We start from the raw sequence: 54,960 nt of genomic DNA, 5'->3' as shown, positions 1-54,960 counted from the left end.
GCGCTACATCTACACGGAGGAGCTGTTCCAGGCGGCGGTACCCCTGCCGCAGCAGTTCAACTGCTACATGTTCGGCCCGGTGCTGGCGACCTTCGGCCGGCAGGACCAGAAGGAGCGCTTCCTCCCGCGCGCCGCCAATCTCGACGATTGGTGGTGCCAGGGCTTCTCCGAGCCCGGGGCCGGCTCCGACCTCGCCTCGCTGAAGACCAAGGCCGTGCGCGACGGCGACCACTACGTCGTGGACGGCCAGAAGACCTGGACGACGCTCGGCCAGCACGCCGACTGGATCTTCTGTCTCGTCCGCACCGATTTCGAGGCCAAGAAGCAGCGCGGCATCTCATTCCTGCTCATCGACATGAAGAGCCCAGGCATCACCGTGCGGCCGATCCTCACCCTGGAGGGCCGGCACGAGGTCAACGAGGTCTTCTTCGATTCCGTGCGCGTGCCGGTGGAGAACCTCGTCGGCGAGGAGAACAAGGGCTGGGACTACGCGAAATTCCTGCTCGCCAACGAGCGCACCGGCATCGCCCGGATCGGGCTCACCAAGGAGCGGATCGCCCGGATCAAGCGCCTCGCCCGGGAAATGCCGGCCGGACCCGGCACGATGTGGGACGATCCCGCCTTCCGGTCCCGCGTCGCGGAGGTCGAGGTCGAGCTGAAGGCCCTGGAGATCACCCAGATGCGGGTGGCGGCCAAGCAGGGCCGGGCGGATTCGGTGGAGCCGGACCCCGCCTCCTCGCTCCTCAAGATCCGCGGCTCGCAGCTCCAGCAGGCGGCGACGGAGCTGCTGGTGGAGCTCGCCGGGCCGTTCGCGCTCGCCGCCCCGGCACGCGGGGCAGGGGCCAACAACCTGCCCGGGGGCTTCGACTGGGTCGATGCGGCGGCGCCGAGCTACTTCAACAACCGCAAGGTCTCGATCTACGGCGGTTCGAACGAGATCCAGCACAACGTCATCGCCAAGGGCATTCTGGGGTTGTGAGACGATCCCGGATCCGCTCGCAGGCTTGAGAAACGCGGCGGTCGCGGCCTCGGCTCTCCCTCCCCCCCTCTGCGGGGGAGGGTGGCCCCCGAAGGGGGTCGGGAGAGGGGAGCGACGTTTCAGGACGCGGCACGCCCTTCATGCCGGTCGCGCCCTGTCCTGCAGCCGGGTTCCCCTCTCCCGGCCCCTGCTGACGCAGGGGCCGCCCTCCCCCGCAGAGGGGGGAGGGAACGTCCGAGGACACCACCATGGATTTCGATCTGAACGAGGACCAGTCGCTCCTGCGCGACAGCGTCGAGCGGCTGGCCGCCGATCTCTACCCGTCCCTGGAAAGCCGGCAGGCCCGGCTCAAGGCGCCGCTCGGCTTCCCCGCGGAGGGCTGGGCGGCTTTTTCCGAACTCGGCGTCACGGGACTGCCCTTCTCGGACGAGGACGGCGGCCTCGGCGGCGGCCCGGTCGAGACCATGCTGGTCATGGAGGCGGTCGGCCGCAACCTCGTGGTCGAGCCGCTGCTGGCGAGCCTCGTTCTCGGCTCGACGGCCCTGCGGCTCGGCGGCAGCGCCGCGCAGAAGGCGCGCCTCGTTCCCGACTTGGTCTCCGGTGACCTGCGCCTGACCCTCGCCCACACCGAGCGCCAGTCCCGCTATGACCTCGCCGACGTGGCGACCACGGCCCGACGCTCCGGCGACGGTTTCGTGCTGAGCGGGGCCAAGAGCGTCGTACCCAACGCCGACGCGGCCGGCCTGATGGTGGTCTCCGCCCGCGTGTCGGGGGAGCGGCGCGACGCGCAGGGGATCGGCCTGTTCCTGGTCCCGGCCGACGCCGCCGGCGTCGCGATCGAGGCCTACCCGACGCAGGATGGCGGCCGGGCCGCGGAGGTGTCCTTCTCGGAGGTACAGCTGCCCGGCGACGCGGCGCTGGGCGATCCCGAAGCCGGCCTGCCGCTGCTGGAGCGGGTGGTGGAGCACGGGATCGCGGGGCTCGCCGCCGAGGCGGTGGGCTCCATGGACGCGCTCCACACGCTCACGGTCGAGTACCTCAAGACCCGCAAGCAGTTCGGCGTCAGCGTCGGCTCGTTCCAGGCGCTGCAGCACCGGGCGGTGGACATGCTGATTCAGCTGGAGCAGGCCCGCTCGATGGCCCTCTACGCCGCCATGATGGTCGACACGCCGGATGCGGCGGCGCGTGCGGCGGCCCTATCGGCCGTGAAGGTCCAGATCAACAAGGCCTGCCGGTATGTCGGCCAGGAGGCCGTGCAGCTCCACGGCGGCATCGGCATGACCCTCGAGTATATCGGCGCCCACCACTTCAAGCGGCTCGCCATGATCGAGTACCAGCTCGGCGACACCGCCCATCACCTGCGCCGCATCACGCAGGACGCGAACGGACTGCTGGCGGCGTAACCCACGCGGACAAGGGGCTTCCAAAGGGCGTGCCCTTTGGTGGGGTGTCGGGGTGAAACCCCAACGAACAGGTCTCCGCCCCAGGCAGGGGAGGCGGAGACCTTTTGAAACCGCCTTCAGACCGTCGAGCGGTCAGTTGAACAGCGAGCCGACCCCGCCCTGCACCCGGCCGAGGCCGGCGCGGGCGACGGAATTGTTCGGATCGATCGTCGCTGCGCGCTGGTAGTTCTCCATCGCCTCCTTGCGCTGGCCCGACTTCTCGTAGGCCAGGCCGCGATAGGCCCAGGAGGTGGCGTCCTTGTTGTTGACGTTGAGGGCCGCGTTGTAGTCCTCGATCGCCTTCGGGTACTGGTTCGTGGCGATCAGGCTCTGGCCGCGTGCGGCGTAGGGCGCGGACTTGAAGGGGTCGCGGTCGATGGCGGCGTCGAAATCGGCGATCGCCTGCGTGTCCTGACCCTGCTTCTGCCGCACGAGGCCGCGGGCATGATAGGCCTCGGCCGATTCCGGCATCAGCCGGATCGCGACGTTGAGGTCGTTGAGCGCCTGGTCGAGGTTGCCCTGGGCGCGCTCGACATTGGCGCGGCCGATATAGGCCGGGCCGTAATTCGGATCGATCCCGATCGCCTTGGTGAAGTCCTGCAGGGCAGGGCCGTCGCGGCCGATCTGGCGGCTCGCCAGGGCGCGGTTGTTGTAGGCGGAGGCGGAGTTCGGATCGAGCTGGATCGCCTTGGTGAAGTCGGCGATGGCATCGTTGAACTGGCCGGCGCGGGCATAGGCGGCGCCGCGGGTGTTGTAGGCGGCCGCGTCGTTCGGGTTGCGCTGCACGACCTCGGTCAGGGAGGCGATGTTGACGTTCGTGGCCCCCGTGGTGTCCTTCTCGAGGACCGCGTATTGCCGCGGGCCGGCCGCGCTCCCGACGGTCTCGCAGCCCGCGAGGCCGGCGGCCGAGACCATGGCTGCGCCGATCAGTGCCGTCTTTCGTCCCAGCCCGTTGCGTACGTTCATTGCCCCACTCTCCCCGAGGCGTCGCCCGCCTTGCGCGTGCCCGCCTCGCCCCTCACAGTCCAAGAGCCCGCGCCGTGCGCCGGGCACGCCCGAATCCGGGGCACCGTCGCGCATCACGGTGAAGGCCGGCTTAAGAAGCGCCGCGTCGTGATCCGGCCCCCGCCCGTCCCGGGGACGAAGGCGGTACAGGCGGAATCGATCGACAGCATTCGGAACCGACCACGCTGTGGTGGAAGCGGTGGGATGTGGCGAAGGTATGGCTCGACGGTTCCGGGACGCCGCAGGCGGGCTTCCGACCGCCATGCGACGATGCAGGTGTGCCTTCGAAGCCTCAGGAACCGGCCGGGACGGGCCCGAGGCGGGTCACGTGACCCATCTTCCGGCCGGGACGCGCCTCGCCCTTGCCGTAGAGGTGCAGATGGGCGCCGGGCTCGGCCAGCAGGGCGTGCCAGTCGTCGGCCTGGGCACCGATCAGGTTGCGCATCTCCACCGGCAGGCCGCCGACCCGGCCCGGATCGCCCAGCGGCCAGCCGCAGACGGCCCGCACGTGCTGGGCGAATTGCGAGGTCAGCGCCCCCTCGCTGGTCCAGTGACCGGAATTGTGGACCCGGGGCGCGATCTCGTTGACCACGAGCCGCTCCGCCCCGTCCTCGCGGACGAGGAACATCTCGACGGCGAGGACGCCGACATAGTCGAGGGCGTCGGCGATCCGACGGGCGATCTCGAGGGCGATGCGTCCCGTCTCCGGGGCCACGCCCGGGGCCGGCACCCGCGTCAGAGCGAGGATGTGATCGCGGTGCTCGTTCTCGCACAGGTCGTAGGCCGCGAAGCTGCCGTCGCGCCCGCGGGCGCCCACCACGGAGACCTCACGCTCGAACGGCACGAAGCCCTCCAGGATCAGCGGCGCGCCGCCGAACTCGGCGAACAGGGCGTTGCGGTCGCCCTCGGCCCGCTCGCGGAGCATGCGCTGCCCCTTGCCGTCGTAGCCGAAGCGGCGGGTTTTGAGCACCGCCGGCAGGCCGATCACCTCGATCGCCCGGTCGAGATCGTCGGGCGTGTCCACCGCCCGGAACGGCGCCGTCGGGATGCCCAGCCCGTTGATGAATTCCTTCTCGGAGAGGCGGTCCTGCGTGGTCGAGAGCGCCCGCGCGTTCGGGTGCAGGGCGGCGTGCCGGGCCAGGATGTCGGCCGTGGCGTGCGGGATATTCTCGAACTCGTAGGTCACGACATCGACGCTGCGCGCGAAGGCGGCCAGCGCCTCGGCATCGTCGTAGGCCGCGCAGGTGGTCCGGGCGGCCACGTCGAAGGCGGGGCTGTCCGCGTCGGGGGCGTAGACGTGCGCCTTGAGGCCGTAATCGGCCGCCGCCAGCGCGATCATGCGCCCGAGTTGGCCTCCACCGACGATGCCGAGGGTGGAGCCGGGGCCGAGGATCTTGTCCGTCACGCGTTCTCTTCCGTCACCGGCCGTTCGGCCACCGAGGCGGTCTGGGCCGCGCGCCACGCCTCCAGGCGCTCCGCCAGATCCGGATCGGAGAGCGCCAGGACGGCGGCGGCGAGCAGGGCCGCGTTGATGGCCCCGGCCCGGCCGATCGCCAGGGTCCCCACCGGGATGCCCGCCGGCATCTGGACGATCGAGAGGAGGCTGTCCTGGCCAGACAGGGCCTTGGATTCCACCGGGACGCCGAAAACCGGCAGGCGGGTCATCGCGGCCGCCATGCCGGGCAGGTGCGCGGCGCCGCCCGCCCCCGCGATCACGACCTTGAGGCCGGCCGCGACCGCGCCTTTGGCGAAGGCCACGAGCCGGTCCGGCGTGCGGTGGGCCGACACGATGCGCGCGTCGTAGGGTACGCCGAGGGCATCGAGCGTCTCGGCGGCATGCCGCATGGTCGCCCAGTCGGACTGGCTGCCCATGATGATCGCGACCGGAGGCGACGCCATCGTTGATCCCGGAAAAAGAGGGCGCTTACAGGCGGTGCGGGCCCGCGGCAAGGCGCGGCCCGAAGACGTCCACCGGCATCAGGCGATGATGTCCGGCGTGAGCGCGTCCTCGATGTGGAAGATGCGGTCACGCAGGGTGAGCTTGCGCTTCTTCAGACGCTGGATCTGGAGCTGGTCGCCAGCCACGCTGCGCTCCAGCGCCTCGATGGCACCGTCGAGATCCCGGTGCTCCTCGCGCAGCCGCGCCAGTTCGCCCAGGAGGTCCGACTGCGCACTCTCACCCGCCTCGTCCGCCATCGTCACCTGAGGACCCGAAGACCGTTCATGGCCCGAGAGCATGCGTCACGCTCCGGCGCCGGACAAGACGGCGCGGTAAGCAATCATCAGACTTAGCAGCAGAAAACGCTTCGACAGGTCCGGCATCTTGTGCCAATCTCGGTGTGTCGAAACGATGACAGGAGATTCGGCTCATGTCGCTGCAGACGCATCTGAACCAACTCGCCCGGAAGCACGAAGCCCTCGAGCGTGAGATTCAGGAAGCGATCCACAGGCCTTCGGCGAACGACCTTCACATCGCCGAGATGAAGCGACGGAAACTCCTTCTCAAAGACGAGATCAACAGGCTGCAGGCGAACGGCAATACGCTGCACTGAGCCCCTGATCCGTCCGCACGGATAGCAGAAACGGCACGACAGCTGCCGCCGCATCGGGAGACCGGTGCGGCGGTTTTGCGTTCTGCGACCGCCCGTTTGGAGAAACGGCCGCCTGGGGATCGCCGATCCGGGCGGGCGTCGTGCTCTCGCGGATGTGACCCCGGAGCCTTGGCGACGGGGCGCCTGCCGCGCCCGCACGCCCGGGGATCGAAACAGACGACCCGCGACCTCCCGGCAGATGCATTTCCCGCCGGGCACGCCGAGGCGCCCGGCTTCGAAGCCGCCGATCCGGGATGCATCCGGCGAACGCGTCACGGAGCACCCCGATCGCGCGAGCGAAGGCGCGTGGGGGTTCCGGCGACCCACAACCGGCCTCGCACCCGCGGAAGAATGCGCTACTCTGGGCCCCGCCGCCGGAGAGCGGCCCGCGAGGAAACGCCGAACCGATGACGAGAGCCAGCCTGCCGGGCCGCTACCCGGACATCTACGACTCGGCCCGCCGCGACCCGGAGGCGTTCTGGCTCGGCGCGGCGCAGGCGCTCGACTGGGCGGACGTCCCGCAGCGGGCCTTCGCGCCGGATTCCGGCCCCTACGGCCGCTGGTTTCCGGACGGCACCCTGAACGCCTGCCACAATGCCGTGGACCGTCACGCCGACGGAGCGCGGGCGGATCAGGTGGCGATCCGCTACGATTCGCCCGTCACCGGGACCAAGCGCAGCATCACCTACCGCGCGTTGCGCGACGAGGTGGCGGTACTGGCCGCCGTCCTCGCCGGCCTCGGCGTCGGCAAGGGCGACCGGGTGATCCTCTACATGCCGATGGTGCCCGAGGCCCTGTTCGGCATGCTGGCCTGCGCACGGCTCGGCGCGGTGCATTCGGTCGTGTTCGGCGGCTTCGCGGCCAACGAGCTGGCGGTGCGGATCGAGGACGCGGCGCCGAAGGTGGTGCTCGCCGCCTCCTGCGGGATCGAGCCGAACCGCGTGGTCGCCTACAAGCCGCTCCTCGACGCGGCGATCGCGGCCTCGCGCCACAAGCCGGAAGCCTGCCTGATCCTGCAGCGCCCGCAGGCCGCCGCGACGCTCATGCCGGAGCGGGACCGCGACTGGGCCGAGACCGTGGCGGCCGCCCGTGCGGCGGGGCAGCGGGCGGCCTGCGTGCCGGTCGCCGCCACCGACCCGCTCTACATCCTCTACACCTCCGGGACGACCGGGAAGCCCAAGGGCGTGGTCCGCGATACCGGCGGCTACCTCGTCGCCCTCGCGTGGTCGATGCCGAACCTCTACGGCGTCCAGCCCGGCGAGACCTATTTCTGCGCCTCCGACATCGGCTGGGTCGTCGGGCACTCCTACATCGTCTACGCGCCGCTCCTGCACGGCTGCACCACGGTCCTGTACGAGGGCAAGCCGGTGGGCACGCCGGATGCCGGCGCATTCTGGCGGGTCGTCGCCGAGTACGGGGTCGTGTGCCTGTTCACCGCGCCGACGGCGCTGCGGGCCATCAAGAAGGAGGATTCCGCCGGCGCCCGGATCGCCGATTACGACCTCTCCGCCTTCCGCAGCCTGTTCCTCGCGGGCGAGCGCGCCGATCCCGATTCGGTCGCCTGGGCCGAGCGGGTGCTGAACCGGCCGGTGATCGACCATTGGTGGCAGACCGAGACCGGCTGGCCGATCGCCGGCAACCCGATGGGTCTCGGCCTCCTGCCGGTGAAGCACGGTAGCACCTGCGTGCCGATGCCGGGCTACCAAGTCGAGGTGCTGGACGAGGGCGGCAAACCGGTCCCGGCCGGGACCATGGGCACCATCGCGATCCGCCTGCCCCTGCCCCCCGGCTGCCTGCCGACGCTCTGGGGCTCGGACGCGCGCATGCGGTCGAGCTACCTTTCCACGTTCCCGGGCTACTACGACACCTCGGATGCCGGGGTGATCGACGCGGACGGCTACATCACGGTGCTGGGACGCACCGACGACATCATCAACGTCGCCGGGCACCGCCTGTCCACTGGCGGCATGGAGGCAGTGCTGGCGGGCCATCCGGACGTGGCCGAGTGCGCGGTCATCGGCATCCGGGACGCCTTGAAGGGCGAAGTCCCCTGTGGCTTCGTGGTGCTCAAGGCCGGCGTCGACCGGCCGACCGAGACGATCGAGCGGGAACTCGTGGCCAAGGTGCGCGACGAGATCGGCCCCGTGGCGGCATTCAAGCTGGCCCTCACCGTGCCGCGGCTGCCCAAGACCCGGTCGGGCAAGATCCTGCGGGCCACCATGAAGCGCATCGCCGACCACGAGCCCTGGACGATGCCGGCGACGATCGACGACGCAGCGGCCCTCGACGAGATCGACGAGAGCCTGAAGGGACGGGGAATCGGCGCCGATTGAAGGGCCGGACGGTCCCGCGATCGGGACAGGCGCCGAGTCCAGGCGGCTCTCCCCGCGCGGCGCCGGGTCACGGCGCGGCCCAACCGCATCCTGCGGGTAGAGCCGCAGCGGCGGTGAGGGGGGCGATGCAGGATGCGGCCGCCCTGACCCGCCGTCGCCCCTCTGCGGCCGCCGCGCTCAGCGCGCCTGCCTGATCCGCAGATTTCCGCCCGGCGCCACTGCCCCGGGAACGCGAGTGCGGCCTCCCCCACGCTCAGGGGAGAGGCGACGGGTGGGGGCGGGGCAGATGGCACCGCACCGCTCGAGCCTGCGCCATTCCGCACGGGATCTGCGACCTCGTTCGCCGCCCCCCGGGGAGGCGACGATCGCCGCATCGCCACCCTGGCACGCTCTGGGACGCCGCCACTCCCCGGTGAGAGCGCGCGCGGGCTGCCGGGCAGGTTCCCGGGCCGCATGACAGGCGTGCGCGGCGCCGCCGCCGGTCTCGATACGCCAACGCCCATTGCGCTTCGGATGCCCATAACCATCTCTAGACCATCCGACGGGATGGCCTGGAGATGTTTCGACGATGACCGACACCGCGCGCGACCTCCGTCCGAAGGTGCCGGACAGCGAGAAGATCACGGTCAATCTCGGCTTCGTCGATCTCGGGCGCGTCGACCTGATGGTCCGCGACGGCTTCTACGCCAACCGGGCCGACTTCATCCGCACGGCCGTGCGCAATCAGCTGGACCGGCAGGAGGAGGCGGTCCGGCAATCGGTGGCGCGGCGCCAGCTCCGGCTGGGGCTCTCGCACTTCTCCCGCGCGGACCTGGAAGCGGCTCGGGATGCCGGCTCGCCCCTGCACATCCAGGTCCTGGGCCTCGCCACGATCGCCGCCGACGTCACCCCCGAACTGGCGCGGGCCGCGATCGCGTCCGTGGAGGTCCTGGGTGCCTTCCAGGCCAGCGCCGCCGTCAAGGCGGCACTGGCCGACCGGACCACCTGACCGTCCGCGCCCCGGTCGCGCGGAATCTCCACCCGAACCACGCCGTATGAGGATCCTCCCCATGTTCCGTTTCCCCAAGATTGACCCGTCGAAGCTCGACCTCTCGGCGTTCGGAATGCCGCAATTCGACCCGCACGCCTTCGGATCCGCGACGGCGAAGGGCAGGGGAACGGGGCCAGGAACCGGGCGAGGAACCGGGGCAGCGGACCGGACCGCCCGGATGCAGGACGCGATGGCGCGGTTCCGCCGCGGCCAGGAGGCCGCCGTCGCGCAATGGACCGAGGCACGACGCGGCATGGCAGACCGGCCCGGCACCGCCGGTCATGCCGAGCAGACCCTCGACATGGAGGCGCCGACGGCGGCCGGCGGTGCCTGGACGGCGCCGGATCAAGGCGGCGGTTCGCGACCAGGGACGGCCCCGGACCTGTCGGCGATGTTGCGCGCCCTGCGCGAGCGGCTGCCGAATGCCGGCCCGTCAGGCCGCCGCCCTGCCGCCGAAGTCCCGCCCGGGGCGCGGTTCGAGGATCGCGTTTTCACGGAGGCCGCCGGCAGCCGGGGCTACAAGGTCTACGTCCCGAGCGGCTACCGGGGTCAGGCTCTGCCCGTCATCGTGATGCTGCACGGCTGCACCCAGAACCCCGACGATTTCGCGGCCGGCACGCGGATGAACGCCCTGGCCGAGGAGCAGACGTTCCTGGTCGCCTATCCGGAACAGCCCCCGTCAGCCAACCTGCAGCGCTGCTGGAACTGGTACGCGGCGGGCGACCAAGTCCGCGAGGGCGGCGAGCCGGCGCTGATCGCCGGCATCGCCCGGTCGGTCGTGGCGGAGTTCTCGGCCGATCCCGGCCGGATCTACGCGGCCGGGCTCTCGGCCGGCGGCGCCGCGGCGGCGATCCTGGCGGCGACCTATCCGGACCTGTTCGCGGCCGTGGGCATCCATTCCGGGCTGGCCTGCGGGGCGGCCCGGGACATGCCCACCGCCTTCGCGGCCATGCAGGGGCAAGGGTCGGCACCGGGGCCGAATCGGCAGGCGGTCCCGACCATCGTGTTCCACGGCGACGGTGATCGAACCGTGCATCCCGTCAATGGCGATCGGGTCGCGGCGCAGGCCGTGCCGGCCCCGGGCCTGGACGAGACGGTCAGCCGGGGCACGAGCCCCGGGGGCATGGCTTATACCCGGACGGTCCGCAGCGACGTGACCGGCCGGCCGGTGCTGGAGCAGTGGGTTCTGCACGGGGCCGGGCACGCCTGGTCGGGCGGAAGCCCCGACGGATCCTACACCGATCCGCGCGGGCCCGATGCCAGCGGCGAGATGGTCCGGTTCTTCCTGGCGCAGGAAGGAGCATCCGCGGACCGTGCCTGATCGTGCCCCTGACCGTGGCGAGCGACGGCGCGGCCGGTCCGCCGCGCCGTCACCGTCGGGCGCTCAGGAGGGTGTCAATCGGCGTCCGAATCGTCGGCGTCATCCTCCAGGCCGGCGGGGGCCGATCGGTCCAGCGCCGGCGCGTAGGCGTCCTGCGTCGCATTCGTCGACACCGACGCCGGCACGCTCCGCGCGTTCGGGTCGGTCGGGATCAGGGTCGCACTGGCCGCGACGAGGCCGGCCATCGAGCGGACGTCCTGGGGCTGGCGCGGATCGCGGGAGATCAGCGTGGCCTCCCGCTGCAGACGGAGATTGCAGGCCTGCGAGGGCAGCCCGCCATTCGGCGTGCAGGCATCGTGGCGGGCGCAGGCGGCGTCGAGGGCATCGATCGGCGGCAGCGGGGCGTTGTTGCCCGGACCGCAATAATTGCCGTGAACGAGCATCTTGGGTCCGCCGAAGGCGGCCGGCTGGGCATATGACGGCGCCGCGAGGGCGGCGCAGCCGGCGGCCAGAAGGAGCGAGGCGGCAAGTTTCGTGATCATCATTCAGGACCTCGGGCGATCTCGCCCCCTCAGGCGGTTCGCGTCGTGGCGACAGCGTCAGAAACGGTCAGCCGCATCGGCGAGTTCCCGAACCCCCAGCCGCAGGGCTGACCTGCCGCAGCGCGCTGGCCGGCGCGGCCGTCCTGCGCCAGATTGACCGGACGCATCCGGAGCCACCCATGACTGCACGCCTGTTCGAACCGCTGGTTCTCGACGCGCTCACGCTCGAGAACCGCATCCTGATCGCCCCGATGTGCCAGTATTCGGCCCGGGACGGCGAGGCCACCGACTGGCACATGATGCATCTGGGCCAGCTCGCCATGTCGGGGGCGGGCCTGCTCACCCTGGAGGCGACCGCGGTCTCGCCGGAGGCCCGGATCACCGCCTGGGACCTCGGCCTGTACAACGACGGCTGCGAGCGGGCGCTCGGCCGCGTGCTCGACGCGGTGCGCGAATACGCGCCGATCCCGATCTGCATCCAGATCGCCCATGCCGGCCGCAAGGCATCGAGCGCGGCGCCCTGGGCCGGCGGCCAGCAGATCCCGCCGGAGCATCCCTATGGCTGGCGCACCGAGGCGCCCTCGGCGGTGGCGCACGGGGAGGACGAGGTCCCACCCCATGCCCTCGACGCCGCCGACCTGAAGCGCGTCCGCGACGAGTTCGTTGCGACCGCCAAGCGGGCGGTCCGGCTCGGCATCGAGGCCGTGGAGTTGCACGGCGCCCACGGCTACCTGCTGCACCAGTTCCTGTCGCCGATCGCCAACAAGCGCACGGACGCCTACGGCGGCAGCCTCGAGAACCGCATGCGCTTCCCCCTCGAGGTCTACGACGCGGTGCGCGACGTCGTCCCAGCGGGCAGCCCGGTCTGGCTGCGCGTCTCGGCCACCGACTGGGTCGAGGACGGCTGGGACCTCGACGAGACCGTGGCGCTGGCCCAGGCGCTGAAGCGCGCGGGCTCGCCGGCGCTCCACGTCTCGACGGGCGGCGTCTCGCCGAAACAGGCGATCAAGCTCGGGCCGGGCTACCAAGTGCCCTATGCCGAGCGGATCAAGGCCGAGACCGGGCTCACCACCATCGCGGTGGGGCTGATCACGGAAGCCCGGCAGGCGGAGACGATCCTGCAGGAGGACAGGGCGGACGCGATCTCGCTGGCCCGCGCCATGCTGTACGATCCGCGCTGGCCCTGGCACGCGGCCGCCGAACTCGGAGCCCGCGTGCGGGCGCCCAAGCAGTACTGGCGCTCGCAGCCGCGGGAGTACAAGGACCTGTTCAAGGACACGGCCTTCGGGCAGCGCTGAGGCCACCCTTAGCGCGGCAACGCCCCGACGAGCGGCCCCAGAGGCCGGCTGATGTCGGCGCGGCCGAGATTCGGCGCGTAGAGGCTCGAGACCGAGCCGTCGAGGAACAGGGCGTTGCGGCAGCCGAGATCGTCCCGGAACAGCCGCGCGAAGGCCCCGAAGGTCACCGGGCGCTCGGAAATGGCGAAGATCGCGACGTGCCCGTCGCCGGGCACGCCGACGCCGTTGCGGATCTTCTGGCTCGGCCCGTCGGCGGCGATCTTCGGGTGGATCTGGCCGTCGATCACCAGCATCGGTCCGGACTGCGTGGCGAAATCCGGGCGCATCTTCGCGCGGAGATAGCGGGCGGTGTCGGCCACTCCGGCGCGCTCGCCCTTCACCCAGAAGATCCCGTTGGGCTTGAGGTGGAAATTGCCCGGCCCGTCCGCCGTGGAGGCGCGCTTCAGCTCGTGGCCGTCCTCAATGTAGAGGCCCACCGGCGCCTGGTCCTTGTCGTACATGCCGGCATTCATCGCGAAGGCGAGACGGCCGCCCTGCTTCTCGGCGAGGGTGCCGAGGGCGCCGTAGGGCTTTCCGTCGTTCGAGAGCCAGAACAGCCGCAGCCGCTGCCGCCGCAGGTCGATGGTGCAGACCGTGAAGGTCTCGCCCTGCGCCTCCAGCGGCCGGCACGGTTCCGCCGCCGCCGGGGTCGCCGCCCGGGCCGGGGCCGCCAAGGCGAGCAGCGCGATCAACAGGGCGTGAGCCGGTCGCAACATCATCATTCGTTCCATGCAGCTCGGGGACGGCGAGTCGGGGACGGCGAAGCTAGATCGGCGCGCGTCTCGCTCTGGAAAGCGGCGATTTTCGTGTCTCGGCCCGACCGGGACGCGTCAGGGGATCTCGCGTGGATCTCGCGGCTCCGCGCCGCGGGGCGGGGCTGGACCGTTTTGCCGATTCGCACGTTCTTAGCCGCAGAGGGCATTTTTTCCACGGAGATGACGTGATGAAGGGTGCAGTGCTCGGATCGGCCCTGCTGGCGGCGGGTGCCCTGGTTCTGGCGCCGGCCAGCGCGGACGCGCGCGGCTTCGGCGGCGGCGGCTTCCATGGCGGCGGCTTCGGAGGCGGCTTCCACGGGGGCGGATTCCACGGCGGCGGCTTCGGCGGCGGCGGCTTCCGTGGCGGCGGGTTCGGGGGATTCCGCAACGGCGGCTTCGGCGGCGGCTTCCGCGGCGCCGGCTTCCGTCCGGGCGGCTTCGGCTACGGCCGCGGCTTCTACGGTCGGGGATACGGCTGGCGGGGCGGCTACGGCTATCGCGGCGGCTACGGCTACGGCCTCGGCGGCCTGGGTCTCGGCGTCGGGCTCGGCCTCGCGGCCGGCAGCCTCTACGGCGGCTATGGCTACGGCTATCCGGGCTACGGCTACGGCGGCTACTACGCGCCGGCCGCCTACGATTACGGCTACGGCGGCGGCTGCTACACCGTCCCGCGGGTGCGCTGGACCCCCTACGGCTACCGCCGGGTCCTGGTCGAACGCTGCTACTGAGCGTCATCGACAGCGAAAAGAATGGGACAGGCCGCCTCCGGGCGGCCTTTTCCTTGCGTGGCCCGCCGCATCGTTGGACAGCTCAGCCTGGGACGCCGATACTGGTATCCGGCGGCGGGAGACGGTGATGAGTTCAGCAACCGGGCAGGGGCGCGCGGCCGTGGAGGTGGTCGAGATCCGCGACGCCAGCCTCACCGCCTTCTATCGTTCGATGACCCCGCCGGAGCGGCACACCTTCTGGGCCTGCGCGGCCGGCTGGTGCCTCGACGGCATGGACTTCATGATCTACCCGCTGGTGATCGGGACGATCATGGCCCTCTGGCACGTGGATGCCGGCACGGCCGGTCTCGCCGCCACGGTGACGCTGCTGGCCTCGGCGCTGGGCGGCTGGCTCGCGGGCTTCATCGCCGACCGGATCGGCCGGGTTCTGACCCTGCAGATCACCATCCTGTGGTTCTCCTTCTTCTCCCTGCTCTGCGCCTTCGTGCAGAATTTCGAGCAGCTCCTCGTGGCCCGGGCGATCCTGGGCCTCGGCTTCGGCGGCGAGTGGGCGGCCGGCGCCGTGCTGATCGGCGAGACCATCCGGGCCGAGTATCGCGGCCGGGCGGTCGGCTCCGTCCAGTCCGGCTGGGCCATCGGCTGGGGGCTGGCGGTCCTGTCGCAGGCGGTGACCTTCTCGCTGCTGCCCCCCGAGATCGCCTGGCGCTGGATGTTCGCGGTGGGCGCCCTGCCGGCCCTGCTGATCTTCTACCTGCGCCGCTACGTCCAGGAGCCGCAGGTCGCCGCCGAGACCCGCGCCCGGGCCATCGCCACCGGCGACCGGCCGAAGATCTGGGAGATTTTCTCCGGGCCGATCCTCAAGACCACCCTGCTCGCCTCGCTGGCGGCGGCGGGCTGCCAGGGCGGCTATTACGCGATCACCACCTGGGTGCCGCGCTTCCTCACCACCGAGCGCGGCCTGTCGGTGGTGTCCTCCACCGGCTACCTCGCGGCGCTGATCATCGGCTCGTTCACCGGCTACCTGGTCGGCGCCTGGCTCGCCGACCGGCTCGGGCGGCGGCCGCTGTTCCTGATCTTCTCGCTGGGCGCCATCGCGGTGATCGTCGCCTACACGCAGATCCCGCTCTCCAACAGCGTGCTCTGGGTGCTGGGCTTCCCCCTCGGGTTCTTCGCCTCCGGCTACTTCTCCGGCATGGGCGCCTTCCTGACCGAGCTCTACCCGACCCGCCTGCGCGGCTCGGGGCAGGGCTTCTGCTACAATTTCGGCCGGGGCGTCGGCGCGCTGTTCCCGGCGCTGGTCGGCTTCCTCGCCGAGCGCGCCGGCCTCGCCTCGGCCATCGCGATCTTCGCGGCCATCGCCTACGGGATCTTCTTCCTGGCGGCCTTCGCCCTGCCCGAGACCCGCGGCCGGGTCCTGCACGCGGATACCTGACCATGCCGGAGATCCGAGACTGCCCCGCCCCGGATCCGCATCCGGGCGGGCCCACCCGCTACCGGGTGCCCGCCGGCGCGGTCGACACCCACGCCCACGTGATCGGCCTGCCGCCGGCCTATCCGCTGGTGGCCGACCGCAGCTACACGCCCCCGGCCGCCCCGGCGGACCGGTATCTCGCGATGCTCGACGCCACCGGCATGGCCAACGGCGTACTGGTCCAGGTCAGCGTCCACGGCACCGACAACCGGCTGATGGTGGAGACGCTCCGGGCCAACCGGGAGCGTCTGCGCGGCATCGCGGTGATCCCGCTCGGCCTGCCCGACGGGGAACTCGCCGCCCTCAAGGAGGCCGGAGTGGTCGGCCTGCGGCTCAACGTTCTGTTCGGCGGCGGGGTCGGGCTGGATCAGGTCGAGTCCTACGGGGCGCTCGCCCGCGAGATGGGCTGGCACCTCCAGTTCCTGCTCGATGCCCGTGGACTGCCGCCCATCGCGGGCCGCCTGTCGCGGCTGCCGGTGCCGCTGGTCTTCGACCATATGGGCCATATGCCGACCTCGGCCGGCGTGGACCATCCGGGCTTCCGGGCGCTGCTCGGCCTCGTCGCCGACGGCAACTGGGTGAAGCTGTCGGGCGCCTTCCGGGATTCCGTGACCGGTCCGCCCTACGCCGACACGATCCCGTTCGCCCGCGCCCTCAACGACGCCGCCCCCGAGCGCTGTCTCTGGGGCTCGGACTGGCCGCACGTGGCCGCCTGGGATGGGCCGCCCCGGACCGCGACGCTCCTCGACCTGATGGCCGACTGGGTGCCGGACGCGGATCGGCGCCGGATGGTCTTCGCCGACAACCCGCGCCGGCTCTACGGATTCGGGTAGGGCAGGGGTTCAACGCCGGCCGAAGACCATGCCGTCTGCGCGCGCGGAATTCGTTCGCGCTGCCGGCGAGGCGGGGGACCCGGTCAAACCCGCAGGTCGACGCTCAGTCCCTGTCCGGGGGGCGCCGGGGGACTGGCGTTCGCCGCGCTCTGGGCGCTGTCCGCGACGAGCCCGGCGACCGCCTTGTCGGCCGCGAGCTGCTGCTTGGCGACGGCGATGCCGATCTGCTGGTTCTGGGACGAGCCCAGCATCTGAACGGCGGTGGCGGCCAGGGTATCCATGGCCCTGTTCTAATCCTCCCGCCTGAATCCCGCGTTACGCAGATCCGGGGCTTTCGAGCGAATCCGGATCAATCGCCCCGGACGGCACCGCGGGCGGCCTGCCGTCAGAAGCTCGGCGGCGTGCAGGCGCTCACCACCTCGCAGGGGTTGGGCCCGACGCAGCGGAACCGGTGCGGGCGGCGGCTGTCGAAGCTGTAGGCGTCGCCGGGGCCGAGGATCCGGCGCTCGGCGTCCACCGTCACCTCCAGGCGGCCGGAGAGCACGATGCCACCCTCCTCGCCCTCGTGGGAGAGCGGCACCCGGCCGGTATCGGCCCCGGGCTCGTAGCGCTCCTTGAGGATCTGGAGCTTGCGGCCGAACAGGCTGTCGCCGACCTGGCGGTACGAGATCGCCCCCTTGGCGGCCCGGCGGCCGATCTCGGTCAACTCCTCGGCGGCGAAGAACGCCTTGCGCTCCGGCTCCGGCTCCAGGGCGAAGAACTCGGCCATGCCGATCGGCACCCCATCGAGGATCCGCTTGAGCGCACCCACCGACGGGTTCACCCGGTTCGCCTCGATCAGCGAGATCGCCGAGTTGGTCACGCCGGCGCGCTTGGCGAGCGTCCGCTGCGACAGGCCGTGGCGGGCGCGCACGAAGCGCAGGCGCGCGCCGACATCGATGCTCATCCGGCGCGGGCCCGTTTCAGGTGTTGCGGATCCCGCAACGGTGCCACCCGCGGCCCCATTCCTGCAAGGGGTTGGCGGCGACCAGAAAAGGACTTGTTGCCCGATCGGCGAAGGTGTCCCCTGGTCCCGCCGCCCGATCCGCGCCGCCCGCCCCGGAGAACCGCCCCATGACCGATCATCCGCTCCGCAACACGCCCGCGATGGACGCCTTCTGGATGCCGTTCACGGCCAACCGCCAGTTCAAGGCGGCACCGCGCCTGCTCGTGTCGGCCGAGGGCATGCACTACACCGCCGATGACGGCCGTTCGGTCCTCGACGGCACCGCGGGCCTCTGGTGCGTCAATGCCGGCCACGGGCGCCGGGGCATCGCGGCGGCCGTGGAGCGCCAGCTCGCGACCCTCGACTTCGCCCCGACCTTCCAGATGGGCCACCCGATCGCGTTCGAATTCGCCGAACGCCTCGCCGAGATCGCCCCGGGCGGCCCCGACAAGCGCCTCGACCGGGTGTTCTTCACCAATTCCGGCTCGGAATCGGTCGACACGGCCCTCAAGATCGCGCTCGCCTACCAGCGGGCGATCGGGCAGGGGACCCGCACCCGGCTGATCGGCCGCGAGCGCGGCTATCACGGCGTCGGCTTCGGCGGGCTCTCGGTCGGCGGCATCGTGTCGAACCGCCGGGTCTTCCCGCAGCTCAACGGCACCGACCACCTGCGCCACACCCACGACCCGGCCCGCAACGCCTTCGTGAAGGGCCAGCCCGAGCACGGGGCGGAACTCGCCGAGGATCTGGAGCGGCTGGTGGCCCTCCACGGGGCCGAGACCATCGCGGCCTGCATCGTCGAGCCGGTGGCGGGCTCCACGGGGGTGCTGATCCCGCCGAAGGGCTACCTGGAGCGCCTGCGCGAGATCTGCACGAAGCACGGCATCCTGCTGATCTTCGACGAGGTTATTTCCGGATTTGGCCGCCTCGGCGCGCCGTTCGCGACCGACTTCTTCGGCGTCGTCCCCGACCTCGTGACCAGCGCCAAGGGCCTGACCAACGGCACGGTGCCGATGGGCGCGGTCTTCGCGAGCCGGGCGGTCCATGACGGGCTGATGCACGGCCCGGACGGGATCGAGCTGTTCCACGGCTACACCTATTCCGGGCACCCGGTCGCCTGCGCGGCCGGCATCGCCACGCTGGATATCTACCGGGACGAGGGTCTGCTGACCCGCGTCACCGACATCGCCGACGACTGGGCCGCGGCGATGCACGACCTGCGCGGGCGCAAGAACGTCATCGACATCCGCACCATCGGGCTGATCGCCGGCATCGAGCTGGCACCGCGGCCGGACGCGCCCGGCAAGCGCGCCTACGAGGTGTTCGTCGACTGCTTCGAGCGCGGCCTGCTCACCCGGGTGACCGGCGACATCATCGCACTGTCGCCGCCGCTGATCATCGAGCGCGGCCAGATCGGCGAGATCGTGGACGTCCTGGGCGCGGCGATCGACCGGGCCGCCTGAGAGCGCTATCCGCCTTTGCGAGCGCAGCGAAGCAATCCAGGGTCGCGCCACGCTTAAGGATGTCGCGCTGCCCTGGGTCGCGTCGCTGCGCACGCGGTGACGGAGAGGGGTGACGCGATCCCGCAACCCTTGCGGTCCGCACAGGCGCCCCCGGCGCGCGGTGGGGTTGTCGCGACACTGCCGACGCCCATCTGCCCCGGACCCGGATTTGAGGCGGGCATGAGGGTTTCTATGTCGAACACCGCCCTGATCGTCGGCGCCAGCGGCATCGTCGGCAGCGCCACCGCGGCGCTGCTCCATCAGGAGGGCTGGCAGGTTGCCGGCCTCGCCCGTCACCCGGTGCGGCAGGACGGCGTCGCGCCGGTGGCCGGCGACCTGCAGGATCCGGCCTCCCTGGCGCGGGCGCTCGCCGACATCGCCCCGTCCCACGTGTTCCTGGCGACCTGGCAGCGGCGTCCCACCGAGGCGGAGATGATCCGCATCAACCGGGCCATGATCGAGAACCTGCTCGAGGCCCTGCGCCCGAAGGGCAGCGTCCGCCACGTCGCCCTGGTGACGGGGCTGAAGCACTATCTCGGCCCGTTCGAGGCCTACGGCAAAGGCCGCCTGCCGCAGACGCCGTTCCGCGAGGACCAGGGCCGGCTCGATATCGAGAACTTCTATTACGCCCAGGAGGACGCGGTCTTCGCGGCCGCCGCGCGCGACGGCTTCACCTGGAGCGTCCACCGCCCGCACACGATCATCGGCAAGGCGGTGGGCAACGCCATGAACATGGGCACGACGCTCGCCTGCTACGCCACCCTGTGCCGGGAGCTGGGGCGGCCGTTCGTGTTCCCGGGCTCGGCCGTACAGTGGAACGGGCTCACCGACATGACCGACGCGCGGTTGCTCGCCCGCCAGCTGCTCTGGGCCTCCACGGAGCCGAAGGCGGCGAACGAAGCCTTCAACGTCGTCAACGGCGACGTCTTCCGCTGGAGCTGGATGTGGGGCCGGATCGCCGACTGGTTCGGGATCGAGGCGGTGCCCTTCGACGGCACGCACCGGCCGCTCGAGCCCCGGATGGCGCAGGACGGGCCGGCCTGGGCGGAGATCGCCGCGCGGCATGGGCTCGCCGAGCCGAACCTCGAGAAGCTGGCCTCCCCCTGGCACACGGATGCCGATCTCGGCCGGCCGATCGAGGTCGTCACCGACATGAGCAAGAGCCGGCGCCTCGGCTTCACGGCCTACCAGCCCACGGACGACGCGTTCTTCGACCTGTTCGGCCGGCTCCGGGCGGACCGGCTGATCCCCTGAGCCGGGGCTGTCCGGTCAGCGCGCGTCGCGCTGCGAAGAAAGCACGCGCACCAAGCCCTCTCCCCTGCGGGGGAGGGAACCCGCCCCCGACCCCGGCCTGCCGACCTCAGGCGGCCTTGCGCTCGGTCCCGCACCACTCGGCCACGAACAGCGCCATGGCGGTGGTGCAGCGTTGCACGGAGGCCAAGCTCACCCGCTCGTCGAAGCCGTGGATGTTCTGGGCGGTCGGACCGTAGCAGAGCGCCGGCACCCGGTCGTAGAGGGCGTGCACGCGGGTATCGAGGTAGGAGGGCGACGTGAAGCTCTGCAGCGGCGAACCGATCGCCCGCGCGTGGGCGCGGCCGAGCACGGCCTCGGCCTCGGAGCCCGCCTCCAGCACGTAGCCCTCGACGAAGAAGCCGTTGAAGACCACGCGCGGCGGATTGTTGGCCAGGAACGGGTCGCTACGGGCGAAGCGCGACACCGCCGCCTCGATCTCGGCGGCGGCCTGGGCGGCGGTCACGCCCGGATAGAGCGCGATGCGGCAGTGGATCCGGCACCAGGCCGGGACCGAGGAGGCCCAGTCGCCGCCCTCGATCTTGCCGATATTGAGATTGATCGGGTGGTCCTCGTTCTCGAAATGCGGGTGCGCGCTCGTCTCGGCGTTCCAGCGGGCCTCGACCTCCCGGAGCGCGCCGATCACCCGGTAGGTGGCGTCGATGGCGTTGGCGCCCGCCCCCATCTCGCGGACGTGGACCGGCACGCCCCGGACCTCCACGGCGAACCAGAGCACGCCGGTATTGGCGCGCACGAGCTTCTCGTCCTCGGGCTCGGGGATCAGCACGGCGTCGGCCCGGTAGCCGCGCAGATGGGTCATCAGCGCGCCGTTGCCGGTCGATTCCTCCTCGACCACCGACTGCGCCGTCACGGAGGCCGCCGGCTGCAGGCCGAGGCGGGCCAGGGCGTCGAGGGCGAACAGGTTCGCGGCGTGTCCCGCCTTCATGTCGCCGGCCCCGCGGCCGTATAGCCAGTCGCCCTCGACTACCGGGTCGAAGGGCCGATGGGTCCAGAGATCGAGCGGGCCGGTCGGCACCACGTCGACATGCGCCTGCAGGATCAGCGAGCGCCCGGTCTCGGTGTTCGGGCGGTGGTGGCAGACGACGATCGGCGCGTCCGAATGGAGGGCGTCATCGATCTTGGAGCCCCCCGGATGCGCCGCGATGGCGGCGCGGTCCATGGCGAAGCGCTCGGTCGCGTAGCCCCGGGCGCGGAATTGCGCGAAGACGTAATCCTGGCAGGCATGCTCCGCGCCCCGCAGGGAGGCGAACCGGACCAGAGCCTGCGTGTGGGCGACCTGATCGGCAAAGCCCTCCGCCACGGACGCTTCGATCTCGGCGGCGAGGGTGGGGTCGAGGGCCATGGGAACTCCGAACCGTCTGTGGCCGAAGGAGGCCCCCGGGCTCGGGCCGCTGTCAACCGGCGGTCGGTGAGGCATGGTCCGTGCCGTCAGGCCGGGAAGGCTGCGCGGATCTGCTCGGCAAACCGCATGAACGCCGCGCTCGGCTGGCTGTCCCTGCGGTGGACCAGCAGGGTCTGGGCATGTCCGTCGCCATCCGGAAGCGGATGGACCGATACGCGCCCGGCGCGGCGGGCGGGCTCCGCGACGACGCGCGGGATCAACGTCACGCCCAATCCGGCGGCCACGCAGCCGAGGATGCCGTCGAGGGTCCCGAATTCCATGCGGCGGACATGCACGAGGCCCTGCCGGGCCAGAAAGTCCTCCAGGCGCCTCCGGTACGTGCAGCCGGCCCGGAACACGAGCACCTTCGCCTCCCGCGCGCGGCCCAGCCGGTCGAGCAGCGCCGCCGGGTCGCCGACGGCCGGATGCGCCACCAGCACCAGGTCCTCCGTGAGCACCGGGATCGCGACGAGGTCGGCCTGAATGACCGGACCGGCGACGAAAGCCCCTTCGAGGACCCTGTCGAGAACCCGGGCGATCAGCTGCTCCGTCGGGCCGGTCTCCAGCTCGATGTCCACCTCCGGGTGGCGGGCGGCGAAGGCGGCGAGCGGACCGGGCAGGCGCAGGGCCGCGGTCGTCTCCATGGCGCCGACCCGCAGCGGTCCGCGCGGCTCGCCCTCGGAGAGCAGCGCATGCCGCGCCTCCGACAGCAGCCGCCCGACCTGGATCGCGTAGGGCAGGAGCCGCTCTCCGGCCCGGGTCAGCGTCACCCCACGGTTGCCGCGGTGGAAGAGCGGCACCTGCAGGGCCTGCTCCAGCGCCCGGATCCGCCCGGTGACGTTCGACTGCACGGTGTTGAGCCGGGCCGCCGCGCGCCCGATGCCGCCGGTCTCGGCGACGGCGGCGAAGAACATCAGGTCGGTGCTGTTCATGCCATCTGCTTTCGCGATGACATCCTTCTGAAGGAATCATTTTTTCTGCGTCAAGCGGGTCGATAAGCCTGAGATCCCGTCGGCGGCGCCGCGTGCGCGACCGAGGGTCGAGCCGGATGCGAAGCGGGGAGGGACCATGGCTCTGAGGACACGACTCACCGAGGCCTTCGGGCTGCGCCATCCGGTCGTGCTGGCCCCCATGGACCCGGCATCGGGCGGGGCCCTGGCTGCGGCCGTGAGCGCGGCCGGCGGACTCGGGCTGATCGGCGGCGGCTACGGCGATCACGACCGGCTCCAGCGGGAGTTCGCCGCCGCCGGCAACCAACGGGTCGGCTGCGGCTTCATCACGTGGTCCATGGCCCGGGACCCGTCGCTCCTCGACGCGGCGCTCGCCCGCGCCCCCGCCGCCCTGATGCTCTCCTTCGCCGATCCCGCCCCCTTCGCCGCGCGGATCCGGGCGGCCGGCGTGCCCCTGATCTGCCAGGTTCACACCCTCGCGCATGCCCGGCGCGCCCTGGAGGTCGGTGCGGCCGTCGTGGTCGCCCAGGGGACGGAGGCTGGCGGCCACGGGCTCGCCGCGCGCGGGACGATGGCCTTCGTGCCCGTCGTCGCCGATCTGATCGCCCGGGAGCACCCGGAGACCCTGCTGCTGGCGGCGGGCGGCATCGCCGATGGACGCGGTCTCGCTGCGGCCCTGGCCCTCGGGGCCGACGGCGTGCTCGTGGGCACGCGGTTCTGGGCGACCCGAGAGGCCCTGATCCACCCGGCCGCGAAGCAGCGGGTGCTCGCCGCGACCGGCGACGACACGGTGCGCACGCGGGTCTACGACATCGCCCGGCAGCGGCCCTGGCCGGCATCCTATACCGGCCGGCTCCTGCGCAACGCCTTCATCGACACCTGGCACGGCCGCGAGGACGCGCTTCACGCGGCCGCCGCCGAGCGGCGACGGGACGTGGAGGAGGCCGACGCGGCGGGCGATTACGACGTCGCCAACGTCACGGTCGGGGAGGCCGTCGGGCTGATCGAGGATCTGCCCGGGGCCGGCGACGTGGTGCGGCGGATCGCCGAAGAGGCGGAGGCCGCGATCCGCCGCAGCGCCGGCCACATGGCGGCGCCGTGACGGCCTCGGCAAAGCGTGACTACGCAGGGCCGGAGCCGGCCGGAACCTCGGCGTTGCCAACGGCTTAGCGTGACGGCAAACCGCCGCGGTTGTTCACGCCGGAGTCGTCCATGCGTATCGGTCTGATCTCGGTCCTGTCCGGCCTGCTCCTGTGGAGCGCGACCCCAGGCGCAGCCCGCGCGGATGTGGTCGTGAACGTCGACAAGACCACCCAGCGCATGGAGGTCTCGGTCAACGGCCAGCCGCGTTATTCCTGGCCCGTTTCCACCGGCGTCGCGAGCTACGACACCCCGTCCGGCTCCTACCGGCCCTTCCGGATGGAGCGGACGCATTTCTCGAAGGAGTGGGACGACGCCCCCATGCCCTTCGCGATGTTCTTCACCACCCAGGGCCACGCCATTCACGGCACCAACCATGTCCGCAGCCTGGGGCGTGCGGCCTCGCATGGCTGCGTGCGCCTGTCGGTGCGCAACGCCGCGACCCTGTTCAACCTCGTCAAGGCCGAGGGCGTCGGCCGGACGCGGGTCGTGATCGAGGGCGCGGACGTCCCGATGGCGGATCGGGGCCAGCGGGGGACGCGCGTCGCCCGGCGCCGCAACCCCTATCAGCCGGACGATCTGCTGGCGGACAACGATCAGATGGGCCGCCGGTCGCTGCCGGCGTATTATCGTCCCGCCGGGTCCGGCTACGCGCCCGCAACCGTCTACGGATACCCGGCCGAGACCGACGGGATGGACGGCTGGTAGCCCGGCCTCGGACGGCATCGTCCAGGCACGATCGTCATGCGCGGCCGCCGCGACCCATTGCCGAGAGCGTGATGCCGGCCTAGCTCCTGCGCGGCCATCAGAGCCCCTCGCGGCCGATGCTGCGATTTCAGACGGACGGAGACACCCCCAAGATGCCCTTCGCTTTCTGCCGCTCCCTCCCCTTTGCCGCCCTGGCGCTCGCGGCGGCCACCGTGCCGGGTTACGCCCTTGAGGTGACGCGCTCGGCCGACATCGCCGCGCCCCCGGCCAAGGTCTGGCAGACCATCGGCGAGTTCTGCGGCATCGGCGACTGGCATCCCGCCATCGAGAAGTGCGTCCTGTCCGACAAGGACGGCATGAAGGTCCGAACCCTCAGCCTGAAGGGCGGCGGCACCATCAAGGAGGAGCAGGTCTCCCGGGACGACAAGGTGATGAGCTACACCTACACGATCCTGGAGAGCCCGCTGCCGGTCTCGGACTACAAGTCCACGCTCTCGGTCGCCCCCGCGGAATCCGGCTCAAAAGTGACCTGGACCGGGACCTTCAACGCCAAGGGCGCGCCGGACACGGTCGCCAAGGACGCGATCCAGGGCATCTACGATTCCGGCCTGAAGGCGATCTCCGAGAAAGCGAAGTAGGCTCCGTCACGATTCGGAGCGCGCTGCCGGACCCGGTCGGCGGCAGCGCGCGCCAACCTCTTCTGAAGACAGCCTGTTTCGCGGTCTCGACCCTGACCGCCCGCCGGCCGCGCCCGATCGGCCTGCGGCCGGGGCGATTGACCCACTGCCAAGCTCGGCTCACAACCCCGGCGGCGCAGCCCGTGCGCCCCAACAGGATGACAGCCGTGCCCGCGTCCCGTCGATCGATGCGTCTCAGCCTCGCCGCCCTCGCCGTCGCGGCGTTGGGCGCCTGTCAGCAGCGCGCTGCGCCCGCGGTCTCCGAGCCCTCGCCCGTCATTCCGGCCCCGATCGTCCTGCCGACGGGCAGCGGCTGCGGCCCTGAGATCGCCCGGACCAAGGCGATCGTCGACAGCGACGTGGCCACCGGCAATCTCAACAAGCCCGTGGGCGACCGCTTCGGCGCCGACCTCGCCCAGGCCGCGGCGGAATGCGCGGCCGGCAAGTCCGGCGAAGCCCTGCACCTGCTCGCCGCCGCCAAGAGCCGGTATGGCTATCGCTGAGCGGACGCGGCCGGTCCGACCCGCTCGCGCAGGATCGGCCGCATCCCCTTGACGGGCTGAGCTTTGCGGCATCCCGAGCGGTTCCGACCCGCCCCCATCCGGAAGCGGTGGAGCGTTGCCGAGCCTGCACGAAGGGCCGTCCAGCCGGCCACGCCGCTTTCTGCAGGCCGCCGTCGCGGCCGTGGATGCGGGTGTGTTCGCACGGGGGTGCGGTCCGGGACGTAAACCGCGCCGGCGCGGATGCCAGAGTCCGGCTAGATCACGAAGAGCAGGTTCAGTCCGGCCCGCCGAAACCCTTCCTCGGCGATCTTCAGATCGAGCCCATAGGACGCGATGTCGTCCGCGACCGGGTCGAGGGTCGGCGCCCGGTGCTGGTGCAGGTGCTTGATGTAGCTGTGGCAGGTCGTGCAGGTCTCGACCTGGACGTCCTTCGAGACCTCGTCGAGGCCGTAATAGCTGACGCCCTCGCCGTCGCCGCAGGCGGTGCAGCGGATCCGGACGTGATTCCAATACGTGCCGCAGAGCGAGCAGCTCAGGTAACGCGCCTTGTCGGCCGGGGTCCAGGCGACGATGACGCTCGCCACAGGCGCGCCGCCGCAGCAGGGGCAGACCCCGTCGGCCACGGGCTTCAGGGTCTTCGTGTCGAGCCGCGCAGCCTGCTCGGCAAGACGGACCTGCAGGGCCGCCGAGACGAACACGCATTCGGCGATCCGGTCCACCGGCAGCGCACCCTCGAAGACCTGGAGGGCCAGATCGAGGCGATCCTCCCGGGACGCCGCACGCAGGCTGTCGCGCGCCGCGACCGAGGCCTCAGGCGCCGTCGTGAGGTCGAGTTCGGCGAGCAGCGCCAGGAGCCCGTCGTCGAACCCCTGGTCCGCCTCGAGGCTATGCCGCGACAGGGGCGGCATGCCGTGCTCGCTCCGCAGCGCCAGATCGGAGGCCTCTGGAAGCGATGCCGGCGGCCCCTCCGCCTGGATCACGGCCTGAGCCCGGGCGACCTCGGCGACGAACCGGAGATAGGCCTCCATCGGATGCCCGGGGGCCGCCTCGAGAAGGCGCGCGGACCGGTCGGCGAACAGCCGTGCGGGATCGGGCAGGCGGACGAAGGGCACCGACCCGGAGATCCCGATCTTGTCGGGATCGGGCTTCAGCTCGCTGAAATCCCGGCGGCGGGGGCTCGTCGCGGGTGCTGCGGTCGGCGTCTCGTCCGCGGCCGGAGCCGCGGATTTCCGCTTGAAGAAACGGGCCAAGGCTCAGGATCCGCGCTTGTCCACCGAACCCCGGCGGCCCGTGCCGCCGGCCATCTGACGGAACCACTTGCGGTGATGGCGGTAGGCCCAGCCGCCCGTGACCGTGCCGCGGACCATCGCCCGGCCGGTGCCGCGGACCCAGATGCCGGCGTAGATGTGCACCACGATGATCGCGATGGCGATCACCGCGGCGAGGGAGTGGGCCAGGAGCGCCCAGCGCTGGGTCTCGATGGAGGTGAGGCCGCCGAAATAGGTGTTCCAGATCACGAGCCCGGTGACGAACATCACGCCGATCAGCGCGGTCTGCCCCCAGAACACACCCTTCTGTCCGGCATTGTACTTGCCGAGCTCCGGGAGCCGGTCCTCACGGTTGGTGACCACGTCGCCGATATGCTTCGTCCACTCGACATCGTCCTTGTTGGGGATGTTGAGCTTCCAGAAGCGCACGAACAGGAAGAAGAAGCTGACCGCCAGCGCCACGCCGAACCAGGGATGGATCGCCCGGGTCGCCTGCCCGCCGCCGAACAGGCCGGTGAGAGAGAACAGGTAGGGCGTGAACATCGCCAGGCCCGACAGGGTCAGCAGCGTGAACAGGATCGCGGTGATCCAGTGGTTCACGCGCTGCACGCCGGTGTAGCGCGGGACGTACAGAACCTCCGTCGCCTCGGACTTGGCGTGGTGCAGGGGGCGGGGATCGCCGTCCCGGATGTCGCGGTGGATCGTCATCGACCTTCACTCGCCTGATGCGGCGCCGGCCCTGCGCCTCGGCGGAGGGGGCTCTGAAATTCAGGATAGGGCCTCTGGGCCCCGCCGTCTTCGGTTATCCGATCCCGCCCGTTTCCGAAGGGATCGCGGGTCCCCTCTCCCGTTCGGGAGAGGGACAGGGTGAGGGATGAGGACGATCCGGAGAAGGCGCAACCCGATCCCACGTCGACGACGTGCTCGATCCTGAACCTTCTCGACCCTCACCCCAACCCTCTCCCGCACGGGAGAGGGGGCGCGTCGCGTCTCCCGGGCTGCATTGGCAGCCCGGGATGCCGATCAATGCGGCCGGGCCTCGCCGCCGCCGGTCTCCCGGCGCTTGGCCTCGTCGTATTCGACCGCCTCTTCCTCCTCTTCGGGCACGACCTCGTTGGGGCCGGCCGTCACGTAGTGGAAGAAGCCCGCCACCGCGGCGAAGCCCATGGCGGCGAGACCGAACACCTTCGCTCCGCCCTTCCAGAAGGCGACGAGCGGCGAGATCTTCGGATCGTTCGGCAGACCGGCGTAGAGGCTCGGCTGGTCGGCGTGGTGCAGCACGTACATGACGTGCGTGCCGCCGACGCCGGCCGGGTCGTAGAGGCCGGCATGCGCGAAGCCGCGCGACTTCAGATCCTCGACGCGGTCATGCGCCTGGTCGATCATGGCCTGCTTGGTGCCGAACATGATCGAGCCGGTCGGGCAGGCCTTGGCGCAGGCCGGAGCCTGACCCACCGCCACCCGGTCCGAGCACAGGGTGCACTTGTACGCCTTGTGGTCGGTCTGGCTGATGCGCGGGATGTTGAAGGGGCAACCCTTCACGCAATAGCCGCAGCCGATGCAGTTCTCCTCGATGAAGTCGACGATGCCGTTGGAGTACTGCACGATGGCGCCGGGGGACGGGCAGGCCTTCAGGCAGCCCGGCTCGGTGCAGTGCATGCAGCCGTCCTTGCGGATCAGCCATTCGAGGTTCTGGGTCTCGGGGTTCTCGTATTCGGTGAACCGCATCAGGGTCCACGACTTCGGGGTGAGGTCGTGGGGGTTCTGATACGTGCCCGTGTTGACGCCGATATCGTCGCGGAGGTCGTTCCACTCCTCGCAGGCCGATTGGCAGGCCTTGCAGCCGATGCACTTCGACACGTCGATGAGCTTGGCGACCTCCACCTGGCGGCGGATCTCCGGCGGCGTCTCCGTGGAGGCGGAACGCTGGCGGATGTCGAGGGAGCTGTAGTCGGCCATGATTCAGCTCCCCTTACGCGACGGCATCGGACGGAGGCGTGGTCGGCTCGATATTCACGAGCCAAGCCTTGAACTCCGGCGTCTCGGTGTTCGCGTCGCCCACGACCGGCGTGAGCGAGTTCGGGTGCCATCCTTTCTTGGTGTGGCCCATGAAGCCCCAGTGCTGCGGGATGCCGACGACGTGGACCGGCTTGCCGTCGCAGATCAGCGGCTTGATGCGCTTCGTCACCACGGCCTTCGCCTTCAGGGAGCCGCGCTTCGACCAGACGCGGACCCAGCCGCCCTTGGCGATGCCCTTCTCCTTGGCGAGTTCCTCCGAGATCTCCACGAAGGCCTCCGGCTGGAGGATCGCGTTGATCCGGGCGTGCTTGGTCCAGCCGTGGAAGTGCTCGGTCAGGCGGTAGCTCGTCGCCGCGTAGGGGAAGTCCTTCGCGTCGCCGAGATCGGCCAGGTCGTCCTTGAAGATGCGGGCCGCGGGCGCGCCCTTGATCTTCGGGAAGGCGACGTTCTGCACCGGGGACTCGAAGGGCTCGTAGTGCGTCGGGAACGGCCCGTCGCGCATGAGTCCGCGGGTCCACAGGCGGGCGACGCCCTCCTGGTTGAGGATGAACGGACCGACGCCCTTATCGGGGGCGACGGTGACGCCGTAATCCGGCACGTCGAAGCCGATCCACTGCTTGCCGTTCCACTCGATGAGCTTCTTCTTCTCCGACCACGGACGACCCTCGGGGTCGCACGAGGCGCGGTTGTAGAGCACGCGCCGGTTGGCCGGCCACGCGAAGGCCCAGTTGGGCGCGATGCCGCGATCGCCGGGATCGGTGTTGTCCCGGCGGGCCATCATGTTGCCCTTCTCGGTGTAGCAGCCCGAGTAGATCCAGCAGCCGCAGGCCGTGGTGCCGTCGTCCTTGAGCTGGGCGAAGCCGTCGACCTGCTTGCCCGCCGGGATGACGGTCCCGTTGAGATCCGGCGTCGGCGCGAGCGTGTAGCCGTTGAGCTCGCGGGCGAGCTCCGTGGGCGTCGGCGACTCGGCGATCGCGTAGTCCCACTTCAGATTGACGATCGGGTCGGAGAAGGCCCCGCCGTCCTTCTTGTAGGCTCCGCGGATGCGCAGGAAGATCTCCGACATGATCTCGATGTCGGAGCGGCACTCACCCGGCGCGTCCTGGGCCTGCCAGTGCCATTGCAGCCACCGGCTGGAGTTCGACAGCGAGCCTTCCTCCTCCACGAACAGGGTGGTCGGCAGTTCGAACACCTCGGTCTGGATCTTGGTCGGATCGACGTCGTTGTACTCGCCGTGGTTCTCCCAGAACCGCGCCGTCTCGGTCTTGAGCGGATCCATCACCACCAAGAATTTCATCTTGGAGAAGGCTTCCGTCATCTTGGCGCGGTTCGGGAACGACAGCAGGGGGTTGAAGCCCTGGATGACGTAGCCGGTCATCTTGCCCTGCTTGGCGAGCTCGAACCCACGCAGCACGTCGTAGGTCGGCACGTCGAGCTTGGGCAGGTAGTCGTAGGCCCAGTCGTTCTCTTTCTGGGCCTTGTCGCCCCACATCGCCTTCTGGAACGAGACGAAGAACTTGTTGTAGTTCTGCCAGTAGCTCGTCTGCCCCGGGCGCAGCGGCTTGAACTGCCGCTTGGCGATGTAGCTCGCGTAGTCGGGCTCCTTCTCCACGGGGATGTTCAGATAGCCGGGGATGAGATTGCTCATCAGCCCGATATCGGTCAGCCCCTGGATGTTGGAGTGGCCGCGCAGGGCGTTCATGCCACCGCCCAGCATGCCGATGTTGCCCAGCAGCGTCTGCACGATGCACATCGAGCGGATGTTCTGCGAGCCCTTGGAATGGTGCGTCCAGCCGAGGGCGTAGAGCGACGTCATCACCCGGTCGGGCGCGGCCGTCGTGGCGATCAGCTCGCAGACCTTGAGGAAGGTCTCCTTGGGCGAGCCGCAGATCTTCTCCACCATCTCGGGCGTGTAGAGCGCCACGTGCTTCTTCAGCAGCTGCATGACGCAGCGCGGGTGCTGCAGCGTCTCGTCGACCACGGCGTAGCCGTCGGGACCGATCTCGTAGTCCCAGGTGGTCTTGTCGTAGTCGCGCTTGTCCGCGTCGTAGCCCGCGAACAGACCCTCGCTGAAGTCGTAGCCCTCGCGGACCACGTACCCGGCGTTGGTGTAGGCGGAGACGTAGCGGTGCTGCAGCTTGTCGTTGTCGAGCAGGTACTTGGCCACGCCCGACAGGAACGCGATGTCGGTCCCCTGCCGGATCGGGCAGTAGAGATCGGCCACCGACGCCGTGCGGGTGAAGCGCGGATCGACGACGATCAGCTTGGCGTTGTTATGGGCCTTCGCCTCGACGACCCACTTGAAGCCGCAGGGGTGAGCCTCGGCGGCATTGCCGCCCATCACGGTGATCACGTCCGCGTGCTTGATGTCCATCCAGAGGTTGGTCATCGCACCGCGTCCGAAGGAGGGCGCCAAACTGGCGACCGACGGACCGTGTCAAACCCTGGCCTGATTGTCGAAGACCAGGGCCCCCATGCTTCGGACGGTCTTGTAGGTCAGCCACGCCGTCTCGTTGGTCGTGGCCGAGGCCGCCAGGAATCCGGTCGTGGTCCAGCGGTTGACCGTGAGATCGCCGTTCTTGGCCACGAAGTTCTTGTCGCGATCCTCCTTCATGAGCTTCGCGATCCGGTCGAGGGCGAAGTCCCAGGAGACGCGCTTGAACTCCGAGGAGCCCGGGGCGCGATGGAGCGGGTATTTGGTCCGGGTCTCGGCGTGCACGAAGTCGAGGAGCGCCGAGCCCTTGGGGCAGAGCGTGCCGCGGTTGATCGGATGATCGGGGTCACCCTCGATGTGCATCACCGAGGAGCGCGCGTTCTTGGAGCGATCGCCCAGGCTGTACAGGATGACGCCACACGCGACCGAGCAGTACGGGCACGTGTTGCGGGTCTCGCGCATCTGCGCGAGCTTGAAGGGCCGCACCGCGGCGGCCATAGCGGGCTCGAGTCCCCCGAACCCGAGGGCACCCAGCGAGCCGCCCGCGAGGCCGGCGCCGGCCCCCTTGAGCAGGCCACGCCTTGAGACCTGGACAGTCATCTCCGCCTCACAGAAAAGCGATCTGGTATAATTCCAGGGTGTCCCAAAAAAGCCCGCGCGAGGCAAGTGCGGTTGCGTGACACAGCAAGTCCCTGTGTCTCGGACGAAGCACCACGTTCGTCCGAGCCGGTATCATCCTGCCGAGAAACGATTTCTTTACTTGCTGGGGATCGCCGGATTCATTCCCGAGGGGCTCGCCGTGCGGTGCTCCAGGGGAGCCTGCGGCTCCGTGGCGGACGAGCCGCCGGGATTGGCCTGCGGAACCGGGCGGTTGGCGTTTTCCTTGGTCGATTGGCCGCCCGGGTCCGGCGCATCCTTGGCGGCCGATTGCTCGCGGGGAACCGGCGCCTGGCTCCAGCCGTCCTGGGCGCTGCGGGATTTGTCGCCCATCGCGTCGACCCCCTTGATCTCGCCCGGCTTGGTCTGCGCGAGACACGGGGTGCCGACCGTCACCGCCCCGAGGAGCACCAGCATCATCAGGGGAATCGAGCGAGGCAAGGGACGTCTCCGGGAAACGGGCAGGGGTATGCGCGGGCAACGTGCCCTGCACCGCCCCAGTTCCGGCCTGCGACACCGCCCCTCCGAGAGGCCGCCGGATCGGACGACCCGTCGATGCGCCGGCGTCGGTGACGGCTCCTTAACCACGCCCTGCAACGCTGCGTGCTGGCAGGTGCGAGGATCGCCCCATCATGTCGAAGCCGCATCCGGAGCGCGCCTCCGAACTCGAACAGATTCCAGACGCAGCGCCGCTCCCCCCCGGCGTCCGCCGCCATCTCGGCCAGACGTTGCGCACACTCTATACCGATACGCTCTCGGCCCCCGTCGACGAGCGCCTCAAGGCCCTGATCGCCCAGCTCAGCAAGCCGAAGCGCTGACGCAGCCCGCCACCGGCGCGATCGCCGGACATCCGGATGGGACAGGGCAGGGACCCCGCGTCGCACCGCCAGCGCCTCACCCCCCCCGACGGAGGCCCACTGAAGTGCGCCAGCGCACATAAGATTGTTCGTTCTGAGAAACCCGATCCGGCATTGCGATTCTTCTCCTGTCGCGGAGATCCGGAGAAGATCCATGCGTTCTGGCGGCCTACTGCGCTGATCCGCCTTGCATTCCGGCCGACGGCGCCGTTCCTGAGCGAGCGATGCCATCCCGCGTGCCCGCGTCCGAGGCTTGACTTCGTTCGGTAAAAAGAACGATTTCCGGCCTCCGGGGATGCAGGTCCCCTGGATCGCAATCGCGCATGGCGGGGGATCGGACGTGATGAAGAACGCTGCAGGTCGCGGCCGGATGGCCCGGGCGATCGGGTTCTCCCTGCTGGCGGGTGCCGGCCTGTGGGCCTGCGTGCTGCCGGCCGCGGCCGAGACCGCGCTCCTCAACGTCTCGTACGATCCGACCCGCGAGCTCTATCGGGAGATCAACGCCGCCTTCGCGGAGGAGTGGAAGGCGAAGACCGGCGAAGCGATCACGATACGGGCCTCGCATGGCGGGTCGGGGGCGCAGGCGCGCACGGTGATCGACGGCGTCGACGCCGACGTGGTCACCCTCGGCATCCCGTCCGACATCGACGCGATCGCCAAGCTCACGCACAAGATCCCGGAGGATTGGCGCAGCAAGCTGCCCAACACCGCCACGCCCTACACCTCGACGGTGGTGTTCCTCGTCCGCAAGGGCAACCCGAAGGGCATCAAGGACTGGGCCGACCTGATCAAGCCCGACGTCAAGGTGATCACCCCGAACCCGAAGACGTCCGCCGGCGGGCGCTGGAACTTCCTCGCCGCCTGGGGCTACGCCTACGGGACCGACAAGGACGCCGCCAAGGCCGACGCCTTCGTCGGGCAGGTCTACAAGAACGTCCCGGTGCTCGACACCGGCGCCCGCGGCTCGACCGTGACCTTCGCCCAGCGCGGGCTCGGCGACGTGCTCCCCACCTGGGAGAACGAGGCCTACCTCGTGCTCCAGGAATTCGGGGCCGACAAGTTCGACATCGTCTCGCCGCCGAGCTCGATCTACGCCGAGCCGCCGGTGGCCCTCGTGGCGGTCAACGCCGAGCGGAAGGGCACCACCAAGGCCGCGCAGGCCTATCTCGACTTCCTCTACACCGACCGCGCCCAGGCGATCTTCGCCAAGCACCATTACCGGCCGATCCGCCGGGAGGCGGCCGCCCAGGCCGACCTCGCACAGCTGCCCGACATCAAGCTGTTCAAGATCGAGGATCTCCAGGGCTCCTGGGACGAGATCCAGAAGCGGAACTTCGATGCCGGCGGTCTGTTCGATCGGCTGAGCCGGGCCGGCCGCTGAAGGGCGCATCATGGTCGAGACGCACCGCCCCCGATGGACATTCCGTCGGCCGAGCGTGATCCCGGGCTTCGGGATCAGCTTCGGCTACACCCTGACCTGCCTTGGGCTGATCGTGCTCCTGCCGCTCGCCGGGCTGGTGGTGAAGGCGTCGGGGCTGGGCCTGTCCGGCATCTGGGACGTCGCCACCGACCCGCGGGTGGCGAGCGCCCTGCGGATCAGCTTCGGCGTCTCGGCGCTCGCGGCCCTCGTGGCCTCGACCTTCGGCTTCCTCGTGGCCTGGGTTCTGACCCGCTACCGCTTCCCCGGCCGCAAGCTGGTCGACGCGGCGGTCGACCTGCCCTTCGCGCTGCCGACCGCGGTCGCCGGTATCGCGCTCGCCTCGCTCTACGCGCCGGACGGGCTGCTCGGCGCGCCCCTCGCACGCCTCGGCATCCAGGCGGCCTACACGCCGTTGGGCATCTTCATCGCCATGGTGTTCATCGGCCTGCCCTTCGCCGTGCGAACAGTCCAGCCGCTGATCGCGGAGATCGATAAGGAGATCGAAGAGGCCTCCGCGACCCTCGGGGCGACGCGGTTCGCCACCCTGACCAGGGTCGTGCTGCCGCCGCTGATTCCGGCTGTGCTCACCGGCTTCGCCCTGGCCTTCGCCCGGGGCGTCGGCGAGTACGGCTCGATCATCTTCATCGCCGGCAACCTGCCCTACGTGTCGGAGATCGCGCCGCTGCTGATCGTCATCAAGCTCTCCGAGTTCGATTACGGGGGCGCGGCGGCCATCGCCACGATCATGCTCGGCATCTCGTTCCTGACGCTGCTGGCCATCAACCTGATCCAGGCCTGGTCACGGAGGCGGTTCGGCTATGTCTGAGATCTTCTCGCCCGCCTTCGTGCCGGCCACCAAGCAGGCTCCGGTCGCCTCCGAGGGAGCCGCGACCCGCACGGTCCTGATCGGGATCGCGGTGGCGTTCCTGGCGCTGTTCCTGGTTCTGCCGCTGTTCGCGGTCTTCATCCAGGCCTTCTCGAAGGGGCTCGGAGCCTTCCTGGACGCGTTCCGCGAGCCCGACGCCTGGAGCGCGATCCGCCTGACGCTCACCGTGGCGGCGATCGCGGTGCCGTTCAACGTGGTGTTCGGGCTGGCGGCCTCCTGGGCGATCGCCAAGTTCGAGTTCCCCGGCAAATCGCTGCTGATCACCCTGATCGACCTGCCGTTCTCGGTCTCGCCGGTGGTCTCGGGGATGATCTACGTGCTGCTGTTCGGCTCGCAGGGCCTGTTCGGCTCCTGGCTGATCGATCACGGTATCCAGATCCTGTTCGCGCTGCCGGGGATCGTGCTCGCCACGGTGTTCGTGACCTTCCCGTTCGTCGCCCGCGAGCTGATCCCGCTGATGCAGGAGCAGGGCACCGCCGAGGAAGAGGCGGCGCTGACGCTCGGCGCCTCGGGCCTGCACGCGTTCCGCACGGTGACGCTGCCCAATATCCGCTGGGGCCTGCTCTACAGCGTGCTCCTCTGCAATGCCCGGGCGATGGGCGAATTCGGCGCGGTGTCGGTGGTGTCGGGCCACATCCGCGGCCTGACCAACACCATCCCACTCCACGTGGAGATCCTCTATAATGAGTACAACTTCGTCGCCGCATTCGCCGTCGCTTCGCTCCTCGCCGTCCTTGCCCTCATCACCCTCGTCCTCAAATCCGTTCTCGAATGGCGCTTCGCGGGGGAGCTCGCGGGCGGCCGGTCTCACTGACCGGCCATCCACGGCCATCCGGGTCGAGAACGTCTCGAAGACCTTCGACACGGCCGCGGTGCTGCACGACCTCTCCCTCGACGTGCGGGCGGGCGAGCTGATCGGATTGCTGGGCCCCTCGGGCTCGGGCAAGACGACGCTGCTGCGGATCATCGCCGGCCTCGACGCGCCGGATAGAGGACGCATCCTGTTCGGGGACGACGACGCGACCGGGCTCGCCGTGCAGGAGCGCGCGGTGGGCTTCGTGTTCCAGCACTACGCCCTGTTCAAGCACATGAGCGTGGCCGACAACATCGCCTACGGCCTGAACGCGCGCCGCCGGGCCGACCGGCCGGCCAAGGCCGAGATCAAGCGCCGGGTCGGCGACCTCCTCGACCTGATCCGGCTCTCGGGCTTCGGCGACCGCTACCCATCGCAGCTCTCCGGCGGCCAGCGCCAGCGGGTGGCGCTCGCCCGGGCGCTCGCCGTCGAGCCGCGGGTCCTCCTGCTGGACGAGCCCTTCGGCGCCCTGGATGCCCAGGTCCGCAAGGACCTGCGCCGCTGGCTGCGCGAGATCCACGACCGCACCGGCCAGACCACGATCTTCGTCACCCACGACCAGGACGAGGCCCTGGAGCTGTCGGACCGCGTGGCGGTGCTCGACCGCGGGCGGCTGGAGCAGGTGGGCACTCCCGACGAGGTGCAGGAGAACCCGGCCTCCGCCACCGTGATGAAGTTCCTCGGCGATTCCGTCGAGGTGGAGGCCATCGCCGAGGGCGGCCGGGTGCTGGTCCGGGGCCGGGAGACGCCGGTTGCGGCGCCGGCCGGGACCATCGGTCCGGTCAAGCTCTACGTCCGGCCCTGGCAGTTGCAGCTCGCCGAGCCCGAGGCCGCGCATCTCTCCGGCACCGTGCGCAGCTCGTACAGGACGCAGGGGCGTCAGCGGATCGAGGTGGTCGATGCCGAGGGGCGCGTGCTCGCGGTGGAGGATTTCGACGGGGTCCGCTACGCGGCCGGGCACCCGGTGGGCCTGCGGATCAACGGCGGCCACGTGTTCGGGTGACGCTCGCCAGCGGCAACGCAGCATCCTAGGCTCCCGACCATGACCGTACCGAGTCGCGAACCCGCACCCGATGTCCTGGCCGCCATCGGCCAGACACCGCTGATCCGCCTGCGCCGGGCCTCCGAGGCGACCGGCTGCGACATCTACGGCAAGGCCGAGTTCCTCAATCCCGGCCTGTCGGTGAAGGACCGCGCGGCGCTCTCCATCGTGCGGGACGCGGAGGCGAAGGGCCTGATCCGGCCGGGCGGCACCATCGTGGAGGGCACCGCCGGCAATACCGGCATCGGCCTCGCCCTGGTGGCTTCCGTGCGCGGCTATCGGACCCTGATCGTCATCCCGGTCACGCAGTCCGAGGAGAAGAAGCAGACCCTGCGGCTCGCGGGTGCCCGGCTGGTGGAAGTCCCGGCCGTGCCCTTCGCCAATCCGAACAATTACGTCCACGTGGCCCGGAGGCTCGCCGAAAAGCTCGCCGCCACCGAGCCGGCGGGCGCCTTCTTCGCCGACCAGTTCGACAACGTCGCCAACCGGCAGGCCCATGTGGAGGGCACCGGCCCGGAAATCTGGGCGCAAACCGGCGGCCGGGTCGACGGCTTCGTCTGCGCGGCCGGGACCGGCGGCACGCTGGCCGGCACCGCGGAGGCCCTGCGCGCCCGCATCCCGCAAGTGCGGATCGCGCTGTCCGATCCGGAGGGTTCGGCCCTCTACGCGCATTACACGACCGGGACCCTGAAGGCCGAGGGCAGTTCGATCACCGAGGGGATCGGCCAGGGGCGCATCACCCGGAACCTCGAAGGCTTCACCCCCGATCACGCCTTCCGGATCCCGGACCGCGAAGCCCTCGACATCGTCTTCGGGCTGATGCGGGAGGAGGGGCTGTCGCTGGGCGGCTCGTCGGGCATCAACGTCGCCGGGGCGATCCGGCTGGCCCGGGAACTCGGGCCCGGCCACACCATCGTGACGATCCTGTGCGACGGGGCGGCCCGTTACGCCTCGAAGCTGTTCAACCCGGCCTTCCTCACCGAGCGCAATCTGCCGGTACCGGGCTGGCTCGACGCCCCGCAGGATCCCCTGCCGGACTGGCACGCCTGAGCCGGGGGACCGCATCCGGACTTTTCCGCATAAAAGCGTAGCTTGGCGTTGAACGGAACGGAATGTCGCAGCGTTTGAACGGTCACGCTCGCACCAGCGCGACCGTCCGGAGAACGCGACCGATGTCCCTCGTCACCATTCTGCTCATCATCCTGATCATCCTGGCCTTCGGCGGCGGCGGCTTCCTCGGCGGCGGTGCGTATCGCGGACCCGGCTTCGGCCTGGGCGGCATCCTCCTGATCGTGCTGATCGTCCTGCTGGCGACCGGGCGGCTGTAAGGCGGCCCTCTCCGCCTGGACGGACGCGCGCCGGTCTGCCGACGCTCCGTCCGCTCAGGCCAACGGGCGGGCGCAGGTCCGTCAGGCGGCCGGCGGCCGTCCCGGCAGCGCGCCGGCTAGCGGCAGGTGATCGCCACCACCGCCGGCGCGGCCGCGGCCGGTCCGCCCTCCGGCCGCGGTGCAGCCGCGGGAAGACCTTGCGCGGCCAGGAAGGCGGCCACCGCCCGCGCCGGCACCAGCGGCAGGCGCGCGGGCGGGACCACCCCGGCGACGCGGCGCGGCGCCGAGGGATAGCGGGCCACGAGGCCGACGAGCCTGCCCGCGCGGTCGAGCACCGGCGCGCCGCCGGAGCCGGGCTGGAGCGCCGCGATCACATCGTCCCCGCGCGCCTCGCCGGGAGCGGCCAGGATCCCATCGGGACTCGGCGCGAGGGCGATCAGGTTGTCCTCGCCGGCGACGGACTCGGTCCGGATTGCGGGCCGGAACGGGGCGGGGGCGCCTTGTACCTCGAGAAGCGCGAGGCCGGCCGGATCGGTGGCGAGCACACGCGCCGGCGCCGACCCGATCTGGGGCTGTGCGCACCCATCCAGCACGGCAGCGGCGGTCAGCACGCGTCCTGGCGCCACCACGAGGCCGGCGCCCGAAGCCGGAGCGGACGACAGGCTCGTCGGCCTCAGGGGCGCGGGGGCCTGCGGCTGGGGCACCGGATTGCCGGCGGCACGGGTGGTCCCCGCTGGCGTCCCGGGGCTTGCCGGCATCTGCGCGGCCGGCGCTGCGGCGGGGTCCGGAAACGGCACGAAGGCATTCGCCACGGCGATGACGAGCCGGCCGACCTCCGGCGCGAGGGTGCGGTCGTAGCCGAACAGGAAGCCGCGGACTCCCTCCGGACCGGACGCATAGCGGATATAGGACAATCCCGGCCCGGTCTCGGCGGTGACCACCACGGTGTCCGGCCGCCGCAGCTTGTAGGTCACCTTTCGGCCGGGGAGCGGCGCGGTGGCCTTCTCGAAGAGGGAATCCAGGGTCTCGGTCCCGGGCGGGAAGGTGCGGGATTCCAGGGTCACGCGCCCGTCCTGGCTCTGCCAGCGGGTTCCGGCGGGGAGGGCGGTGCGCTTCGCCAGCAGGCGCTCCGGCACCCCCAACAGGGCGCCGCTCCCGGAATCGACCGCGACGCGGAAGCGCGCCGCGTTCCGCGCGGCGGCACCGGCGGCCAGCAGCGCGGACCGGCCGTGGGGATCGAGGGGATCGGCTCCCCCGGTCCGGGCGCCGTAGGCGTTGAGCGCCTCGAAGGTCCGGCGCCCGAAGGCTCCCGACACCACGGCGTTGAAGTCGCCGGTCCAGACCAGGGCGTCCTGGACCGCCTTGCGGTCGGCCTCCGGCAGGGCCTCGAAGGTCGCCTTCGCCGCCTCGAAGGCGGGATCGGCCGGAGCCCCGGCAACCGGCGCCGGCCTCGGCGCGGTGCGGGCCGGGACCGGCCGGTCCTGAGCCTGAACCGGCCCAAGGCCGAGGGCGATCAGGATCGCGAGCGGTGTCACGCGCCGGGAGCGGCCGCGCGAGGCGCCCGGGAGCCGACACCGCGACGCATCACCCGAATCCATCGCCGCCCCCCGACCCCCGTCGTCGCGATCCTGGCAGAGGCCGCAGCGGCAGGCCAGACCAATCCGTCTCCGGCCACCGTGCGTCCGGGGCGACGATGCGCTAAAGGGCAGATGTCCGGTCCTGGGCGGCGGCCGGATTCCCGGATCGGTCGTCCGGCCATGCGATGCCGTCACGGTTCGACGCGGAGCCCGGCATGAGCGACACGAACACCACCTTCAAGAAGGCGCCCAAGCGCAAGGCCGCCAAGGGCAAGAGCATCAGCGTCTCTCCGGAGATGCGGCAGGCCTATGCCGACCTGATCCAGGAGCGCGCGGAGAAACAGGAAGTCTATGGCCGCCACCTGCCGCAGGATGAGACGCGCCGCCGGTAGCCGGAGGCCGGCCCAGGAATGCGGCGTCGCCGCGATTCGTCCGGGCGGGCGATAGCGGGGCGTCCGGTTCAGACGCCGGATCCAGGCCGCACCGGCAGCCGCCGACCGACCCGGTAAGGCCGTCCATTCAGCGCTTGCGCACGAATTCGGTGCGCAGGACCAAGCCCTTGATGGTGTCGTGGCGGCAATCGATCTCGTGCGGATCGTCCGTGAGCCGGATCGACCGGATGACCGTGCCCTGCTTGAGGGTCTGGTTCGCGCCCTTGACCTTCAGATCCTTGATCAGCGTGACCGAATCGCCGTCGGCGAGGGCGTTGCCGGCCGCGTCGCGGACCGCCGCCTTCTCGGGGGGCGCGGCCGCGGACCCGGGCGGGAGCCATTCGCCCGTCGCCGCGTCGTAGACGTAGGCCTCGTCGTCGTTCACCGCCGTACCCCGGGTTCGGATCGGGGCCGGGTCCTGTCAGGATCTCGTGGGCCCGTCATCCGCGCGCGTCCCGGCACACCGAACCGGTCGCCGAATCGGCGCGGGACGCCGCGAGCTTAGCCGATCGGGCCGGCCCCGCGCGAGAGCGGCGGGCCGGCCCGACGGAGTGCCTTACCGCTTCAGCGGGCCGGCCTCGATCACGTCCTCGACCGTGCGCAAGCCGGCGCGCGGGGAGTTGACGAGGCAGGCCATGTTGCCCGGCGGGTGCTGGTTCTTCCACATCTTGGTGTGGGCCTGGGGGATCTTGTCCCAGGGGAAGACCTCGCTCATGCACGGGTCGATCCGCTGGTCGAGCACGAACTGGTTCGCCGCCGAAGCCTGCTTGAGGTGGGCGAAGTGCGAGCCCTGGATGCGCTTCTGCCGCATCCAGACGTAGCGGGCGTCGAAGGTGATGTTGAAGCCGGTCGTGCCGGCGCAGAACACCACCATGCCGCCGCGCTTCACCACCAGCGCCGAGACCGGGAAGGTCGCCTCGCCGGGATGCTCGAACACGATGTCGACATCCTGCTTGCCGGTGATGTCCCAGATCGCCTTGCCGAACTTCCGCGCCTCCTTGGTCCAGGCGTGGAACTCGGGGCTGTTCACCTTCGGTAGCTGCCCCCAGCAGTCGAAGTCCTTGCGGTTGATGACGCCCTTGGCGCCGAGGCTCATCACGTAGTCGCGCTTCGACTCGTCCGAGATCACCGCGATGGCGTTGGCGCCCGACGCCGCGCAGAGCTGCACGCCGAACACGCCCAGGCCGCCCGAGGCGCCCCAGATCAGCACGTTCTGGCCCGGCCGGACCGTGTGCGGCGCGTGGCCGAACAGCATGCGGTAGGCGGTGGCCAGCGTGAGCGTGTAGCAGGCCGCCTCCTCCCAGGTGAGGTGCTTCGGCCGGTGCATCAGCTGGCGCGACTGCACCCGGCAGAACTGCGCGAAGGAGCCGTCCCCGGTCTCGTAGCCCCAGATCCGCTGGGTCGGCGAGAACATCGGGTCGCCGCCGTTGCACTCCTCGTCGTCGCCGTCGTCCTGGTTGCAGTGGACGATGACCTCGTCGCCGACCTTCCAGCGCTTCACCTTGGCGCCGACCTTCCAGACGATGCCGGAGGCGTCCGAACCGGCGATGTGGTACTCACCCTTGTGCACGTCGAAGGGCGAGATCGGCTCGCCGAGGCCGGCCCAGACGCCGTTGTAGTTCACGCCTGCGGCCATGACGTAGACCAGCACCTCGTCGTCGCCGATCTCCCAGACCGGCAGCACTTCGAGCTGGTGGGACTGTTCCGGCGGCCCGTGCCGCTCGCGCCGGATCGCCCAGGCATACATCTTGGCCGGCACATGACCCAGCGGCGGGATTTCACCCATCTCGTAGAGGTCCTTGACCTCCCCGCCCGTCGGACTGATCGCAGCGCTCGCCGCCATCTCGCTCTCCTCTCGTCCCGCGTGTTTCTCACGGCCGCGGTTCTCCATCGCGCTATAGCGGTGATGCCGGAGGCGTCCAAGTGGGCCGAAAGTCGAAACCCGATGGTTTCCGACACGAAAAAGGCGTCGGCACAGGGCGGGCAGCCACGTATTCAAAATCGGCTTTCCGGCAGACCAAGTATTATTCGCCCCTCGCCATGACGGCGCCGGTTCCGAGACCTTGCGCGGCAGCGCCACCGCGGGCCTGTGCTGCTCCCGGGCGCCCGCAAGCCTCGCCAGCTCTAAGTCATTGTTCTGACGCGTTCTCTCGCGCCAGACCAAAGGCCGCTCCTGCGAAGAACAGTTCAGGTAGACTTTATACCAGCAGCGACGATGCTGATCGGGATCGGCGCGGGACGCCATCCGTGACCGGATGGGACAGGGTCCTGCGGGGAGATCCCGCGTCGCCGCCTTCAAATCCCGCTGCTCCGGCGGGCAAGTTTTTTCATGGGCCGCGGAGGCCCGCGGGGGGCGTCTTGCACTTCCGTCCCGGATGACGCGTGCCCAAGCCTTCGCTACGGTGTCCGCAAGGCCGCGCCCAGCGCGGATACAAAGATGACACGGAGGCGAGGAATGGGCGCGAGCGTCGCCGAGACCAAGAGCGACAAGTCGAGCCGCGACAAGCCCTGGATCATCCGCACCTATGCGGGGCACTCGACCGCGGCGGAGTCCAACAAGCTCTATCGGGGCAACCTCGCCAAGGGCCAGACCGGCCTGTCGGTGGCCTTCGACCTGCCGACCCAGACCGGCTACGACCCCGACCACGAACTCTCCCGCGGCGAGGTCGGCAAGGTCGGCGTCTCGATCGCGCATCTCGGCGACATGCGGACCCTGTTCCAGGACATCCCGCTCGCCCAGATGAACACCTCGATGACCATCAACGCCACGGCCCCGTGGCTGCTGGCGCTCTACCTCGCGGTGGCCGAGGAGCAGGGGGCGCCGCTCGCCGCTCTCCAGGGCACGACCCAGAACGACATCATCAAGGAATACCTGTCGCGCGGGACCTACGTGTTCCCGCCCGCACCGTCCCTCCGGCTCACCAAGGACGTGATCCTGTTCACGACCAAGAACGTGCCGAAGTGGAACCCGATGAACGTCTGCTCCTACCACCTGCAGGAGGCGGGGGCGACGCCGGTCCAGGAGCTGTCCTACGCGCTGGCCATCGCCATCGCGGTGCTCGACACCGTGCGGGACGATCCCGAATTCGACGCCGCGAGTTTCTCCGATGTCTTCGGACGGATCTCGTTCTTCGTGAATGCAGGGCTCCGGTTCGTCACCGAGATCTGCAAGATGCGGGCGTTCTCGGAACTCTGGGACGAGATCGCCCAGGAGCGCTACGGCATCGACGACCCGAAGAAGCGCATCTTCCGGTACGGCGTGCAGGTGAACTCCCTCGGGCTCACCGAGCAGCAGCCGGAGAACAACGTCCACCGCATCCTCATCGAGATGCTGGCGGTGACGCTCTCCAAGCGCGCCCGCGCCCGCGCGGTGCAGCTGCCGGCCTGGAACGAGGCCCTCGGCCTGCCGCGCCCCTGGGACCAGCAATGGTCCATGCGGATGCAGCAGATCCTGGCCTTCGAGACCGACCTGCTGGAATACGACGACATCTTCGACGGCAGCCACGTGATCGAGGCCAAGGTCGAGGCGCTGAAGGCGCAGACCCGGGCCGAGCTGGAGCGGATCGGCGGCATCGGCGGCGCCGTCGCCGCGGTGGAAACCGGGGCGCTCAAGCGCGCGCTGGTCGAATCGAACGCCCGGCGGATCTCGGCCATCGAAGCCGGCGAGCAGATCGTGGTCGGCGTCAACAAGTGGCAGCAGGGCGAGCCCTCGCCGCTCACCGCCGGGGAGGGGGCGATCTTCTCCGTCTCCGAGACCGTGGAGATGGAGGCCCAGACCCGCATCCGCGAATGGCGCGGTCGCCGCGACGCGAACGCGGTCGGTCAGGCCCTCGACGCCCTGGAGCAGGCGGCGCGCTCCGGCGCCAACATCATGCCCCCCTCCATCGAGGCCGCGAAGGCCGGCGTGACCACCGGCGAATGGGGCGCGCGCCTGCGGGACGTCTTCGGCGAGTACCGGGCGCCCACCGGCGTCACCCTCGAGACGGTCTCCAGCGGCGCGGCCGAGGACGCCAAGCTCCTGATCGCCGATCTCGGCGAGCGCCTCGGCGAGACGCCCAAGCTCGTCGTCGGCAAGCCCGGCCTCGACGGGCACTCCAACGGCGCCGAGCAGATCGCGCTCCGCGCCCGGGATGTCGGCTTCGACGTCACCTATGACGGCATCCGCCAGACGCCGGCCGAGATCGTCGCGAAGGCCAAGGAGACCGGTGCCCACGTGGTCGGCCTGTCGATCCTGTCGGGCTCCCACGTGCCGCTGGTGCGGGAGGTCCGTGCCAAGATGCGCGAGGCAGGGCTCGACCACATCCCGGTGGTGGTCGGCGGCATCATCTCGCCCGAGGATGAGCTGGTTCTCAAGAACATGGGCGTCCGCGCCGTCTACACGCCCAAGGACTACGCCATCGACCAGATCATGGTCGGGCTCGCCAAGGTCGTGGAGAAGGGTCTGGAGCGCCGGGACGGCCCATCGGACCAGCCGCGCGCGGAGGCACAAGTCTACTGAGACGCGGCGGCATTAAAGTTGAATCAATAGCTGCCATATCTCAAACAAGTTTAACCGTTTCCGCATCATGATGTCCTCGGTCCCCCTTTCGGGACCGAGGAAGAAGCGACATGCGCCCTAGCATCTCGATCGCGGCCAAGCTCGGATTCTGCCTCGCCGCACTGGCTGTCCTGATCGCCGCGACGAGCGGCCTCTCCCTGACGGAACTGCGCAGCGTCAACGCCACCGCGGCGGAACTCCGCGACGTGCGCGTGCCGGCGACCGACGCGCTCGGCCGGATCGGCGTCATCATCATGCGGCAGCGGGTCAACGGCGGGCGGTTGATCACCGCCGACACGCCGGAGTTGCGGACCGAGGTCGCGGCCACGATCGCCAAACGCGACGGACAGCTCGCCGCGCAGTTCGCCCGCTACGAGGCGCAGCCGCTCACGCAGGCTGAGCGCGACGCCTACGCGGCCCTCCGGCGCCAGCTGGACGCCTACAGGGCGTTGCAGACGGAAGCCCTGGACAAGGCTGCCTCCGGCGACGTCGCCGGAGGCCAGCGGATCTACAACACCACGATGTCGACCGGCATCAATGGGGTTCTGGCCGAATGGGACCGGCTGGTCGACCTGAACGCCGCCGGCTCGCAGGCGAGCGGCGCGCGGATCGAGGCGACCTACGCGGCCGCCAACCGGAACATGCTGGTGCTCGCCGCGCTCGCGCTGTTCGTCGCGCTGGGCGCCATGGTGCTGGTGCTGCGCGGCGTCAGCCGGCCGCTGCGGGCGATCGCGGCGGCGACCCAGCGCCTCGCCGCGGGCGACGCGGAAGTGGGGATCCCGGGCCAGGGCCGGCGGGACGAGATCGGAGCCCTGGCCGGCTCCGTGCTGGTGTTCCGCGACAACCTCGTCCGCTCGCGCGCCCTGGAGGCGGAGACGGCGCTGGCCCGCGCGGATGCCGAGACGCAGCGCCGGACCGCGACCCGTGCCATGGCCGACGCCTTCGAGCAGGCGGTGGGCGGCATCGTCGGCGGCGTGTCGGCGGCGGCCACCGAGCTGGAGGCCACCGCCCGGTCGCTGACCGGTAGCGCGTCGGATGCCGCCGGGCAGTCCGGCACCGTCGCGGCCGCCGCCAGCGAGGCCGCCGCCAACGTCAACACCGTCGCGGCGGCCGCCGAGGAACTGGGCTCGTCCGTGCAGGAGATCAGCCGTCAGGTCAGCGGCTCGGCGGAACTGGCGCGGGTCGCCGTCGCGGAGGCGACCAGCACGGTGGCGCTGGTGCACGATCTCAGCGCGGCGGCCGCGAAGGTCGGCGACGTGGTGGCGCTGATCTCCGGGATCGCCGCCCAGACCAACCTTCTGGCGCTCAACGCCACGATCGAGGCCGCCCGGGCCGGCACCGCCGGACGCGGCTTCGCGGTGGTGGCGTCCGAGGTGAAGGCGCTCGCCGAACAGACCGCCCGGGCCACCGAGGAGATCACCGGCCAGATCGGGCGGATCCAGTCCTCCACCGGGCAGGCCGCGTCGGCGATCGACGGGATCGGCCGACGGATCCGCGAGATCGACGACGTGGCCTCGAGCATCGCGGCAGCCGTGGAGCAGCAGGGTGCGGCCACCCAGGAGATCGTCCGCAACGTCGCCGAGGCCGCGGTCGGCACCGGCGCGGTGACCGGGACGATCGCGAGCCTTGCCCACTCCGCCGAAGAGACCGGTGCGGCCGCCGCCCAGGTTCTCGGGGCCGCAAGCGAGATGTCGCGTCAGTCTGAGCATCTGGGGGCCGAGGTCGCGCGCTTCCTCGCCACGGTGCGGGCGGCCTAGGGCGCCCCCTGACGGTCGGGCGGCAGATCGCGTAGGACGGCGCCATGCCGTCCGAAATGCCGTCCGCCCTGCCCACGATCCTGCTGCTGGCGGTGCCCCTCGCCGCCGCCCTCTCGGCGGGCCTGATCCTGCGCCTGCGCCCGCTGCTGCAGCGCTACGCCCTGGCCCGGCCGAATGCCCGCTCGAGCCACACCGTGCCGACCCCGCAGGGGGGCGGAATCGCCGTGGTCACGGCGTTCGTCACGATCTCGGGCCTGCTGATCGCGGCGCCGGAGATCGGAGGCCGTCCGGATTGGATCTGGCTTTCCGGCTGCGCCCTGGCCCTGGCGCTCCTTGGTGCGGTGGACGACATCCGGCCGCTGCCGGCCGCGCTGCGGCTCGCCGTGCAGGCTCTGGTGGTCGGCCTGCTGGTCTGGCACGTGGACGGGCGCTTGCTGCCCGGTCTGCCGCTCTGGCTGGAGCGCGGCCTCGCGCTGCTGGCGGGCCTGTGGTTCGTCAACCTGACGAACTTCATGGACGGGCTCGACTGGATGACGGTGGCGGAGATCGTCCCGGTGGCGGGCGCGCTCCTGCTGTTCGGCCTCGCCGGGCGCCTGCCGCCGCTGCCGACGCTGGTTGCGGCGAGCCTCCTGGGGGCGGTGCTCGGCTTCGCGCCGTTCAACCGGCCGGTCGCAAAGCTCTTCCTCGGGGATGTCGGCTCGCTGCCGATCGGGCTCGTCACCGCCTGGCTGCTGTGCCAGCTGGCCCTGGCGGGCGGCCTCGCCGCGGCCCTGCTGCTGCCGCTCGTCTATCTCGCCGATGCCAGCCTGACCCTCGGCGCCCGGGCGGCGCGGGGCGAGCGGGTCTGGGAAGCCCATCGCGGTCACCATTACCAGCGGGCCACCGTCAACGGGCTCAGCGTCCCCGGCGTGGTGGGCCGGGTGTTTGCGGCCAATCTCGCCCTGGCGGCGCTCGCCGCCGCGACCTTGCTTTGGCCGTCCTGGCCGGTCACGCTCGCCGCCCTGGCAGCCGGGCTCGCCCTGGTCGCCGCCCTGCTCCGCCGCTTCGCCCGCGCCCCGGCGCCGGCCCCAGCCGAAGGTGCCGCTCAGCCGTGACCGGACTCATCGCGCTCACCGGGGCGACCGGCTTTATCGGCCGGCATCTGCTCGCCGACCTCACCGCGCGCGGCTACCGGGTCCGCGTGCTGCTGCGCCGGCCGACGAGCGTGCCGGAGGGCGCCGCGAGCGCGGTGGTCGGCGACCTGACGCGCCCGATCAACATGGCGGCGGCCCTCAGCGGCGTCGACGCGGTGGTGCACTCGGCGGGCCTCGCCCACGCCAACCTCGGCCCGACGCCGTCGGGCGCCCCGGAGGACGATTACCGGACGCTCAACACCGAGGCGACGCGCAAGCTCGCGGAGGCGGCGGCGCGCGCGAAGGTGCGCCGCTTCGTGTTCCTGTCCTCGATCCGCGCCCAGGTCGGGGCGAGCGCACCGGGCGTGGTCGGGGAGGGCGATCCGCCCCGGCCCACCGACGCCTACGGCCGCTCCAAGCTGGAGGCCGAACGAGCGCTCGCCGAGACCGGGCTGGACTGGGTCGCCCTGCGCCCGGTCCTCGTCTACGGGGCGGGCGTGAAGGGCAACATGGCCGCCCTGCTGCGGCTGGCGCGCAGCCCCTATCCGCTGCCGCTGGGCGGCCTCGCGGCGCGGCGCTCGCTGATCTCCCTGGAGAGCCTGTCGGGCGCCGTGGACGCGGCGCTGGCAGCGCCCGGCCCCCTGAACCGCGCCCTCATCGCCGCCGACCCGGATCCGCTCAGCCTGCCCGAGATGATCGCGTCCCTCCGCCAGGGCCTCGGCCGCGGCCCGGGCCTCGTCCCGGTGCCGGCCGGGCTCATCAAGCTGGCCTGCCGGCTGACCGGCCGGGACACGCAGTTCGCCCGCGTCGCCGAGGGGCTCGTCGCCCGCGCCGACGGCCTCGCGGCCCTCGGCTGGAGGCCGGCCGGGCCGACCCGCGACGGACTCGCCCGGCTGGCCCGCGACGGCGGCTGACGGCGCGGGCCAAGCTCAGCCGCCCGCGTAGATGTCGGTGATCGTGCCGAGCAGCGACAGGGCGTCCGCCTTCGAGCGCTGGAAGGCGTTGCGGCCCACGATCGAGCCGAAGCCGCCGCCCGCCTGGATGGCGCGGATCTCGTCGAGGAAGGGGGCCTCCTCGGCGTGGGCACCGCCGGAGAAGATCACGATCCGCCGGCCGTTGAAGGCGCATTGCACCACGTGGCGGACGCGCTCGGCCGCGGTGCCGATCGGGATGCCGGTGGCTTCGTAGACCTGTTTGGCCGCCGGTTGCTCGATATGGGCGGTGGGCAGCTTCACCTTGATGATGTGCGCGCCGAGCTGCGCGGCGATCTGCGCCGCGTAGCCGATGACGTCGATGGCGGTCTCGCCCGCCTTCGACAGGGCCGAGCCGCGGGCGTAGGACCAGATCACCACGGCGAGCCCGACGCTCTTGGCCTCTTCGGCGATCGCCCGAATCTGGCCGTACATGGCGTTGCGGTGGGCGGAGCCCGGATAGATCGTGAAGCCGACGGCGCAGGCGCCGAGCCGCAGGGCGTCCGCCACCGAGCCGGTGATCGCCTGCTCGGGATCGTCCTCGTCGGCCAGGAGGTCGTGGTCATTGAGCTTGAGGATCAAGGGGATGCGCCCCGCATAGTCCCGCGCCCCCGCCTCCAGGAAGCCGAGCGGCGCCGCGTAGGCGTTGCACCCCGCCGCCAGGGCCAGCTCGAAATGGTACAGCGGGTCGTAGGCTGGCGGATTCGGGCCGAAGCTCCGGGCGGGGCCGTGCTCGAAACCCTGGTCCACCGGCAGGATCAGCATCTTGCCGGTGCCGCCGAGCTTTCCGTGCTCCAGCATCCGGGCGAGGTTGGCGAGCGTCCCGGGGCTGTCGGCCCCGTACCACGACAGGATCTCGGTGACGCGTGGGGATCGGTCCATCGGGCAGCCTCCTGTTCGGAGACCGTCGCGCCGCATGCCCTGCGCCGTACGCCGTGCCATGCCGTGCGCGGACGGCCCGCCTTCGGAACGGGGCGGGCAAAACCGAGGTTCCCGCACGCGGCGCTTTCGGCTAACCGGATGGGGAGATGGGCGCCCGGAATCCGGTGGCTGAAAGCCCCGGGATCGGCCCAGAGATTCGCATCAGAGGTTCGCTCATGCGCAGGCTGATCCTGTTGCGGCACGCGAAGTCCGACCGTCCGCCGGGCGTGGCGGACCACGAGCGCCCGCTCAATGCCCGCGGCCGGCGGGCGGCCCCGGCGGTGGGCGCCCACCTCGCGCGGGAAGGCCTCTGCCCGGATCTCGCCCTGGTCTCGACCGCTGCACGGACGCGCGAGACCTGGGAGGCGATGGCGGCCACGCTCGGCAATCCCGAGACGCGCTGGCGGCCCGAGATCTACGAGGCGCCGGCGCAGCGGATTCTCGCGGTGATCCGGGAGGCGCCCGACACCGTCGGCACGGTGATCGTCGTCGGCCACAATCCGGGACTCGGCGACCTCGCGGCGGGGCTGGCGGGGGCGGGGCCGCGGGCGGCGCGGGACCGCCTCGCCCTGGAATTCCCGACCGCGGCCTACGCGGTGATCGACTTCGCGGGCGACCTCTGGGCCGAGGTCGCGCCGGGCCGGGGACGCCTGGAGCGGTTCGTGCGCCCGCGGGACATCGACCCGGATCTGGCCGGCTGACGCCTCAGGCGACCGGCACCGCGACGGCGTGCGCCTCGACCTCGGCGTGGCTCGGCAGGGGCGAGCCCGGCACGAAGGCCTCGAAGGCCGCCCAGAAATCCTGCCGGATCGCGTCCCGCTCGGTGAGGATCTCGTGCCGGGAATCCGGCAGGACCAAGATATGGCCGGCCTTCAGCCGGGCCGCGAAGCGCTCGGTGTCCGGCGTGCCGCAAACCGGGTCGGCCCCCGCCGCGACGATCAGGGTCGGCAGCGTGATCCGCGGCGCCGCCCGCGGGTCGCGCAGGCGCGCCATCGCGCGGAACGCCTCGGCGAGCCACGCGATCGTCGGATCGCCGACCGCGCCGGCGCCGACCTCCCGGGCCGCCGCGGCATTGCGGGCGTAGCGGACCGGATCCCGCGACAGCCTGTTGCCGGCGAAGGGGTTGGTGGCGATCGAGACCGGCTTGCCGAGCGGGATGTACCGGCTCCCGAGGCCCAGACGGTGCAGGCCCTGCGACAGCAGCGCGGCGCCGGCCGGCCAGCGGATCATCCGGATCGACAGCATCGGGGCCACGGTCACCAGCCGCCGGAACGGCAGCCAGCCGTCCAGGGCGCCCAGGAGAGCGACGCATCCGCCCATGGAATGCGCGAGGCCGACATGGGGCTCGGGCATCAGGGGCACCAGGACGGTCTCGGCCACGGCCCGCAGGTCGAGGCGGTAATCGTCGAACCGGGCGACGTGGCCCTTGTGGGGATTGTCCACCCGCCGGTCCGACTCGCCCTGGCCGCGCCAGTCGAAGGCGACGACCGCGAAGCCCCGCGCCCGCAGCTCGTGGATCGTCTCGTAGTACTTCTCGATGAACTCGGCCCGGCCCTGGAGCAGGCAGACCGTACCCCGGCAGGTGCGCGCCGTCGTCTGCCAGTAGGCCGCCCGCAGGGTGCAATCGTCGCGCGTGCCGACCGCGATCAGCGTGCCGCCCGGCGGGACCGGATTGTCGGGCGTGCTGCGCAGGGTCAGGAGCGGCGGCTCGCGCCCGGTACCACCGTCGAAGCGTCTCACTGGCCTCACCTCAGCGCGTCCGTGCACCGCCCGCTGCACCCGCGGACCGTAGCGAAAAAATTGCGATTCCTGCCATCGCCCGGGGTCTTGAAGGGCGATTTTCCCCCTCCGATATCTCGTCTGTGCCGGCCGTCAGGCGGCACGAAAGACGGGTCCGGCCCATCGGGCGGACCGGAATTGCATGTTGCTCACACGAGGATATGTCATGCGTCAGTTCGATCTCGCTCCCCTGTACCGTTCCACCGTCGGCTTCGACCGCCTGTTTTCCGCCCTCGACCAGTTCGCGAGCGCCGAGGCGGCCCCGACCTATCCGCCCTACAACATCGAGCGGACCGGCGAGAACGCCTACCGCATCACCGTCGCGGTCGCCGGCTTCACCGAGTCCGACCTGTCGATCGAGGTGCGGGAGAACGCCCTCACGCTGAAGGGCGAGCGCAAGGCCGAGGGCAAGGCGGAGTTCCTGCACCAGGGCATCGCGGCCCGCGCCTTCGAGCGCCGGTTCCAGCTCGCCGACCACGTCCAGGTGACGGGTGCGGCGCTCGAGAACGGCCTCCTCCACATCGACCTCGTCCGCGAGGTTCCGGAGGCGAAGAAGCCCCGTCGCATCGAGATCGCCACGGCGGCGCGCCCGAGCGCTCCGGTGATCGAGGGCGATGTCCGCAAGGACGCGGTCCAGCGGGCCGCCTGATCCCGCGCCCGCGCGGAACCGTCAGGTTGATGGAGCGCCCCGGCCCCGGCCGGGGCGCTTTCTTGCGTGGGCTGTCATAATGGCGTGTGCCCTTCGTGCTCTGTGTCGGATTCGACGGTGCACGGACGCGCACCCGGAGTGAACCCGACCATGGTCGCCAATCTCGCCCGCGGAGCCTACAGCGCGCTCGGAGCCGGCTGGCACAAGGGCGTGCAATGGGGGGTCGGCGCGCCGATCGCGAAGCTGCGCCGCCGGTCGATGCCGCTCCCGGGCGTCGAGGGGGCGAACGGAATCGCCGATCTCCTCTCGGCCGAGCGGGCGATCCGCCTGCCGGAGCCGTTCGAGGGGCGCAGCCTCGGCCGCATCGGCAGCCTGGAGGTGCGGCTGGCGACGCGAAAATCCGAGATCCGGCGGGCGCAGCGGCTGCGCTACAAGGTCTTCTACGAGGAGATGTCGGCGGTGCCCTCCGGGCTCGCCGCCCTGTCCCGGCGCGACGTCGACAGCTACGACGCGGTCTGCGATCACCTCCTCGTCCTCGACCATGCCGCCCCGAAGCGGAAGAAGCCCTTCGTCGAGCCGCGTCCGAAGGTCGTCGGCACCTACCGGTTGCTGCGCGGCGCGGTGGCCGAGCGGCATACCGGCTTCTATTCCGAGAGCGAGTACGACCTCGCGCCGCTGCTGGCCGCCCAGGGGCATCGGCGGCTCCTGGAACTCGGCCGTTCCTGCGTGCTCAAGCCGTACCGGAGCAAGCGCACTGTCGAGCTGCTCTGGCAGGGGATCTACGCCTACGTCCTGCACCACAAGATCGACGCGCTGATCGGCTGCGCCAGCCTGGAGGGCACCGATCCGGACCGGCTGGCCCTGCCGCTCGCCTTCCTGCACCACCATGCCCGCGCACCGGAGGGCTGGCGGGCCCGGGCACTGCCGAAGCGTGCCGTGGCGATGGACCGGATGCCGAAGGAGGCCGTGGACACGAAGGCCGCGCTTCACGCCCTGCCGCCGCTGATCAAGGGCTACCTGCGCCTCGGCGCGACCTTCGGCGACGGCGCGGTGATCGACCACCAGTTCGGCACGACGGACGTGTTCGTGACGCTGCCGGTGGAGGTGATCGGCGCGCGCTACCGGGGCCATTTCGCGCCGGCCGGGTGAGGGGCCGGCGCGGCCCGAGGCCGTCATCCAGCCATCCCTCCTCATCCTGAGGTGCGGGCGCGCAGCGGCCGCCTCGAAGGAGACGTCCAGCCAGCCGCGCGATCCCTGGAGCCCGCCTTCGGGCCCGCTTCGCAGTCACGTCAGGATCAGAGGACCTGTCGGGAGCAACGAACCCTTCGGCCCCGTCCCTACAGATCCCCCAGCGCCAGCTGACCCTGGTTGCGTGCCTTCGGCGGCGCGGCCTTACGCTCCTTGGCCCGTGCGGAGGCGGCGCGGGCAACGGGCGGCTTCTTGGGCTTCGGGTCGCCGCGCATCCGGGCGACCGCCTTGTCGCGGGCCACGGCCTCCGGGGCCGTGGGATCGTCGGTCAGCCACTTGCCGCGCTTGATCACCTCGTTCACGCGGCCCTGGTTGACCCCGACCTTGAAGGCGATCTCCTGCTGGGTCATGCCGGTCGTGGCGTGCAGGTCGAGGATCGCCCGGGCGAGCTCCGGGGTCATCTTCTGACCCGTCAGGCGCCGGGCGGGCTTCACCGTGCGGGTCGCGCGGTCGCGCTCGCGCAGGCGCTCCAGAAGCGCCAACGCCATGTTCATGCCGTGCTCGCGCAGGGCCTCTTCGAATTCCTTCAACGTCGCCATCGGCGCCAACCTCCGCCGGGCTCTCGGGCCGGTTACTCGCGGGGGAACGTGCCGGGAACGAAGCGGTTGCGCAAGCCGAGGGGCGAGGGGGGCCGCACCGTGTCGGTGGACGGCGGGTGTCATCCACCGGAAATGCGCGGCCCTGGCCTCCCCCGGCGGCTCGGCGCCAGAGGCCGGGGGTCAGGACGGCCGTCAGTCCGCCGACGATGATCACCCCGATCCGCAGGATCGCCTCCGGCGAGGCGCCCAGCCTCCTCGTCCGGGCGCTGGAGGCGGGGCGACGGGCGAGCCGCGGCGCTGGCGGATCGGCGAGGATTTCAGGTCGATGGCGGAGGGGTTTATGCCGCGGCTGCCACGGGCTACGCGACGCTCTCGGCCCTGCGCGTCACCAAGGCCAAGCGCTCGGAATACGACCACCTGATCCGGCACCTGCACGACGCACTGAAGCGGGACGAGACCTCTCAGGCCGAGTCGCCCCAGGCCGACGTGGACTTCCAACCCGGCGAGACCTGGGGCACTTTCTCGGACCTCGTGATGCACGGGGCCATGGGCGGCCGTTCCATGCTGGAGCAGACCGTCTATCTGCCGGTCTCGGCGCAGGCCGACCCCTCTTCAAGCCCGCATCGCTTCCTGGCGGCCAAGCTCGGCCGCGTCCTCCGCACCTGAGACAAGGACATCAGACCATGATCCTCGAGATCGCGCAGATCGAGATCAAGCCCGGCATGGAGGCCGAGTTCGAGGCAGGCATCACCGAAGCCTCGGCGATCTTCAAGGCGGCCAAGGGCTGCCGGGCCTTCGAGGTGCGGCGCTCCGTCGAGCATCCGCAGCGCTACCGGCTGCTGATCCACTGGGACACGCTGGAGGCCCACACCAAGGACTTCACCGGCTCGCAGCCCTGGCAGGAGTATCGCGCCCTGGTCTCCCACTGCTTCGCCGGACCGGTGGCCGTCGAGCATACCGAGCAGGTTCTGAAGGCGTTCTGAGCGCCGCCGCGCTGCGCCCCGGACGGCGCCCGCCAGAGGGGCGACGCGTTGCGGCGCGCGCCTCCGGTGCTAGGCTCCCGCATGAGCGAACCCGAAGCGAATCATCGGGGGCGCGGCAGGCGGGAACCAGGCTGGGGAACAGGCTGATGGCGCGGCTCGGACAGCTCG

At 70.9% G+C, this 54,960-nt stretch carries 54 protein-coding genes and 1 pseudogene (2 of these 55 running past the window's edge); 34 read left to right on the top strand and 21 right to left on the bottom strand.

What is annotated here, in order from left to right; genetic code table 11:
• Both PQI07_RS33315 and PQI07_RS33310 read left to right on the top strand, forming a co-directional pair.
• Positions 1–979: the 3' portion of an acyl-CoA dehydrogenase family protein gene (locus PQI07_RS33315; protein WP_179698394.1), read on the top strand. It extends 218 nt beyond the left edge of the window; 979 of the gene's 1,197 nt are visible here — the last part of the coding sequence; its start codon lies beyond the left edge, outside the window; it ends in the stop codon at positions 977–979.
• Between the two features lie 248 nt (positions 980–1,227).
• Positions 1,228–2,382 (top strand): acyl-CoA dehydrogenase family protein, encoded by a 1,155-nt coding sequence (locus PQI07_RS33310; protein ID WP_274929010.1) that lies wholly within the window; start codon positions 1,228–1,230, stop codon positions 2,380–2,382.
• A gap of 132 nt (positions 2,383–2,514) precedes the next feature.
• Here PQI07_RS33310 and PQI07_RS33305 read toward each other — a convergent pair whose 3' ends face one another.
• The 4 genes from PQI07_RS33305 to PQI07_RS33290 form a co-directional block, all read right to left on the bottom strand.
• Entirely contained in the window at positions 2,515–3,387 is an 873-nt protein-coding gene (locus tag PQI07_RS33305; RefSeq protein WP_043347979.1) for a tetratricopeptide repeat protein, read from the bottom strand.
• A gap of 331 nt (positions 3,388–3,718) precedes the next feature.
• Positions 3,719–4,831, bottom strand: a complete 1,113-nt coding sequence (locus tag PQI07_RS33300) for a 5-(carboxyamino)imidazole ribonucleotide synthase (RefSeq protein ID WP_043383440.1) — start codon at positions 4,829–4,831, stop codon at positions 3,719–3,721.
• The gene (gene purE, locus PQI07_RS33295; RefSeq protein WP_043756154.1) at positions 4,828–5,325 is read right to left on the bottom strand and encodes a 5-(carboxyamino)imidazole ribonucleotide mutase; all 498 of its coding nucleotides are present in this window, start codon (positions 5,323–5,325) and stop codon (positions 4,828–4,830) included. Before purE ends, PQI07_RS33300 begins: the two co-directional genes overlap by 4 nt.
• 78 nt (positions 5,326–5,403) lie before the next feature.
• On the bottom strand, positions 5,404–5,664 hold the full coding sequence (locus tag PQI07_RS33290) for a YdcH family protein (RefSeq protein ID WP_078947082.1): 261 nt from the start codon (positions 5,662–5,664) through the stop codon (positions 5,404–5,406).
• 131 nt (positions 5,665–5,795) lie between these two features.
• Between PQI07_RS33290 and PQI07_RS33285 the strand changes: the two genes are divergently transcribed.
• The 4 genes from PQI07_RS33285 (at position 5,796) to PQI07_RS33270 (ending at position 10,701) form a co-directional block, all read left to right on the top strand.
• Positions 5,796–5,978, top strand: coding sequence for a YdcH family protein (locus tag PQI07_RS33285; RefSeq protein ID WP_043347966.1), 183 nt, complete (start codon positions 5,796–5,798; stop codon positions 5,976–5,978).
• A gap of 446 nt (positions 5,979–6,424) precedes the next feature.
• The gene (locus PQI07_RS33280) at positions 6,425–8,350 is read left to right on the top strand and encodes a propionyl-CoA synthetase (protein ID WP_274929009.1); all 1,926 of its coding nucleotides are present in this window, start codon (positions 6,425–6,427) and stop codon (positions 8,348–8,350) included.
• A 568-nt stretch (positions 8,351–8,918) separates the two neighbouring features.
• Positions 8,919–9,338, top strand: coding sequence for a CopG family transcriptional regulator (locus PQI07_RS33275; RefSeq protein ID WP_075379812.1), 420 nt, complete (start codon positions 8,919–8,921; stop codon positions 9,336–9,338).
• A gap of 220 nt (positions 9,339–9,558) precedes the next feature.
• Positions 9,559–10,701 (top strand): extracellular catalytic domain type 1 short-chain-length polyhydroxyalkanoate depolymerase, encoded by a 1,143-nt coding sequence (locus PQI07_RS33270; protein ID WP_446721012.1) that lies wholly within the window; start codon positions 9,559–9,561, stop codon positions 10,699–10,701.
• A 74-nt stretch (positions 10,702–10,775) separates the two neighbouring features.
• Here PQI07_RS33270 and PQI07_RS33265 read toward each other — a convergent pair whose 3' ends face one another.
• The gene (locus tag PQI07_RS33265) at positions 10,776–11,246 is read right to left on the bottom strand and encodes a phospholipase A2 family protein (protein ID WP_051044695.1); all 471 of its coding nucleotides are present in this window, start codon (positions 11,244–11,246) and stop codon (positions 10,776–10,778) included.
• Positions 11,247–11,422: 176 nt separating this feature from the next.
• Here PQI07_RS33265 and PQI07_RS33260 point away from each other — a divergent pair, with 176 nt between their 5' ends.
• Positions 11,423–12,541, top strand: a complete 1,119-nt coding sequence (locus PQI07_RS33260; RefSeq protein WP_043756162.1) for an NADH:flavin oxidoreductase/NADH oxidase — start codon at positions 11,423–11,425, stop codon at positions 12,539–12,541.
• 8 nt (positions 12,542–12,549) lie between these two features.
• Here the strand turns inward: PQI07_RS33260 and PQI07_RS33255 are convergent, their stop codons facing one another.
• Complete coding sequence (locus PQI07_RS33255) at positions 12,550–13,299, bottom strand: phosphodiester glycosidase family protein (protein WP_274929007.1); 750 nt, start codon at positions 13,297–13,299, stop codon at positions 12,550–12,552.
• Positions 13,300–13,523: 224 nt separating this feature from the next.
• Between PQI07_RS33255 and PQI07_RS33250 the strand changes: the two genes are divergently transcribed.
• The 3 genes from PQI07_RS33250 to PQI07_RS33240 all read left to right on the top strand — a co-directional run bounded on the left by PQI07_RS33250 (position 13,524) and on the right by PQI07_RS33240 (position 16,367).
• Positions 13,524–14,063 carry a hypothetical protein gene (locus PQI07_RS33250; protein ID WP_043383456.1) on the top strand — a complete coding sequence of 180 codons (540 nt, stop codon included), beginning with the start codon at positions 13,524–13,526 and terminating at the stop codon, positions 14,061–14,063.
• Between the two features lie 127 nt (positions 14,064–14,190).
• Entirely contained in the window at positions 14,191–15,495 is a 1,305-nt protein-coding gene (locus PQI07_RS33245; RefSeq protein ID WP_043383458.1) for an MFS transporter, read from the top strand.
• Between the two features lie 2 nt (positions 15,496–15,497).
• Positions 15,498–16,367 (top strand): amidohydrolase family protein, encoded by an 870-nt coding sequence (locus PQI07_RS33240; RefSeq protein ID WP_274929006.1) that lies wholly within the window; start codon positions 15,498–15,500, stop codon positions 16,365–16,367.
• 83 nt (positions 16,368–16,450) lie between these two features.
• Here PQI07_RS33240 and PQI07_RS33235 read toward each other — a convergent pair whose 3' ends face one another.
• A complete protein-coding gene (locus PQI07_RS33235; protein WP_075379816.1) occupies positions 16,451–16,648 on the bottom strand; it encodes a hypothetical protein in 198 nt (65 codons plus the stop codon).
• 104 nt (positions 16,649–16,752) lie between these two features.
• Positions 16,753–17,313, bottom strand: a complete 561-nt coding sequence (locus PQI07_RS33230) for a cupin domain-containing protein (RefSeq protein ID WP_012318079.1) — start codon at positions 17,311–17,313, stop codon at positions 16,753–16,755.
• 167 nt (positions 17,314–17,480) lie between these two features.
• Between PQI07_RS33230 and aptA the strand changes: the two genes are divergently transcribed.
• Complete coding sequence (gene aptA, locus PQI07_RS33225; RefSeq protein WP_043347931.1) at positions 17,481–18,815, top strand: omega-aminotransferase AptA; 1,335 nt, start codon at positions 17,481–17,483, stop codon at positions 18,813–18,815.
• Positions 18,816–19,046: 231 nt separating this feature from the next.
• Positions 19,047–20,108 (top strand): SDR family oxidoreductase, encoded by a 1,062-nt coding sequence (locus tag PQI07_RS33220; protein WP_043383463.1) that lies wholly within the window; start codon positions 19,047–19,049, stop codon positions 20,106–20,108.
• A gap of 106 nt (positions 20,109–20,214) precedes the next feature.
• Here the strand turns inward: PQI07_RS33220 and PQI07_RS33215 are convergent, their stop codons facing one another.
• The gene (locus tag PQI07_RS33215) at positions 20,215–21,507 is read right to left on the bottom strand and encodes an ArgE/DapE family deacylase (RefSeq protein WP_274929005.1); all 1,293 of its coding nucleotides are present in this window, start codon (positions 21,505–21,507) and stop codon (positions 20,215–20,217) included.
• 86 nt (positions 21,508–21,593) lie between these two features.
• The gene (locus PQI07_RS33210; protein WP_274929004.1) at positions 21,594–22,478 is read right to left on the bottom strand and encodes a LysR family transcriptional regulator; all 885 of its coding nucleotides are present in this window, start codon (positions 22,476–22,478) and stop codon (positions 21,594–21,596) included.
• Between the two features lie 136 nt (positions 22,479–22,614).
• Here PQI07_RS33210 and PQI07_RS33205 point away from each other — a divergent pair, with 136 nt between their 5' ends.
• The 4 genes from PQI07_RS33205 (at position 22,615) to PQI07_RS33190 (ending at position 25,524) form a co-directional block, all read left to right on the top strand.
• A complete protein-coding gene (locus PQI07_RS33205) occupies positions 22,615–23,598 on the top strand; it encodes an NAD(P)H-dependent flavin oxidoreductase (protein WP_053609174.1) in 984 nt (327 codons plus the stop codon).
• Between the two features lie 110 nt (positions 23,599–23,708).
• Positions 23,709–24,344 carry a L,D-transpeptidase gene (locus PQI07_RS33200; RefSeq protein WP_043383475.1) on the top strand — a complete coding sequence of 212 codons (636 nt, stop codon included), beginning with the start codon at positions 23,709–23,711 and terminating at the stop codon, positions 24,342–24,344.
• 152 nt (positions 24,345–24,496) lie between these two features.
• Positions 24,497–24,982, top strand: coding sequence for an SRPBCC family protein (locus tag PQI07_RS33195; RefSeq protein ID WP_043347923.1), 486 nt, complete (start codon positions 24,497–24,499; stop codon positions 24,980–24,982).
• Between the two features lie 197 nt (positions 24,983–25,179).
• Complete coding sequence (locus PQI07_RS33190) at positions 25,180–25,524, top strand: hypothetical protein (protein WP_081948680.1); 345 nt, start codon at positions 25,180–25,182, stop codon at positions 25,522–25,524.
• Positions 25,525–25,778: 254 nt separating this feature from the next.
• On the opposite strand, the gene fdhE is transcribed toward PQI07_RS33190, so the two are convergent.
• From fdhE to PQI07_RS33165, 5 genes are all read right to left on the bottom strand, one after another.
• Positions 25,779–26,774, bottom strand: a complete 996-nt coding sequence (fdhE, locus tag PQI07_RS33185) for a formate dehydrogenase accessory protein FdhE (RefSeq protein ID WP_052083560.1) — start codon at positions 26,772–26,774, stop codon at positions 25,779–25,781.
• A 3-nt stretch (positions 26,775–26,777) separates the two neighbouring features.
• Positions 26,778–27,500 carry a formate dehydrogenase subunit gamma gene (locus PQI07_RS33180; RefSeq protein WP_075379820.1) on the bottom strand — a complete coding sequence of 241 codons (723 nt, stop codon included), beginning with the start codon at positions 27,498–27,500 and terminating at the stop codon, positions 26,778–26,780.
• A gap of 315 nt (positions 27,501–27,815) precedes the next feature.
• Positions 27,816–28,751 (bottom strand): formate dehydrogenase subunit beta, encoded by a 936-nt coding sequence (fdxH, locus tag PQI07_RS33175; protein WP_043756175.1) that lies wholly within the window; start codon positions 28,749–28,751, stop codon positions 27,816–27,818.
• 13 nt (positions 28,752–28,764) lie between these two features.
• Complete coding sequence (fdnG, locus tag PQI07_RS33170; RefSeq protein WP_078947084.1) at positions 28,765–31,845, bottom strand: formate dehydrogenase-N subunit alpha; 3,081 nt, start codon at positions 31,843–31,845, stop codon at positions 28,765–28,767.
• 156 nt (positions 31,846–32,001) lie between these two features.
• Positions 32,002–32,343, bottom strand: coding sequence for a hypothetical protein (locus PQI07_RS33165; RefSeq protein ID WP_043347895.1), 342 nt, complete (start codon positions 32,341–32,343; stop codon positions 32,002–32,004).
• Between the two features lie 191 nt (positions 32,344–32,534).
• On the opposite strand from PQI07_RS33165, the gene PQI07_RS33160 reads away from it, so the two are divergent.
• From PQI07_RS33160 to PQI07_RS33130, 7 genes are all read left to right on the top strand, one after another.
• Positions 32,535–32,720, top strand: coding sequence for a NepR family anti-sigma factor (locus tag PQI07_RS33160; RefSeq protein ID WP_043347894.1), 186 nt, complete (start codon positions 32,535–32,537; stop codon positions 32,718–32,720).
• Positions 32,721–33,102: 382 nt separating this feature from the next.
• On the top strand, positions 33,103–34,140 hold the full coding sequence (locus PQI07_RS33155; protein WP_043347916.1) for a sulfate ABC transporter substrate-binding protein: 1,038 nt from the start codon (positions 33,103–33,105) through the stop codon (positions 34,138–34,140).
• A gap of 10 nt (positions 34,141–34,150) precedes the next feature.
• The gene (gene cysT / locus PQI07_RS33150) at positions 34,151–35,005 is read left to right on the top strand and encodes a sulfate ABC transporter permease subunit CysT (RefSeq protein ID WP_043347891.1); all 855 of its coding nucleotides are present in this window, start codon (positions 34,151–34,153) and stop codon (positions 35,003–35,005) included.
• On the top strand, positions 34,998–35,879 hold the full coding sequence (cysW, locus tag PQI07_RS33145; protein WP_075379821.1) for a sulfate ABC transporter permease subunit CysW: 882 nt from the start codon (positions 34,998–35,000) through the stop codon (positions 35,877–35,879). Before cysT ends, cysW begins: the two co-directional genes overlap by 8 nt.
• Positions 35,880–35,937: 58 nt before the next feature.
• Positions 35,938–36,921, top strand: a complete 984-nt coding sequence (locus tag PQI07_RS33140) for a sulfate/molybdate ABC transporter ATP-binding protein (protein WP_043347886.1) — start codon at positions 35,938–35,940, stop codon at positions 36,919–36,921.
• A 39-nt stretch (positions 36,922–36,960) separates the two neighbouring features.
• A complete protein-coding gene (locus tag PQI07_RS33135; RefSeq protein ID WP_075379822.1) occupies positions 36,961–38,010 on the top strand; it encodes a cysteine synthase A in 1,050 nt (349 codons plus the stop codon).
• A 122-nt stretch (positions 38,011–38,132) separates the two neighbouring features.
• A complete protein-coding gene (locus tag PQI07_RS33130) occupies positions 38,133–38,288 on the top strand; it encodes a DUF3309 domain-containing protein (RefSeq protein WP_085987623.1) in 156 nt (51 codons plus the stop codon).
• Positions 38,289–38,404: 116 nt separating this feature from the next.
• Here PQI07_RS33130 and PQI07_RS33125 read toward each other — a convergent pair whose 3' ends face one another.
• Positions 38,405–39,886 (bottom strand): S1 family peptidase, encoded by a 1,482-nt coding sequence (locus PQI07_RS33125; RefSeq protein WP_182593043.1) that lies wholly within the window; start codon positions 39,884–39,886, stop codon positions 38,405–38,407.
• Between the two features lie 194 nt (positions 39,887–40,080).
• On the opposite strand from PQI07_RS33125, the gene PQI07_RS33120 reads away from it, so the two are divergent.
• Entirely contained in the window at positions 40,081–40,257 is a 177-nt protein-coding gene (locus PQI07_RS33120) for a hypothetical protein (protein WP_167380409.1), read from the top strand.
• A gap of 127 nt (positions 40,258–40,384) precedes the next feature.
• Here the strand turns inward: PQI07_RS33120 and PQI07_RS33115 are convergent, their stop codons facing one another.
• Together PQI07_RS33115 and ccrA are read right to left on the bottom strand one after the other, a co-directional pair.
• Positions 40,385–40,681, bottom strand: coding sequence for an alkylphosphonate utilization protein (locus PQI07_RS33115; RefSeq protein ID WP_043347877.1), 297 nt, complete (start codon positions 40,679–40,681; stop codon positions 40,385–40,387).
• A 171-nt stretch (positions 40,682–40,852) separates the two neighbouring features.
• The gene (gene ccrA / locus PQI07_RS33110) at positions 40,853–42,139 is read right to left on the bottom strand and encodes a crotonyl-CoA carboxylase/reductase (RefSeq protein WP_043347875.1); all 1,287 of its coding nucleotides are present in this window, start codon (positions 42,137–42,139) and stop codon (positions 40,853–40,855) included.
• Between the two features lie 612 nt (positions 42,140–42,751).
• Here ccrA and PQI07_RS33105 point away from each other — a divergent pair.
• The 4 genes from PQI07_RS33105 (at position 42,752) to PQI07_RS33090 (ending at position 48,616) form a co-directional block, all read left to right on the top strand.
• A complete protein-coding gene (locus PQI07_RS33105; protein WP_043383488.1) occupies positions 42,752–44,794 on the top strand; it encodes a protein meaA in 2,043 nt (680 codons plus the stop codon).
• A 110-nt stretch (positions 44,795–44,904) separates the two neighbouring features.
• Positions 44,905–46,590 (top strand): methyl-accepting chemotaxis protein, encoded by a 1,686-nt coding sequence (locus PQI07_RS33100; RefSeq protein WP_274929002.1) that lies wholly within the window; start codon positions 44,905–44,907, stop codon positions 46,588–46,590.
• A gap of 56 nt (positions 46,591–46,646) precedes the next feature.
• Positions 46,647–47,684 (top strand): MraY family glycosyltransferase, encoded by a 1,038-nt coding sequence (locus tag PQI07_RS33095; protein WP_043347861.1) that lies wholly within the window; start codon positions 46,647–46,649, stop codon positions 47,682–47,684.
• The gene (locus PQI07_RS33090; RefSeq protein WP_274929001.1) at positions 47,681–48,616 is read left to right on the top strand and encodes an NAD-dependent epimerase/dehydratase family protein; all 936 of its coding nucleotides are present in this window, start codon (positions 47,681–47,683) and stop codon (positions 48,614–48,616) included. Before PQI07_RS33095 ends, PQI07_RS33090 begins: the two co-directional genes overlap by 4 nt.
• Before the next feature lie 15 nt (positions 48,617–48,631).
• On the opposite strand, the gene PQI07_RS33085 is transcribed toward PQI07_RS33090, so the two are convergent.
• Positions 48,632–49,555, bottom strand: coding sequence for a class I fructose-bisphosphate aldolase (locus PQI07_RS33085; protein WP_274929000.1), 924 nt, complete (start codon positions 49,553–49,555; stop codon positions 48,632–48,634).
• A gap of 215 nt (positions 49,556–49,770) precedes the next feature.
• Here PQI07_RS33085 and PQI07_RS33080 point away from each other — a divergent pair, with 215 nt between their 5' ends.
• Positions 49,771–50,295: a SixA phosphatase family protein gene (locus PQI07_RS33080; RefSeq protein ID WP_111474091.1), complete on the top strand. Its 525-nt coding sequence runs from the start codon at positions 49,771–49,773 to the stop codon at positions 50,293–50,295.
• Positions 50,296–50,299: 4 nt separating this feature from the next.
• Here the strand turns inward: PQI07_RS33080 and PQI07_RS33075 are convergent, their stop codons facing one another.
• Positions 50,300–51,334, bottom strand: coding sequence for an alpha/beta fold hydrolase (locus PQI07_RS33075; RefSeq protein ID WP_051044692.1), 1,035 nt, complete (start codon positions 51,332–51,334; stop codon positions 50,300–50,302).
• A gap of 205 nt (positions 51,335–51,539) precedes the next feature.
• Between PQI07_RS33075 and PQI07_RS33070 the strand changes: the two genes are divergently transcribed.
• Positions 51,540–52,022, top strand: coding sequence for an Hsp20 family protein (locus PQI07_RS33070; protein ID WP_274928999.1), 483 nt, complete (start codon positions 51,540–51,542; stop codon positions 52,020–52,022).
• A gap of 150 nt (positions 52,023–52,172) precedes the next feature.
• Positions 52,173–53,171 (top strand): l-ornithine N(alpha)-acyltransferase, encoded by a 999-nt coding sequence (gene olsB, locus PQI07_RS33065; RefSeq protein ID WP_043347850.1) that lies wholly within the window; start codon positions 52,173–52,175, stop codon positions 53,169–53,171.
• Between the two features lie 188 nt (positions 53,172–53,359).
• On the opposite strand, the gene PQI07_RS33060 is transcribed toward olsB, so the two are convergent.
• Complete coding sequence (locus PQI07_RS33060) at positions 53,360–53,809, bottom strand: DNA-directed RNA polymerase sigma-70 factor (RefSeq protein ID WP_043347847.1); 450 nt, start codon at positions 53,807–53,809, stop codon at positions 53,360–53,362.
• 277 nt (positions 53,810–54,086) lie between these two features.
• On the opposite strand from PQI07_RS33060, the pseudogene PQI07_RS33055 reads away from it, so the two are divergent.
• The 3 genes and pseudogenes from PQI07_RS33055 to PQI07_RS33045 form a co-directional block, all read left to right on the top strand.
• Positions 54,087–54,475 (top strand): annotated as a pseudogene (locus tag PQI07_RS33055) (Kdo hydroxylase family protein); the annotation flags it as partial.
• 17 nt (positions 54,476–54,492) lie between these two features.
• Positions 54,493–54,792 carry an antibiotic biosynthesis monooxygenase family protein gene (locus PQI07_RS33050; protein WP_043347845.1) on the top strand — a complete coding sequence of 100 codons (300 nt, stop codon included), beginning with the start codon at positions 54,493–54,495 and terminating at the stop codon, positions 54,790–54,792.
• Positions 54,793–54,938: 146 nt separating this feature from the next.
• Positions 54,939–54,960 carry the beginning of an alpha-2-macroglobulin family protein gene (locus PQI07_RS33045; RefSeq protein ID WP_274928998.1) on the top strand. It continues 5,267 nt past the right edge of the window, so 22 of the gene's 5,289 nt are visible here — the first part of the coding sequence; the start codon lies at positions 54,939–54,941; the stop codon falls past the right edge of the window.

It is taken from the genome of Methylobacterium sp. 092160098-2 (genome assembly GCF_028920805.1).
Classification (GTDB): Bacteria; Pseudomonadota; Alphaproteobacteria; order Rhizobiales; family Beijerinckiaceae; genus Methylobacterium; species Methylobacterium fujisawaense.
This window is presented reverse-complemented; position numbering and strand designations above follow the sequence as displayed.

What these genes read in the sequence shown, in the direction of transcription:
- PQI07_RS33310 (WP_274929010.1), top strand. Translation starts at nt 1,228, where the DNA reads ATGGATTTCGATCTGAACGAGGACCAGTCGCTCCTGCGCGACAGCGTC.
- PQI07_RS33305 (WP_043347979.1), bottom strand. Translation starts at nt 3,387, where the DNA reads ATGAACGTACGCAACGGGCTGGGACGAAAGACGGCACTGATCGGCGCA.
- purE (WP_043756154.1), bottom strand. Translation starts at nt 5,325, where the DNA reads ATGGCGTCGCCTCCGGTCGCGATCATCATGGGCAGCCAGTCCGACTGG.
- PQI07_RS33290 (WP_078947082.1), bottom strand. Translation starts at nt 5,664, where the DNA reads ATGCTCTCGGGCCATGAACGGTCTTCGGGTCCTCAGGTGACGATGGCG.
- PQI07_RS33285 (WP_043347966.1), top strand. Translation starts at nt 5,796, where the DNA reads ATGTCGCTGCAGACGCATCTGAACCAACTCGCCCGGAAGCACGAAGCC.
- PQI07_RS33280 (WP_274929009.1), top strand. Translation starts at nt 6,425, where the DNA reads ATGACGAGAGCCAGCCTGCCGGGCCGCTACCCGGACATCTACGACTCG.
- PQI07_RS33275 (WP_075379812.1), top strand. Translation starts at nt 8,919, where the DNA reads ATGACCGACACCGCGCGCGACCTCCGTCCGAAGGTGCCGGACAGCGAG.
- PQI07_RS33270 (WP_446721012.1), top strand. Translation starts at nt 9,559, where the DNA reads ATGCAGGACGCGATGGCGCGGTTCCGCCGCGGCCAGGAGGCCGCCGTC.
- PQI07_RS33265 (WP_051044695.1), bottom strand. Translation starts at nt 11,246, where the DNA reads ATGATGATCACGAAACTTGCCGCCTCGCTCCTTCTGGCCGCCGGCTGC.
- PQI07_RS33260 (WP_043756162.1), top strand. Translation starts at nt 11,423, where the DNA reads ATGACTGCACGCCTGTTCGAACCGCTGGTTCTCGACGCGCTCACGCTC.
- PQI07_RS33255 (WP_274929007.1), bottom strand. Translation starts at nt 13,299, where the DNA reads ATGATGTTGCGACCGGCTCACGCCCTGTTGATCGCGCTGCTCGCCTTG.
- PQI07_RS33250 (WP_043383456.1), top strand. Translation starts at nt 13,524, where the DNA reads ATGAAGGGTGCAGTGCTCGGATCGGCCCTGCTGGCGGCGGGTGCCCTG.
- PQI07_RS33245 (WP_043383458.1), top strand. Translation starts at nt 14,191, where the DNA reads ATGAGTTCAGCAACCGGGCAGGGGCGCGCGGCCGTGGAGGTGGTCGAG.
- PQI07_RS33240 (WP_274929006.1), top strand. Translation starts at nt 15,498, where the DNA reads ATGCCGGAGATCCGAGACTGCCCCGCCCCGGATCCGCATCCGGGCGGG.
- PQI07_RS33235 (WP_075379816.1), bottom strand. Translation starts at nt 16,648, where the DNA reads ATGGATACCCTGGCCGCCACCGCCGTTCAGATGCTGGGCTCGTCCCAG.
- PQI07_RS33230 (WP_012318079.1), bottom strand. Translation starts at nt 17,313, where the DNA reads ATGAGCATCGATGTCGGCGCGCGCCTGCGCTTCGTGCGCGCCCGCCAC.
- aptA (WP_043347931.1), top strand. Translation starts at nt 17,481, where the DNA reads ATGACCGATCATCCGCTCCGCAACACGCCCGCGATGGACGCCTTCTGG.
- PQI07_RS33220 (WP_043383463.1), top strand. Translation starts at nt 19,047, where the DNA reads ATGTCGAACACCGCCCTGATCGTCGGCGCCAGCGGCATCGTCGGCAGC.
- PQI07_RS33215 (WP_274929005.1), bottom strand. Translation starts at nt 21,507, where the DNA reads ATGGCCCTCGACCCCACCCTCGCCGCCGAGATCGAAGCGTCCGTGGCG.
- PQI07_RS33210 (WP_274929004.1), bottom strand. Translation starts at nt 22,478, where the DNA reads ATGAACAGCACCGACCTGATGTTCTTCGCCGCCGTCGCCGAGACCGGC.
- PQI07_RS33205 (WP_053609174.1), top strand. Translation starts at nt 22,615, where the DNA reads ATGGCTCTGAGGACACGACTCACCGAGGCCTTCGGGCTGCGCCATCCG.
- PQI07_RS33200 (WP_043383475.1), top strand. Translation starts at nt 23,709, where the DNA reads ATGCGTATCGGTCTGATCTCGGTCCTGTCCGGCCTGCTCCTGTGGAGC.
- PQI07_RS33195 (WP_043347923.1), top strand. Translation starts at nt 24,497, where the DNA reads ATGCCCTTCGCTTTCTGCCGCTCCCTCCCCTTTGCCGCCCTGGCGCTC.
- PQI07_RS33190 (WP_081948680.1), top strand. Translation starts at nt 25,180, where the DNA reads ATGACAGCCGTGCCCGCGTCCCGTCGATCGATGCGTCTCAGCCTCGCC.
- PQI07_RS33180 (WP_075379820.1), bottom strand. Translation starts at nt 27,500, where the DNA reads ATGACGATCCACCGCGACATCCGGGACGGCGATCCCCGCCCCCTGCAC.
- fdxH (WP_043756175.1), bottom strand. Translation starts at nt 28,751, where the DNA reads ATGGCCGACTACAGCTCCCTCGACATCCGCCAGCGTTCCGCCTCCACG.
- PQI07_RS33160 (WP_043347894.1), top strand. Translation starts at nt 32,535, where the DNA reads ATGTCGAAGCCGCATCCGGAGCGCGCCTCCGAACTCGAACAGATTCCA.
- PQI07_RS33155 (WP_043347916.1), top strand. Translation starts at nt 33,103, where the DNA reads ATGAAGAACGCTGCAGGTCGCGGCCGGATGGCCCGGGCGATCGGGTTC.
- cysT (WP_043347891.1), top strand. Translation starts at nt 34,151, where the DNA reads ATGGTCGAGACGCACCGCCCCCGATGGACATTCCGTCGGCCGAGCGTG.
- cysW (WP_075379821.1), top strand. Translation starts at nt 34,998, where the DNA reads ATGTCTGAGATCTTCTCGCCCGCCTTCGTGCCGGCCACCAAGCAGGCT.
- PQI07_RS33135 (WP_075379822.1), top strand. Translation starts at nt 36,961, where the DNA reads ATGACCGTACCGAGTCGCGAACCCGCACCCGATGTCCTGGCCGCCATC.
- PQI07_RS33130 (WP_085987623.1), top strand. Translation starts at nt 38,133, where the DNA reads ATGTCCCTCGTCACCATTCTGCTCATCATCCTGATCATCCTGGCCTTC.
- PQI07_RS33125 (WP_182593043.1), bottom strand. Translation starts at nt 39,886, where the DNA reads ATGGATTCGGGTGATGCGTCGCGGTGTCGGCTCCCGGGCGCCTCGCGC.
- PQI07_RS33120 (WP_167380409.1), top strand. Translation starts at nt 40,081, where the DNA reads ATGAGCGACACGAACACCACCTTCAAGAAGGCGCCCAAGCGCAAGGCC.
- ccrA (WP_043347875.1), bottom strand. Translation starts at nt 42,139, where the DNA reads ATGGCGGCGAGCGCTGCGATCAGTCCGACGGGCGGGGAGGTCAAGGAC.
- PQI07_RS33105 (WP_043383488.1), top strand. Translation starts at nt 42,752, where the DNA reads ATGGGCGCGAGCGTCGCCGAGACCAAGAGCGACAAGTCGAGCCGCGAC.
- PQI07_RS33100 (WP_274929002.1), top strand. Translation starts at nt 44,905, where the DNA reads ATGCGCCCTAGCATCTCGATCGCGGCCAAGCTCGGATTCTGCCTCGCC.
- PQI07_RS33095 (WP_043347861.1), top strand. Translation starts at nt 46,647, where the DNA reads ATGCCGTCCGCCCTGCCCACGATCCTGCTGCTGGCGGTGCCCCTCGCC.
- PQI07_RS33085 (WP_274929000.1), bottom strand. Translation starts at nt 49,555, where the DNA reads ATGGACCGATCCCCACGCGTCACCGAGATCCTGTCGTGGTACGGGGCC.
- PQI07_RS33080 (WP_111474091.1), top strand. Translation starts at nt 49,771, where the DNA reads ATGCGCAGGCTGATCCTGTTGCGGCACGCGAAGTCCGACCGTCCGCCG.
- PQI07_RS33070 (WP_274928999.1), top strand. Translation starts at nt 51,540, where the DNA reads ATGCGTCAGTTCGATCTCGCTCCCCTGTACCGTTCCACCGTCGGCTTC.
- olsB (WP_043347850.1), top strand. Translation starts at nt 52,173, where the DNA reads ATGGTCGCCAATCTCGCCCGCGGAGCCTACAGCGCGCTCGGAGCCGGC.
- PQI07_RS33060 (WP_043347847.1), bottom strand. Translation starts at nt 53,809, where the DNA reads ATGGCGACGTTGAAGGAATTCGAAGAGGCCCTGCGCGAGCACGGCATG.
- PQI07_RS33050 (WP_043347845.1), top strand. Translation starts at nt 54,493, where the DNA reads ATGATCCTCGAGATCGCGCAGATCGAGATCAAGCCCGGCATGGAGGCC.